Origin of the sequence: Burkholderia sp. BCC0398 (assembly GCF_902833245.1) — a bacterium.
In the GTDB taxonomy this organism is placed as follows: Bacteria; Pseudomonadota; Gammaproteobacteria; order Burkholderiales; family Burkholderiaceae; genus Burkholderia; species Burkholderia sola.
This window is the reverse complement of sequence record NZ_CADFEM010000001.1, coordinates 457,832-514,533: the sequence shown is the minus strand read 5'-3', so window position 1 is coordinate 514,533 and position 56,702 is coordinate 457,832. Positions and strand designations below refer to the sequence as shown.

Annotated in this window: 51 protein-coding genes (1 of these 51 cut by a window edge); 38 read left to right on the top strand and 13 right to left on the bottom strand. The window is 66.2% G+C overall.

The genetic code is table 11. From position 1 onward, the window contains the following. Positions 1–417: 417 nt before the first annotated feature. The 3 genes from HWX76_RS02275 to HWX76_RS02265 are packed head-to-tail and all read left to right on the top strand — an operon-like array spanning position 418 to position 1,609. Positions 418–741: a metalloregulator ArsR/SmtB family transcription factor gene (locus tag HWX76_RS02275; protein ID WP_050011403.1), complete on the top strand. Its 324-nt coding sequence runs from the start codon at positions 418–420 to the stop codon at positions 739–741. Continuing rightward, positions 741–1,172 (top strand): SRPBCC domain-containing protein, encoded by a 432-nt coding sequence (locus HWX76_RS02270; protein ID WP_089489156.1) that lies wholly within the window; start codon positions 741–743, stop codon positions 1,170–1,172. The genes HWX76_RS02275 and HWX76_RS02270 overlap by 1 nt, the downstream gene beginning before the upstream one ends. Next, positions 1,169–1,609, top strand: a complete 441-nt coding sequence (locus tag HWX76_RS02265; RefSeq protein WP_089489157.1) for a DUF1801 domain-containing protein — start codon at positions 1,169–1,171, stop codon at positions 1,607–1,609. Before HWX76_RS02270 ends, HWX76_RS02265 begins: the two co-directional genes overlap by 4 nt. A 173-nt stretch (positions 1,610–1,782) precedes the next feature. On the opposite strand, the gene acnA is transcribed toward HWX76_RS02265, so the two are convergent. From acnA to HWX76_RS02240, 5 genes are all read right to left on the bottom strand, one after another. Continuing rightward, positions 1,783–4,500 (bottom strand): aconitate hydratase AcnA, encoded by a 2,718-nt coding sequence (gene acnA, locus HWX76_RS02260; protein WP_176015424.1) that lies wholly within the window; start codon positions 4,498–4,500, stop codon positions 1,783–1,785. Positions 4,501–4,800: 300 nt separating this feature from the next. Continuing rightward, the gene (locus HWX76_RS02255) at positions 4,801–6,252 is read right to left on the bottom strand and encodes a bifunctional 2-methylcitrate dehydratase/aconitate hydratase (protein ID WP_124630531.1); all 1,452 of its coding nucleotides are present in this window, start codon (positions 6,250–6,252) and stop codon (positions 4,801–4,803) included. A gap of 22 nt (positions 6,253–6,274) precedes the next feature. Beyond that, a complete protein-coding gene (locus HWX76_RS02250; RefSeq protein ID WP_050011294.1) occupies positions 6,275–6,790 on the bottom strand; it encodes a hypothetical protein in 516 nt (171 codons plus the stop codon). Between the two features lie 230 nt (positions 6,791–7,020). Then, positions 7,021–8,028: an aldolase/citrate lyase family protein gene (locus HWX76_RS02245; RefSeq protein ID WP_176015423.1), complete on the bottom strand. Its 1,008-nt coding sequence runs from the start codon at positions 8,026–8,028 to the stop codon at positions 7,021–7,023. A 184-nt stretch (positions 8,029–8,212) separates the two neighbouring features. Continuing rightward, positions 8,213–9,199, bottom strand: a complete 987-nt coding sequence (locus tag HWX76_RS02240) for a malate dehydrogenase (RefSeq protein ID WP_006479357.1) — start codon at positions 9,197–9,199, stop codon at positions 8,213–8,215. Between the two features lie 288 nt (positions 9,200–9,487). On the opposite strand from HWX76_RS02240, the gene HWX76_RS02235 reads away from it, so the two are divergent. The 7 genes from HWX76_RS02235 (at position 9,488) to gltA (ending at position 15,419) form a co-directional block, all read left to right on the top strand. After that, positions 9,488–10,312, top strand: coding sequence for a GntR family transcriptional regulator (locus HWX76_RS02235; RefSeq protein WP_006479356.1), 825 nt, complete (start codon positions 9,488–9,490; stop codon positions 10,310–10,312). A gap of 168 nt (positions 10,313–10,480) precedes the next feature. Then, positions 10,481–10,897, top strand: a complete 417-nt coding sequence (gene sdhC, locus HWX76_RS02230; RefSeq protein WP_023474464.1) for a succinate dehydrogenase, cytochrome b556 subunit — start codon at positions 10,481–10,483, stop codon at positions 10,895–10,897. Positions 10,898–10,901: 4 nt separating this feature from the next. After that, a complete protein-coding gene (gene sdhD / locus HWX76_RS02225; RefSeq protein WP_006487767.1) occupies positions 10,902–11,270 on the top strand; it encodes a succinate dehydrogenase, hydrophobic membrane anchor protein in 369 nt (122 codons plus the stop codon). A 3-nt stretch (positions 11,271–11,273) separates the two neighbouring features. After that, entirely contained in the window at positions 11,274–13,049 is a 1,776-nt protein-coding gene (gene sdhA, locus HWX76_RS02220; RefSeq protein WP_050011292.1) for a succinate dehydrogenase flavoprotein subunit, read from the top strand. 21 nt (positions 13,050–13,070) lie between these two features. Next, a complete protein-coding gene (locus HWX76_RS02215) occupies positions 13,071–13,772 on the top strand; it encodes a succinate dehydrogenase iron-sulfur subunit (RefSeq protein WP_059237255.1) in 702 nt (233 codons plus the stop codon). A gap of 6 nt (positions 13,773–13,778) precedes the next feature. Next, a complete protein-coding gene (locus HWX76_RS02210) occupies positions 13,779–14,051 on the top strand; it encodes a succinate dehydrogenase assembly factor 2 (RefSeq protein WP_050011290.1) in 273 nt (90 codons plus the stop codon). Positions 14,052–14,117: 66 nt separating this feature from the next. Continuing rightward, entirely contained in the window at positions 14,118–15,419 is a 1,302-nt protein-coding gene (gltA, locus tag HWX76_RS02205) for a citrate synthase (RefSeq protein ID WP_050011289.1), read from the top strand. A 284-nt stretch (positions 15,420–15,703) separates the two neighbouring features. Here gltA and HWX76_RS02200 read toward each other — a convergent pair whose 3' ends face one another. Continuing rightward, positions 15,704–16,441, bottom strand: a complete 738-nt coding sequence (locus tag HWX76_RS02200) for a hypothetical protein (protein ID WP_176015422.1) — start codon at positions 16,439–16,441, stop codon at positions 15,704–15,706. A gap of 577 nt (positions 16,442–17,018) precedes the next feature. Beyond that, positions 17,019–17,984: an AraC family transcriptional regulator gene (locus HWX76_RS02195; RefSeq protein WP_050011287.1), complete on the bottom strand. Its 966-nt coding sequence runs from the start codon at positions 17,982–17,984 to the stop codon at positions 17,019–17,021. 71 nt (positions 17,985–18,055) lie between these two features. Between HWX76_RS02195 and HWX76_RS02190 the strand changes: the two genes are divergently transcribed. The 5 genes from HWX76_RS02190 to HWX76_RS02170 all read left to right on the top strand — a co-directional run bounded on the left by HWX76_RS02190 (position 18,056) and on the right by HWX76_RS02170 (position 23,031). Then, on the top strand, positions 18,056–18,445 hold the full coding sequence (locus HWX76_RS02190) for a VOC family protein (RefSeq protein WP_050011286.1): 390 nt from the start codon (positions 18,056–18,058) through the stop codon (positions 18,443–18,445). A gap of 111 nt (positions 18,446–18,556) precedes the next feature. Next, positions 18,557–19,807, top strand: a complete 1,251-nt coding sequence (locus tag HWX76_RS02185) for a DUF1479 domain-containing protein (RefSeq protein WP_050011285.1) — start codon at positions 18,557–18,559, stop codon at positions 19,805–19,807. Between the two features lie 209 nt (positions 19,808–20,016). Beyond that, positions 20,017–20,775 carry an arginine deiminase family protein gene (locus HWX76_RS02180; RefSeq protein WP_050011402.1) on the top strand — a complete coding sequence of 253 codons (759 nt, stop codon included), beginning with the start codon at positions 20,017–20,019 and terminating at the stop codon, positions 20,773–20,775. 111 nt (positions 20,776–20,886) lie between these two features. Continuing rightward, the gene (locus HWX76_RS02175) at positions 20,887–21,351 is read left to right on the top strand and encodes an Lrp/AsnC family transcriptional regulator (RefSeq protein WP_050011284.1); all 465 of its coding nucleotides are present in this window, start codon (positions 20,887–20,889) and stop codon (positions 21,349–21,351) included. Positions 21,352–21,453: 102 nt separating this feature from the next. After that, positions 21,454–23,031 (top strand): amino acid permease, encoded by a 1,578-nt coding sequence (locus tag HWX76_RS02170; protein ID WP_124630527.1) that lies wholly within the window; start codon positions 21,454–21,456, stop codon positions 23,029–23,031. Between the two features lie 52 nt (positions 23,032–23,083). Here HWX76_RS02170 and HWX76_RS02165 read toward each other — a convergent pair whose 3' ends face one another. Then, a complete protein-coding gene (locus HWX76_RS02165; RefSeq protein WP_050011282.1) occupies positions 23,084–23,809 on the bottom strand; it encodes a glutathione S-transferase in 726 nt (241 codons plus the stop codon). 173 nt (positions 23,810–23,982) lie between these two features. On the opposite strand from HWX76_RS02165, the gene HWX76_RS02160 reads away from it, so the two are divergent. The 8 genes from HWX76_RS02160 to asd all read left to right on the top strand — a co-directional run bounded on the left by HWX76_RS02160 (position 23,983) and on the right by asd (position 30,735). Next, positions 23,983–24,588, top strand: coding sequence for a TetR/AcrR family transcriptional regulator (locus HWX76_RS02160; protein ID WP_080334131.1), 606 nt, complete (start codon positions 23,983–23,985; stop codon positions 24,586–24,588). Positions 24,589–24,756: 168 nt separating this feature from the next. After that, positions 24,757–25,686: an alpha/beta hydrolase gene (locus HWX76_RS02155; protein ID WP_089489163.1), complete on the top strand. Its 930-nt coding sequence runs from the start codon at positions 24,757–24,759 to the stop codon at positions 25,684–25,686. A gap of 176 nt (positions 25,687–25,862) precedes the next feature. Continuing rightward, the gene (gene leuC, locus HWX76_RS02150; protein WP_050011280.1) at positions 25,863–27,272 is read left to right on the top strand and encodes a 3-isopropylmalate dehydratase large subunit; all 1,410 of its coding nucleotides are present in this window, start codon (positions 25,863–25,865) and stop codon (positions 27,270–27,272) included. Positions 27,273–27,275: 3 nt separating this feature from the next. Then, positions 27,276–27,422 (top strand): entericidin A/B family lipoprotein, encoded by a 147-nt coding sequence (locus HWX76_RS02145; RefSeq protein ID WP_011548098.1) that lies wholly within the window; start codon positions 27,276–27,278, stop codon positions 27,420–27,422. 68 nt (positions 27,423–27,490) lie between these two features. Next, positions 27,491–28,141, top strand: coding sequence for a 3-isopropylmalate dehydratase small subunit (leuD, locus tag HWX76_RS02140; protein WP_050011279.1), 651 nt, complete (start codon positions 27,491–27,493; stop codon positions 28,139–28,141). A gap of 79 nt (positions 28,142–28,220) precedes the next feature. Then, positions 28,221–29,288, top strand: a complete 1,068-nt coding sequence (gene leuB, locus HWX76_RS02135) for a 3-isopropylmalate dehydrogenase (protein WP_011548096.1) — start codon at positions 28,221–28,223, stop codon at positions 29,286–29,288. A gap of 120 nt (positions 29,289–29,408) precedes the next feature. Next, on the top strand, positions 29,409–29,528 hold the full coding sequence (locus HWX76_RS02130; RefSeq protein ID WP_006756675.1) for a hypothetical protein: 120 nt from the start codon (positions 29,409–29,411) through the stop codon (positions 29,526–29,528). 85 nt (positions 29,529–29,613) lie between these two features. Then, positions 29,614–30,735 (top strand): aspartate-semialdehyde dehydrogenase, encoded by a 1,122-nt coding sequence (asd, locus tag HWX76_RS02125; protein WP_069618461.1) that lies wholly within the window; start codon positions 29,614–29,616, stop codon positions 30,733–30,735. 99 nt (positions 30,736–30,834) lie between these two features. Here asd and flgE read toward each other — a convergent pair whose 3' ends face one another. Further along, the gene (flgE, locus tag HWX76_RS02120) at positions 30,835–32,079 is read right to left on the bottom strand and encodes a flagellar hook protein FlgE (protein WP_050011277.1); all 1,245 of its coding nucleotides are present in this window, start codon (positions 32,077–32,079) and stop codon (positions 30,835–30,837) included. Between the two features lie 812 nt (positions 32,080–32,891). Here flgE and HWX76_RS02115 point away from each other — a divergent pair. From HWX76_RS02115 to HWX76_RS02060, 12 genes are all read left to right on the top strand, one after another. Continuing rightward, positions 32,892–35,033 carry a FimV/HubP family polar landmark protein gene (locus HWX76_RS02115; RefSeq protein ID WP_176015421.1) on the top strand — a complete coding sequence of 714 codons (2,142 nt, stop codon included), beginning with the start codon at positions 32,892–32,894 and terminating at the stop codon, positions 35,031–35,033. Then, positions 35,033–35,845 (top strand): tRNA pseudouridine(38-40) synthase TruA, encoded by an 813-nt coding sequence (truA, locus tag HWX76_RS02110; RefSeq protein ID WP_050011275.1) that lies wholly within the window; start codon positions 35,033–35,035, stop codon positions 35,843–35,845. Before HWX76_RS02115 ends, truA begins: the two co-directional genes overlap by 1 nt. Then, positions 35,842–36,543 carry a phosphoribosylanthranilate isomerase gene (locus HWX76_RS02105; protein WP_050011274.1) on the top strand — a complete coding sequence of 234 codons (702 nt, stop codon included), beginning with the start codon at positions 35,842–35,844 and terminating at the stop codon, positions 36,541–36,543. The genes truA and HWX76_RS02105 overlap by 4 nt, the downstream gene beginning before the upstream one ends. 54 nt (positions 36,544–36,597) lie before the next feature. Then, on the top strand, positions 36,598–37,791 hold the full coding sequence (gene trpB / locus HWX76_RS02100) for a tryptophan synthase subunit beta (protein ID WP_050011273.1): 1,194 nt from the start codon (positions 36,598–36,600) through the stop codon (positions 37,789–37,791). Between the two features lie 9 nt (positions 37,792–37,800). Then, on the top strand, positions 37,801–38,652 hold the full coding sequence (locus HWX76_RS02095) for a site-specific DNA-methyltransferase (RefSeq protein ID WP_050011272.1): 852 nt from the start codon (positions 37,801–37,803) through the stop codon (positions 38,650–38,652). A gap of 90 nt (positions 38,653–38,742) precedes the next feature. Next, positions 38,743–39,558, top strand: a complete 816-nt coding sequence (gene trpA / locus HWX76_RS02090) for a tryptophan synthase subunit alpha (protein WP_050011271.1) — start codon at positions 38,743–38,745, stop codon at positions 39,556–39,558. A 64-nt stretch (positions 39,559–39,622) separates the two neighbouring features. Next, entirely contained in the window at positions 39,623–40,495 is an 873-nt protein-coding gene (gene accD / locus HWX76_RS02085) for an acetyl-CoA carboxylase, carboxyltransferase subunit beta (protein WP_009691548.1), read from the top strand. A 100-nt stretch (positions 40,496–40,595) separates the two neighbouring features. Beyond that, positions 40,596–41,906: a bifunctional tetrahydrofolate synthase/dihydrofolate synthase gene (folC, locus tag HWX76_RS02080; RefSeq protein ID WP_089489167.1), complete on the top strand. Its 1,311-nt coding sequence runs from the start codon at positions 40,596–40,598 to the stop codon at positions 41,904–41,906. Positions 41,907–41,935: 29 nt separating this feature from the next. Beyond that, entirely contained in the window at positions 41,936–42,754 is an 819-nt protein-coding gene (locus HWX76_RS02075) for an SPOR domain-containing protein (RefSeq protein WP_176015420.1), read from the top strand. Between the two features lie 7 nt (positions 42,755–42,761). Continuing rightward, the gene (locus tag HWX76_RS02070) at positions 42,762–43,256 is read left to right on the top strand and encodes a CvpA family protein (RefSeq protein ID WP_027782633.1); all 495 of its coding nucleotides are present in this window, start codon (positions 42,762–42,764) and stop codon (positions 43,254–43,256) included. Between the two features lie 51 nt (positions 43,257–43,307). Beyond that, entirely contained in the window at positions 43,308–44,840 is a 1,533-nt protein-coding gene (gene purF, locus HWX76_RS02065; protein WP_050011268.1) for an amidophosphoribosyltransferase, read from the top strand. 259 nt (positions 44,841–45,099) lie between these two features. Beyond that, positions 45,100–46,290, top strand: coding sequence for an O-succinylhomoserine sulfhydrylase (locus HWX76_RS02060; protein ID WP_124593202.1), 1,191 nt, complete (start codon positions 45,100–45,102; stop codon positions 46,288–46,290). Positions 46,291–46,399: 109 nt separating this feature from the next. Here the strand turns inward: HWX76_RS02060 and HWX76_RS02055 are convergent, their stop codons facing one another. From HWX76_RS02055 to HWX76_RS02045, 3 genes are read right to left on the bottom strand one after another with little or no spacing between them, the layout of a single operon-like run. Further along, entirely contained in the window at positions 46,400–47,365 is a 966-nt protein-coding gene (locus HWX76_RS02055) for an NAD-dependent epimerase/dehydratase family protein (protein ID WP_124554019.1), read from the bottom strand. After that, the gene (gene gmd, locus HWX76_RS02050) at positions 47,352–48,398 is read right to left on the bottom strand and encodes a GDP-mannose 4,6-dehydratase (protein WP_050011265.1); all 1,047 of its coding nucleotides are present in this window, start codon (positions 48,396–48,398) and stop codon (positions 47,352–47,354) included. The genes HWX76_RS02055 and gmd overlap by 14 nt, the downstream gene beginning before the upstream one ends. A 35-nt stretch (positions 48,399–48,433) precedes the next feature. Next, positions 48,434–49,498: an acyltransferase gene (locus HWX76_RS02045; protein ID WP_050011264.1), complete on the bottom strand. Its 1,065-nt coding sequence runs from the start codon at positions 49,496–49,498 to the stop codon at positions 48,434–48,436. 445 nt (positions 49,499–49,943) lie between these two features. Between HWX76_RS02045 and HWX76_RS02040 the strand changes: the two genes are divergently transcribed. From HWX76_RS02040 to HWX76_RS02030, 3 genes are read left to right on the top strand one after another with little or no spacing between them, the layout of a single operon-like run. After that, positions 49,944–52,160, top strand: coding sequence for a hypothetical protein (locus HWX76_RS02040; protein WP_176015419.1), 2,217 nt, complete (start codon positions 49,944–49,946; stop codon positions 52,158–52,160). A 19-nt stretch (positions 52,161–52,179) separates the two neighbouring features. Further along, positions 52,180–53,646 (top strand): flippase, encoded by a 1,467-nt coding sequence (locus HWX76_RS02035; protein ID WP_050011262.1) that lies wholly within the window; start codon positions 52,180–52,182, stop codon positions 53,644–53,646. After that, complete coding sequence (locus tag HWX76_RS02030; protein WP_176015418.1) at positions 53,643–56,102, top strand: glycosyltransferase family 4 protein; 2,460 nt, start codon at positions 53,643–53,645, stop codon at positions 56,100–56,102. Before HWX76_RS02035 ends, HWX76_RS02030 begins: the two co-directional genes overlap by 4 nt. A 408-nt stretch (positions 56,103–56,510) precedes the next feature. Here the strand turns inward: HWX76_RS02030 and HWX76_RS02025 are convergent, their stop codons facing one another. After that, a protein-coding gene (locus tag HWX76_RS02025) for an acyltransferase (RefSeq protein WP_124554022.1) crosses the window boundary here: on the bottom strand, positions 56,511–56,702 show its final stretch. Its footprint extends 984 nt past the window's final position; the window shows 192 of its 1,176 coding nt (coding positions 985–1,176); its start codon lies off the right edge, out of view; its stop codon occupies positions 56,511–56,513.

The following is a 56,702-nucleotide window of genomic DNA, read 5'->3' as shown; positions in this document are numbered from 1 at the left end:
CTCGCACGCACGAGTCGTTCGTTGCAGCATCGGAATGTGAGCGGGCGTGGAAGGAAGCGCCGCGTGGATGCACGGCGTTTGCGTGTCAATGGCGGCGCGCCGTATCGCACTATGTGGTCATTGGAAGCGACTCGTCAGGAACCGCTTCGCGCGGGCACAACAACGGGGCAGGCGGACCCCGAACGTTTCCCGAACTGTGGAACAGCGCATCGGCCAGTCTTGCAGGCCGCTTTCGGATCGCGCGTCGCCATCGCGGATTAGAGGAAATGCTCGAATCGGGCGTGGACGAGAGCCGGTGTGACGAACCCGCCGGTCGCGCGGGATCGAGCCATGTCATTCATGAAATCCCGCCTTGACGCGCGCCGATCAGCGGATATCCTTCAATACATAACCCGTTGGTTATGGATTTTGGACGACATGCAAAAAGCTCAGGACACGCTTTTCAGGACACTCGCCGATCCCACGCGCCGCGCGCTTTTCGAGCGGCTCTGCGCGGAGGGCGAGCTGACGGTTGCCGCGCTGACCGCCCATGCGGGCGTGTCGCAGCCGGCCGTGTCGAAGCATCTCGGCGTACTGAAGCAGGCCGGGCTCGTGAACGACCGTCACGAAGGCCGGCAGACGCATTACAGCGCGCAGCCGCAAGCGCTGGCCCCGTTGATCGACTGGACGAGCCAGATGGCAGGCTTCTGGCAGCGCCGGTTCGATGCCCTCGAAGATCTGCTCAAAAGGATGGATCAGTAATGAACCAAGCCACTACCGAAACGCGCTCCGTCGTCGTTGACCGGGAACTGCCCCATTCGCCGGAGAAGATCTGGCGCGCGCTCACGCAACCGCACCTGATCGAGGCGTGGCTGATGAAGAGCGACTTCGAGCCCGTCGCGGGCCGTGCGTTCAGTTTCCGGGCGGACTGGGGCTCGGTCGACTGCACGGTCCTCGCGATCGAGCCGCACCGTACGCTGTCCTATACGTGGGCGGCGCACGGCCTCGAAAGCGTCGTCACGTGGACGCTCACGCCGACGCCGGCCGGCACGCACCTGCGTATGGAACAGGTCGGCTTCCGCCCCGACCAGGAGCAGGCGTACCGCGGCGCGCAGTATGGTTGGGTACGGTTCTTCGAATCGCTCGAACAGGTGTTGTCGCGTCCTGACACGCAAACGGAGGCCCGCGCATGAGTGCAACGGAGCTGCAACCGTCCGAGCGCATCGACGCACTGATCGCCGGCATCACCGACTGGCGCGGCAAGACGTTCGCCGAGCTTCGCCAGACGATCCTCGCGACGGACGAAGGCATCGTCGAGGAATGGAAGTGGATGGGCAGCCCCGTGTGGTCGTGCGACGGGATGATCGCGGTCGCGAACGCGCACAAGGGCAAGGTGAAGCTCACGTTCATGCACGGGGCGAAACTGTCCGATCCCGACCAGCTGTTCAACGACGGTCTCGAAGGCAATGCGCGGCGCGCGATCGATTTCTTCGAAGGCGACAAGATCGACAAGCGGGCGTTGAAGCACCTCGTGCGCGCGGCGATCGAATACAACCGCACGCATCTGAAGAAGAACGCGCGATCTGGTTCTTCCGCAGGCGCGAAGGCACGAAGTAGCAAGGCGGCGTGACGCGCGAGCCGCATACCGGCGGGTGACGTTCGGCGAAAGCGGGGCGCCGCCGTGCGATCGTCGCTACGACGCCCGCCGGCGCACAGGCGAAAAAAAGCCCGACACGAAGTCGGGCATCCAAATCGGCCGCAACCGCCCGCGAGGCGGCTGCGGCACCTGCAACGGCCGCGCGCTTACGCTGCGAGCAGCGAGCGCAGCACGAACGGCAGGATCCCGCCGTGCTTGTAGTAATCGACTTCGATCGGCGTATCGATGCGCAGCAGCACCGGCACACGCTGCGTTTCGCCGTTCTTGCGGTGAATCACGAGCGTGACGTCCTGCTGCGGCTTGAAGTCGTCGCCGAGGCCTTCGATGTCGTACGTCTCTTCGCCGGTGATGCCGAGCGACTGCACGCTGTCCGCGCCCTTGAACTGCAGCGGCAGCACGCCCATGCCGACCAGGTTCGAGCGATGGATCCGTTCGAAGCTGCGTGCGATCACGGCCTTCACGCCGAGCAGTTGCGTGCCCTTCGCGGCCCAGTCGCGCGACGAGCCCGTGCCGTACTCTTCGCCCGCGAACACGACGGTCGGCGTGCCGGCGGCGACGTACTGCATCGCCGCGTCGTAGATCGACTGCTGTTCGCCGCTCGGCTGGTGGATCGTCAGGCCGCCTTCGACGCGCGTGCCGTCCGCCTTCGCCGGGATCATCAGGTTCTTGATCCGGACGTTCGCGAACGTGCCGCGCATCATCACGTCGTGGTTGCCGCGGCGCGAGCCGTAGCTGTTGAAGTCGGCCTTCTGCACGCCGTTTTCCTTCAGCCACTTGCCTGCCGGCGAGTCTTCCTTGATCGAGCCTGCCGGGCTGATGTGGTCGGTCGTGACCGAATCGCCGAAGATGCCCAGCGCGCGCGCGCCCTTGACGGTCGGGATCGACGCAGCCGGCTCCATCGAGAAGTCGTTGCCGAAGAACGGCGGCTCGGCGATGTAGGTCGACTTCGGCCAGTCGTAGACCTCGCCCGTCTCACCCTCGATCTTGCTCCAGAGGTCGCCCTTCTTGGTCAGCTTCGAGTAGTTGTCCTCGAACTTCTTCGGATCGAGCGCGAACTTGAGTAGCGCGTGGATTTCATCGCTCGTCGGCCAGATGTCGCCGAGGTAGATGTCGCGGCCGCCCTTGCCCTTGCCGACCGGCTCGGTCATCAGGTCGCGCGTGATGTTGCCGGCGATCGCGTACGCGACGACGAGCGGCGGCGACGCGAGGAAGTTCGCGCGGATGTTCGGGTGGATACGCGCTTCGAAGTTACGGTTGCCCGACAGCACGGCCGCCGCGACGATGTCGTTCTTCGTGATCGCTTCGTTCAGTTCCGGCGTCAGGTCGCCCGCGTTGCCGATACAGGTCGTGCAGCCGTACGCCGCGACTTCGAAGCCGAGCTTCGACAGGTAGGGCAGCAGGCCCGTCTTCGTCAGGTACTCGGTGACGATGCGCGATCCCGGCGCGAGCGAGGTCTTGATCTTCGGGGCGACCGTGAGGCCAGCCTCGACCGCCTTCTTCGCGAGCAGGCCGGCGGCCAGCAGCACGCTCGGGTTCGACGTGTTCGTGCACGACGTGATCGCGGCGATCAGGATGTCGCCGTTCTTCACGTCGACGCCGTTGCTCGTCGTGTACTGCGTGCCCAGGTCGTCCGCCTTCTTCGCGAAACCGTTTTCCGCGACCGGCTTCGAGAACAGGTCGGTGAACGTCGACTTGACGTGGCCGATCTCGATGCGGTCCTGCGGGCGCTTCGGGCCGGCCAGCGACGGCGCGACCGTCGTCAGATCCAGCGTCACGACCTTCGTGTAGTCGATGTCGCCGGCGTTCGGGATGCCGAACAGGTTCTGCGCCTTGAAGTAGTTTTCGAACGCGGCGATTTCGGCCTTCGTGCGGCCCGTGCCTTCGAAGTAGTCGATCGTCTTTTCGTCGACCGGGAAGAAGCCCATCGTCGCGCCGTATTCCGGCGCCATGTTGCCGATCGTCGCGCGGTCCGGCAGCGACAGCGAGCGCGTGCCTTCGCCGAAGAACTCGACGAACTTGCCGACGACCTTCTCCTTGCGCAGCATTTCGGTGATCGTCAGCACCAGGTCGGTGGCCGTCACGCCCTCGCGCAGCTTGCCCTTCAGCTCGACGCCGACGACGTCCGGCGTCAGGAAGTACACCGGCTGGCCGAGCATGCCGGCTTCCGCCTCGATGCCGCCCACGCCCCAGCCGACCACGCCGATGCCGTTGATCATCGTCGTGTGGCTGTCCGTGCCGACGAGGGTGTCCGGATAGTACACGGTGTCGGCGCCGTCGGACTTCTTGTGGACGCCGCGCGCCAGATACTCGAGGTTCACCTGGTGGACGATGCCCACGCCCGGCGGCACGACCTTGAACGTGTCGAACGCCTGCATGCCCCACTTCATGAACTGGTAGCGCTCGTTGTTGCGCTGGAATTCCAGCTTCATGTTCAGGTCGAGCGCGTCCTTCTGGCGGAAGTAGTCGATCTGGACCGAGTGGTCGACGACGAGATCGACCGGGACCAGCGGTTCGATCTTCTTCGGGTTCTTGCCCGTGCGCTCGGCGACGCCGCGCATGGCCGCGATGTCGGCGAGCAGCGGCACGCCCGTGAAATCCTGCAGCACGACGCGCGACACGACGAACGGAATCTCGTCGACGCGCTTCGCGGTCGGCTTCCAGTTCGCGAGCTGCTCGATGTGCTCTTCGGTGATTTTCTTGCCGTCGTAGTTGCGCAGCACGGACTCGAGCACGATGCGGATCGACACCGGCAGGCGTTCGATCTTCGTCTTCAGTTCCTTGCCGAGCTGCGGCAGCGAGTAGAACTTGCCTTTGCCGGAACCGCTGTCGAATTCCTTGAGGGTCTTGTGGAGATTGTGGGCCATGGTGATTTTCCTGGGTTTAAGGCTAGGAAACAAAGAGTCCTGTAGATGACCAGGGGGCTGTTTGCGGATGAAACGGACATGCGTTGCCCCGAGAAAGGCCGCTCGCAAGGAGCGTGACGCAGCGAGCGGCCTTTCTCGGGGCAACCCCAAATTTAAAATTTATTCCACGGGAATGCCCCAAATCGGCCGCATGACGGCGTCGTTCGTCGCTTGTTTGGCACGGCCAAACGGCGCTCCTCACTTCTTGTCCTGCGACCGATTTGGGGCATTCGCATGTCCGTTTCATCCGCAAACAGCCCCCTATATCACATACAAGTCGACGTACTCATCGACCGGCATCGCTTCGAGCTTTGCCTGGTCCAGCGACACGTCGAGAATCGCTTGTTGCTGCTTGGCCGGGAAACGGCGGGCAAGGTTGGTCCGGAACTTCTCGACCAGGAGCGGGACGCCTTCGGCACGGCGCCGCCGATGGCCGAGCGGATACTCGACCGCCACTTCGGCAAGCTTCGATCCGTCCGTGAACTCGACCGTCAGCGCATTCGCGATCGATCGCTTGTCCGGATCGTGGTAATCCTGCGTGAACTGCGGATCCTCGACGCACACGGTTTTCGCGCGCAGCGCGTCGATGCGCGGGTCCGCCGCGGCCGCGTCTTCGTAGTCGGCCGCGGTCAGCCGGCCGAACAGCAGCGGCACGGCGACCATGTACTGGATGCAGTGGTCGCGGTCGGCCGGATTGGCGAGCGGGCCCTGCTTGTCGATGATGCGGAGCGCGGCCGCGTGCGTGCGGATCGTGATCCGGCCGATGTCGTCGGCCGTGCGGCCCGCCGCGGCGAGCTGCGCATGCAGCTGCAGCGCGGCCTCGGCGGCCGTCTGCGCATGGAATTCGGCGGGGAACGCGATCTTGAACAGCACGTTTTCCATCACGTACGTGCCGTACGGGCGCTGGAAGCGGAACGGCTTGCCGTCGAACAGCACGTCGTAGAAGCCCCACGTCCTGGCGGTGAGCGCCGACGGATAGCCCATTTCACCCGTTTTCGCGATCAGCGCGAGGCGCACCGCGCGGGACGTCGCGTCGCCGGCCGCCCAGGATTTGCGCGAACCGGTGTTCGGCGCATGGCGGTAGGTCCGCAGCGCGTGGCCGTCAATGAATGCGTTGGACACCGCGTTGATCAGCTCGTCGCGCGTGAGCCCGAGCAGGCGCCCGACGACGGCCGTCGACGCGACCTTCACGAGCAGCACATGGTCGAGCCCGACCGCGTTGAATGAATTCTCGAGGGCGAGGCAGCCCTGGATCTCGTGGGCCTGGATCATCGCGACCAGCACGTCGCGCATCGCGAGCGGCTGGCGGCCGGCCGCGCGGGCCGTGCGGGAGAGCCAGTCGGCCGTCGCCAGGATCCCGCCGAGGTTGTCGGACGGATGACCCCATTCGGCGGCGAGCCAGGTGTCGTTGAAGTCCAGCCAGCGGATCATCGCGCCGATGCCGAACGCGGCCTGGACGGGATCGAGCTGGAAGGACGTGCCGGGCACCTTCGCGCCGTTCGGCACGATCGTGCCGGGCACGACGGGGCCGAGCAGCTTGGTGCAGGCAGGGTAGGACAGCGCCTCGAGTCCGCATCCGAGCGTGTCGATCAGGCAATGACGCGCCGTCTCCAGCGCGAGCGCGCTGTCGAGGCCGGTGTTCAGCACGTAGTCGACGATGTCGACGAGTACCGAATCCGGCGCGGGGCGGACGTTGGAGACCGGGGCGGACATCGAGGGGCCGGAGGGAACGCGCTTAGTTCGTTGCCGGCTTCAGCTCGTTCGACTGCGTCGGTGCTGCCGTGCCTTGCGCCATTTCCGGCGTCACGCATTCGTCCGCGAGGCGCTCGCCGCCGTTGGCGTCGGAGAACAGCATCGCCTTGGTCGGGATCACGACCAGCTTGAAGCCTGCGGCCGGATCGTAGAACGTGTCGGCGCCCGTCGTCGTGGCTTGACGCGGCAGCTTGTAGTTCTTCTTCGCCCAGTGAACCGTGACGACCTGGTCGCGCTTCATGTCGCCGGCGAGGTCGAACGACAGACCTTCCTTACAGGACCACTTGACCGCGCCGTCCGGTACCGGATCGACCTTGGCGGCCGCGCGTGCCTGCGCCTTCTTGCTGCGCGGGATGATGCGCTTGGCCGGTGCCGGGCGCTTGGCCGTGGCCTTCTTCGCGGTCGTGGTGGCCGTACCCTGGGCAAACGCGCTCGGAGCCGACACCAGCATCGTGGCGGACAAGGCGCCGATGGCGGTAGCGATCAGGAGTTTCTTCATGGAGTCAGAACCTTTCGATAATCAGTTGACAAGGGCCGGCAATCGAAACTGCCGGCCGGTTTGAAACTGCACGCGCCCCGAAAGCGCGCAGCGGCCGCTATTTTCACCTATTTGGCCGCGCGTATATCAGGTTTTCGGGCTCCGTTACGTTTTTTGTCGTTTCGCAAACGTCTGTCCGGTTGGCGAAACGTCGAATGCATGAAACGCGTGTATCGACGGGCGGCGCGCGCTCACGGCGCGACGTCCGCGGCGGCCGGGCCGAACAGCGGCGCAGCCTCGTCCGGTACGGGCTGGCCGGTGGCCCGCGCACGGCGCAGCACCGACCAGTAATACCGATAACTCGCGCGATCGTGCAGCGTATCGCCGTGGCGCGTCGGGCCCCAGTCGGCGGCCTGCGCGGCCAGCAGGATCTCGGCGGCCAGCGTGACTTCGTCGGCGCGCGGCGCGAACGCGTCGACGATCGGGCGGATCTGCGCCGGGTGGATGCTCCACATTCGCGTGAACGCGAATTCGTCGCGCGCGCGGCGGGCGTCGCCGGCGACGACGCTCATGTCGCGCACTTCCGTGGTCACGTTGTGCGACGGCGTCTTGCCGTGCGCGTGACAGGCCGCGGCGATTTCCAGCTTCGCGCGGCGCACGAGCGGGTGATCGAACTGGCCGGGCGAGCGCATCGCGGAATCGGGAATCGCGCCGTGGTGCGCGGAGACGAAATCCATCAGCCCGAAGCTCAGCGTGCCGACCGTCGGCAGCGCGGCGAGGGCGGCCGCCTGCGCGAGCGCGCCGTGCGTCTCGATCAGCACGTCGGCCGGGATCGGCTGCGCGATGCCGAACTCGCGGCGCGTGCCTTCGATGAACGCGGTCATTTCGGCCGCGTCGGCGGCGCTCGCGATCTTCGGCAGCGTGATGTAGGCGGGTGCGCGCGACGCACGCAGCACGATGCGCACGTCGTCGCGCCAGTGCGGGTGGGAAAAGTCGTGGATGCGGACGCCGACGCGGCCGAAGCGGTTCTCGGCGCTGCCGAGCAGGTCGGCGACGAGCGCCGCGTGCGCGGCTTCCTGGCCGACGGCCGCGCCGTCCTCGCAGTCGAGCGTGAGGTCGAACACGGGACCCAGCTCGGCCTGCAGCGCGAGCGACTTGCGCATCAGCTTCTCGCTGCCCGCGTAGTGATCGCAGCAGGGCAGGATCGCGGGCGGGGACGCCCCGTCGTACAGCACTTGTGCAGGAGTGAGCGCGGCCATGTCTTCTACGTGAGGGAAGCGGGTCAACGTGGCGGAAATCGGATTCGGGCAGGCTCTGGGCCGGTGCGCGGCGCGGCGCGGGCGGCAAAACGTGCGCGAATCGGATCGGCGGGCCGGGCCGGCGGCGTGCCGGCCCGTGCCGAAGCCGGGCGCCGCGAAGGCTGCCCGGCACGATGCGTGATGCTTAGTTCTTCAGCAGGTGGGCGACGCCATCGCGCTCTTCGAGCAGCTCGGCCAGCGTGCCGTCCATCTTCTCGCGCGAGAACGCGTCGATTTCCAGGCCTTCGACGCGCTTGTATTCGCCGTTTTCGCAGGTGACCGGCACGCCGTAGATGATGTCTTCGGGGATGCCGTACGAGCCGTCCGACGGGATGCCCATCGTGACCCACTTGCCGTTCGTGCCGAGCACCCAGTCACGCACGTGGTCGATCGCCGCGTTGGCTGCCGACGCCGCCGACGACAGGCCGCGCGCTTCGATGATCGCCGCGCCGCGCTTGCCGACGGTCGGGATGAACGTGTCGCGGTTCCACACGTCGTCGTTGATCAGCTTCAGCAGCGATTCGCCTTCGGCGGTCGCGAAGCGGAAGTCCGGGTACATCGTCGGCGAGTGGTTGCCCCACACGGCGAGCTTCTCGATCGACGCGACCGGCTTGCCCGACTTGGCGGCGAGCTGCGACAGCGCGCGGTTGTGGTCGAGGCGCAGCATGGCCGTGAAGTTCTTCTTCGGCAGATCCGGCGCCGACTTCATCGCGATGTACGCGTTCGTGTTCGCCGGGTTGCCGACGACCAGCACCTTCACGTCGCGGCTCGCGACTTCGTTCAGCGCGGCGCCCTGAACCGTGAAGATTTCGGCGTTCGCCGACAGCAGGTCCTTGCGCTCCATGCCCTTCGAGCGCGGACGCGCACCGACCAGCAGCGCGACGTCTGCATCCTTGAATGCGACCTTCGGATCGTCGGTGATCACGACGCCTGCGAGCAGCGGGAACGCGCAATCGTCGAGTTCCATCACGACGCCCTTGACGGCGCCTTGGGCTTGCGGGAGGTCGAGCAGTTGCAGGATGACCGGTTGGTCCTTGCCGAGCAGGTCGCCGTTCGCGATGCGGAACAGCAGGGAGTAAGCGATTTGACCTGCGGCGCCGGTGACGGCAACGCGCTTTGCGGGCTTAGCCATTGAAAATCTCCAGGACGGGTGAAGCGTTGGACGCGAGCGAAAACGCCATTCTATGCGCGTTGTGCGTAGCGTTGCATTGAAGCAGGGCGGAGGACTCGCGATGGCAGACGCAGTGAACCTGGAGACGGCCGTGGCACGTAGCCGGGGACGCGCTGTTGCACCCGCGAACCCTTGCTCGACCGGGAGTGTAGGAGCCGTCACGCGCAAAGTCAAACGGTATCATATGTCTTATATAAGACAGATGTTTTGCGGAAATTGAGTGGACGAAAAAGTGCGGTTTGTGATGAAATGCGCGCCATGACATCGAATCAGGCGAACACCGCGAATCAAACCGGCGCAGGCGGCCCAGGGCAGCCGGGCGCGGGCGATCCCGCAGCCTCGCCCGCGGCGTCCGCGTCGCCGACGTTCAGCCCGTTATACCAGCAGATCAAGTCATTGATCACGCAAAGTCTCGAATCCGGCGAATGGAAGCCGGGCGAGATCATTCCCAGCGAAGTGGAGCTCGCGGCCCGCTACAAGGTCAGCCAGGGCACCGTGCGCAAGGCGATCGACGAGCTGGCCGCCGAAAACCTCGTGGTCCGGCGGCAGGGCAAGGGCACTTTTGTTGCAACGCACAACGAAGATCGCGCGCAATTCCGCTTTCTGCGTCTGCTGGCCGACGACGGCGCCGAGCACCCGCACGTGAGCCGCCTGCTCGAATGCCGGCGCCTGCGCGCGCCGGCCGAGATCGCGCGGCAGCTCGACCTGAAGCCTGCCGATCCGGTCGTGCAGGTGCGCCGCCTGCTGGAATTCGACAGCGAAGTGACGGTGCTCGACGAGATCTGGCTGCCGGGCGCGATGTTCCGCGGGCTGACGTTCGAGCGGCTGAGCGAGTACAAGGGGCCGCTCTACGCGATGTTCGAGACGGAGTTCGGGACGCGGATGATCCGCGCGACGGAGAAGATCCGTGCGGTCGCGGCGGATCCGGCGGTGGCCGACCTGCTGCACGTGCCGGCGGGCTTCCCGCTGCTGTCGGTCGAGCGCGTGTCCTATACGTATGGGGACCGGCCGGTGGAAGTGCGTCGCGGCTGGTATGTCACAACCGGGTATTACTATCAGAATGACTTGAGCTGACGACGTTCGGTTCAGCCGCGTGCATTCGCGTTTCCCACGCTCGCGAAGCACGTTTCGGGCCGCCTTTGTTCGTGTTCGCGCAATGATCCAGAGCAGACTTTCGCTGCAGCGCGATATAAAAAGGCGCTAAAATCGCGGATTAGTGTGACAACATAGTAGGGGTCTAGCATGACTGACGCAGTAAGAAAGCCGAGGCCGGAATACCGGAACATCGGAATCGGCGACATCACGTTGAAATATCGCATGCCCCTGGCGGCGATATTGTCGATTCTCCATCGTATCAGCGGCGCGCTGCTGTTCCTGTTCCTGCCGTTCCTGCTGTTCCTCTTCGACCAGAGCCTTACCTCCGAGCTCAGCTTCGAAGTCTTCAAGGCTTTCCTCTCCAACATCGTCGTCAAGCTGATCGTCCTCGCGTTGTCGTGGGCCTTCTTCCACCATTTCTGCGCCGGCATTCGCCACCTGCTGATGGACGTCAACCACGACGCCGTCACGAAGGAAGGCGGCAAGCGGACGGCCGTCGTCGTCTTTGTCGTCTCGATCGCGCTGACGATCGCCATGGCACTCAAACTGTTCGGAGCATTCTAAGAAAATGGCAGCCAACAACCGAATCGGCTCGAAGCGCCTCGTCGTCGGCGCTCACTACGGCCTGCGCGACTGGCTCGCGCAGCGCGTCACCGCCACGATCATGGCGGTCTACACGGTCATTCTGCTCGTCCTGTTCTTCGGCGCGCACGATTTTTCGTACGAAGGCTGGGCATCGATCTTCGCCGCGCAATGGATGAAGCTCGCGACCTTCGTGATGCTGCTTTCCCTCTTCTACCACGCATGGGTCGGCGTGCGCGACATCTGGATGGACTACGTGAAGCCCGTCGGTGTGCGCCTGCTGCTGCAATCGCTGACCATCGTCTGGCTGCTCGCATGTGCGGGCTACGCCGCGCAGATTCTCTGGAGAGTGTAAAGAATGGCTGCAATCAAAACTTCCCTCCCGCGCCGCAAGTTCGACGTCGTGATCGTCGGCGCAGGCGGCTCCGGCTTGCGCGCAGCGCTGCAACTGTCGCGCGCGGGCCTGTCGGTCGGCGTGCTGTCGAAGGTGTTCCCGACGCGTTCGCACACGGTGGCCGCGCAAGGCGGTATCGGCGCGTCGCTCGGCAACATGAGCGAAGACAACTGGCACTTCCACTTCTACGACACGATCAAGGGCTCCGACTGGCTCGGCGACCAGGACGCGATCGAGTTCATGTGCCGTGAAGCGCCGAACGTCGTGTACGAACTCGAACACTTCGGCATGCCGTTCGACCGCAACGCGGACGGCACGATCTACCAGCGCCCGTTCGGCGGCCACACCGCGAACTACGGCGAGAAGCCGGTCCAGCGCGCTTGCGCGGCCGCCGACCGTACCGGTCACGCGCTGCTGCACACGCTGTACCAGCAGAACGTCGAGGCGAAGACGCAGTTCTTCGTCGAATGGATGGCGCTCGACCTGATCCGCGACGCGGACGGCGACGTGCTCGGCGTGACGGCCCTCGAGATGGAGACGGGCGACGTCTACATCATGGAAGGCAAGACGACGCTGTTCGCGACGGGCGGCGCAGGCCGGATCTTCGCGGCGTCGACGAACGCGTTCATCAACACCGGCGACGGCCTCGGCATGGCGGCCCGCTCGGGCGTCGCGCTGCAGGACATGGAGTTCTGGCAGTTCCACCCGACCGGCGTGGCCGGCGCGGGCGTGCTGATCACCGAAGGCGTGCGCGGCGAAGGCGGTATCCTGCGCAACGCGAACGGCGAGCGCTTCATGGAGCGCTACGCGCCGACGCTGAAGGATCTGGCGCCGCGCGATTTCGTGTCGCGTTCGATGGACCAGGAAATCAAGGAAGGTCGCGGCGTCGGTCCGAACAAGGATCACGTGCTGCTCGACCTGTCGCACATCGGCGCCGAGACGATCATGAAGCGTCTGCCGTCGATCCGCGAAATCGCGCTGAAGTTCGCGAACGTCGATGCGATCAAGGAACCGATCCCGGTCGTCCCGACGATCCACTACCAGATGGGCGGTATCCCGACCAACATCCACGGTCAGGTCGTCGGCACGTCGCGCGATCACAAGGAACCGATCAACGGCTTCTACGCAGTGGGCGAATGCTCATGCGTGTCGGTGCACGGTGCGAACCGTCTCGGCACGAACTCGCTGCTGGACCTCGTGGTGTTCGGCCGTGCGGCCGGCAACCACATCGTTCAGCACGTGAAGAACCAGAAGGAACACAAGCCGCTGCCGGCCGATGCGGGCGAGTTCTCGCTGGCGCGCCTGAACAAGCTCGACACGTCGAGCTCGGGCGAGTACACGCAGGACGTCGCGAACGACATCCGCGCAACGATGCAGAAGCACGCAGGCGTGTTCCGCACGTCGGCGCTGCTGAAGGAAGGCGTCGACCAGATGGCCGGCCTGAAGGCGCGCGTGGAAAACATCCACCTGAAGGACAAGTCGAAGGTGTTCAACACCGCGCGCGTCGAAGCGCTCGAGCTGGAGAACCTGATCGAAGTGGCCCGCGCGACGATGGTGTCGGCGGAAGCGCGCAAGGAAAGCCGCGGCGCACACGCGCACAGCGACTACGAACACCGCGACGACGACAACTGGCTGCGCCACACGCTGTGGTACAGCGAAGGCGATCGCCTCGACTACAAGCCGGTTCAAATGAAGCCGCTGACGGTCGAATCCGTGCCGCCGAAGCCGCGCACGTTCTAAGCCGAGTCAAAGGAATCCGAAATGGCAAAACGCATTTTTGAAGTCTACCGCTACGATCCGGACAAGGACGCAGCGCCGCGCATGCAGACGTACGAGCTCGATATCCAGCATGAGCGCATGCTGCTCGACGCGCTGGTCAAGCTGAAGGCACTGGACGAGACGCTGTCGTTCCGCCGTTCGTGCCGCGAAGGCGTGTGCGGTTCGGACGCGATGAACATCAACGGCAAGAACGGTCTCGCGTGCCTGACGAACCTGAACGACCTGCCGCAGAAGATCGTGCTGCGTCCGCTGCCGGGCCTGCCCGTCGTGCGCGACCTGATCGTCGACATGACGCACTTCTTCAACCAGTACCACTCGATCAAGCCGTACCTGATCAACGACGCGCCGCCGCCGGAGAAGGAACGCCTCCAGTCGCCGGAAGAGCGCGACGAGCTCGACGGCGTGTACGAGTGCATTCTGTGCGCGAGCTGCTCGACGTCGTGCCCGAGCTTCTGGTGGAACCCGGACAAGTTCGTCGGCCCGGCCGGCCTGCTGCAGGCTTACCGCTTCATCGCGGACAGCCGCGACACCGCCACCGGCGAGCGCCTCGACAATCTGGAAGACCCGTACCGTCTGTTCCGTTGCCACACGATCATGAACTGCGTCGACGTTTGCCCGAAGGGCCTGAACCCGACGAAGGCGATCGGCAAGATCAAGGAACTGATGGTTCGCCGCGCGGTATAAATTTTAATGAGCGACGATTCGCATCAATCCGACCCGCACCGCCGCGCGCGCCTGCGCTGGCGCGCGCGGCGGGGTCTGCTGGAGAACGACATCGTATTCGAGCGTTTCTTCAGCCGATACGAGCATGACCTCACCGATGCAGACGTAGGCGCGTTGTCGCGCCTGCTCGATCTGAGCGACAACGACCTGATGGACTTGCTCCTCGCGCGCAAGGAACCAGAGGGCGACCTAGACAGCCCGGAGATTCACCGGCTGTTGGAGATGCTGCGCAACGTGTAACGCCAACATGTAACACGCTGTGCCCGTTATCGAATCCCGTTTCTTTATTTCGATTGAGGATGTGCCATGACTCCGTCTGATGTTAAAGCCACGCTATCGTTCAGCGACAACTCGCCGAGCGTCGAAATGCCGATCTACAAGGGCACGATGGGCCCGGACGTAATCGACATCCGGAAGCTGTACGGCCAGACCGGCAAGTTCACGTACGACCCGGGCTTCATGTCGACGGCAGCTTGTAATTCGGCGATCACGTACATCGACGGCGACAAGGGCGAGCTGCTGTACCGCGGTTACCCGATCGACAACCTCGCGCAAAACGCCGACTTCCTCGAAAGCTGCTACCTGCTGCTGAAGGGCGAACTGCCGAACGCGGCGCAGAAGAAGGAGTTCGTCGACACCGTCACCAAGCATACGATGGTGCACGAGCAGATGCACTTCTTCTTCCGCGGCTTCCGTCGCGACGCGCACCCGATGGCGGTGCTGGTCGCGGCCGTCGGCGCGCTGTCGGCGTTCTATCACGACTCGCTCGACATCAACGACCCGCGTCACCGCGAAGTGTCGGCGATCCGCATGATCGCGAAGCTGCCGACGCTCGTCGCGATGGCGTACAAGTTCAGCATCGGTCAGCCGTTCGTCTATCCGAAGAACGAACTGTCGTACAGCGCGAACTTCATGCACATGATGTTCTCGAACCCGTGCGAAGAGTACAAGGTCAACGACGTGCTGGTCCGCGCACTCGACCGCATCCTGATCCTGCACGCTGATCACGAGCAGAACGCATCGACGTCGACGGTTCGCCTGGCCGGCTCGTCGGGCGCGAACCCGTTCGCGTGTATCGCGGCCGGTATCGCGTGTCTGTGGGGCCCGGCGCACGGTGGTGCGAACGAAGCCGCGCTGAACATGCTCGAGCAGATCGGTTCGCCGGACAACATCCCCGAATTCATCAAGCAGGTGAAGGACAAGAATTCGGGCGTGAAGCTGATGGGCTTCGGTCACCGCGTGTACAAGAACTACGACCCGCGCGCGAAGCTGATGCGCGAAACCTGCTACGAAGTGCTGAACGAACTGGGCCTGCACGACGACCCGCTGTTCAAGCTCGCGATGCAGCTCGAGAAGATCGCGCTGGAAGACGAATACTTCGTGTCGCGCAAGCTGTACCCGAACGTCGACTTCTACTCGGGTATCGTTCAGCGCGCGCTGGGCATCCCGACGTCGATGTTCACGTGTATCTTCGCGATGGCACGTACGGTCGGCTGGATCGCACAGTGGAACGAAATGATTGCCGATCCGGAACAGAAGATCGGCCGTCCGCGTCAGCTGTTCATCGGCGACACGCCGCGCGAAGCGAAGCCGCTCAACGCACGTTAAACCGTGCGCGGCGCGAACGGTCGTCAGGCCGCTCGCGTCCGGCAATCGCAACGCCACGACACCCCGGTGGGTCATCCCGCCGGGGTGTTGTCATTTGTGCGGCCGACGCTGGCGCGAGGTAAGCGCTCGATGCACACCGTCCGTTCATGAGCGTGCGGCACGGGCAATCTGATTCCCATCAGATGTGCAATGGGATTGATATCCTCCGCTGCCTTCGGGCAGGGAGGATGTCAAGGTCATGCTTTACGCTCCCAACGTTCGTTGCCGATCGGCTAAAGGCGTTCTTACCATTCGCGCCGAATGCCGGTCTTTACGATGTGTGAGTCATAGTCGTCCTCGGAACTGAGCTGGGCTCTAAGGGCATTGTAATAGTCAGGAGCTTGAACACCATGGACCTGATGCTGGTTACCATTTGACGCCTGATAATATGGGTTCATTCCGGGCTGATCCGGCACGACGACGGCCCGCGGATATACCGGCTGACGCGCGGCTAATTCCCGATCAACTTGACGAGCGGTGTGCGCATGCGATTGCGGGACGTAAACGCCACGAAACGCTGACGGCGGAATACTGTGACGGGTATCTTCGTACGGGGATGCATAGGCCGCTGGGGCACTGGCGTGCGCTGTCACCATAAAAGTACTCTGCATCCGATGGTAGGCCTGCGATTGCCCGTGCGGCGACAAACTTGTTGTTCGTTGATCCGTCGCCATCATCTCGAGAATCTGCTCAGGCTTCATACCGTACTCCATCGCTGCCTCAAACTCTTTACGTTGTTCGGGACTCAACGAGCGAAGCACCTCTTCCGTTGATGGCGCGTGTGTTTCAGTATGCAGCGGGCCGTATCCATGGCGTTCGAGCGCGACGGACAGCGCCCCATGCGCAGAGTTTTCCACAGCCATGCGCGCGGAGCGCGCCCTCTGTTGAGGATCCGGGCTACCGTGTATCCGGGTAACATCGATATCGCTCCGCGCCACTTGACCGTCGTGTGATTGATTAAATGCAATGTGCTGATCTCGCATCTGGTCTTGAGAAAGGATACCGTGTCGCCTTACGCTGCTATAGGGGCCAGCAAACGCGGGATCAGTCGTCGTTGGCGCAGAAGATGGACGCCCGTTGAATGCCGGAGGCATCCCATGGATAGGTGGCTGCGTGTGAGAGGCGGGCCCAGTCCCCGACCCTGCCCCCGAGCCGGGCGCTGGGTAAGGTTCATGAAAATCAGTCGTGTAAGCGTTATTGCCATTCGTAACTCGAGGAAAGTTGTTGCCGCCCGTCATGTCGGTTTCTCCGGTTAACACAAGGTGTAGTGCCGATATTAATGATGTACGCCGACCCGGAAGCCTCACTCATGCGCAGTAAAAGCATGAAACGCGAACCGGAGAACGCTTCAATCCGGAAGCGGCAATTGACCGGGAGGAGTGCAACTAAAGATTGCACCTGTAAAGGCATTCTTCCGCATGCGCGACGAGCTCGGCCGGCGCGAGCAGAACCTCTGGCAGCAGATGCGGGCGCTGATCGCGCGCGAAGTCGAATCGAAGGTGCGGGCGTCATTGGGCTCGCACTCGTCGGGATCGACGCCGTTCAGGCGTGCGGTGCCGATCAGGCGATACGCGATCCGGCGCGGCGCTCCAGCGACGGCGGCCGTGTGTCGAGCGCTGGCGCATCGTCGTCGGGCGCGTGGCCGTGCTGCTTGAAGAACTGCCGGTACGCGCCGGGCGTCATGCCGTGCGCAGCGAGGAACTGGCGGTTGAAGTTCGCGGCATTCGCAATGCCGCAGCGCGCGGCGACCGTCGCGATCGGCCAGTCGGTGCCGGCGAGATGGCGGCACGCGTGCGCGAGCCGCAGCCGTTGCACGTAGCGGCCGACGCTTTCGCCGATATGACGCGCGAACAGCCGCTGCAGCGTGCGTTCGGACAGGTGCGCGACGGCCGCGAGCGCGTCGATGCGCAGCGGTTCGTGGAACTGCCGGTCGATCGCGTCGAGTACGCGATCGAGGCGTTCGGCGCCGGATGCGGTGGAGTCGACCGAGGACGTGGCTGCGTCGGAGCGATCGTAGGCCTGCGAGGTGGCGAGCGGTTCGCCGCCGGCTTCCGCGAGATCGGCAAGCGTATCGAGCGTGGCCGCGAGCCGCACGCGCGGCGACGGATCGAGCAACCGCGGCAGCCGCGCGCGCATCGCGCGGGCCGTCTCCACGTCGAAGCGCAGGCCCGGCGCCGCGCGCCGCAGCAGCGAGCGCAGCGGCGCGTATTCGGGGCAGCAGTCGGCCAGCCGCCGTACCCAGTCTCCGTCGAACCAGACGACGAGCGCGACCTCGGGCGCGCCGCGATCGATGCGCGCGTTCGACGACCACGTATGCGGCAGGTTCGGCGGCACGAGCACGAGATCGTCATCCGCGTAGCGTGCGACGTGATCGCCGATGAAGCGCTGGCCGCGGCTGTTGAGCGTCAGCGTCAGTTCGTACTCGGGATGGCGATGCCACTCGAACGGAATGCGCGCGAGCTGACGGTGATACACGCGGATCGAACAGCCGGACGCGAACGTCACATGCTCGTATTGCGGTTTCATCGCGGCCTCCGGTAGGGGCGGGCAGCGCGCCGTGGCATGATCGTGAGAGATCTTCACGACGGAGCGATGCCATGTTTTCACATGTTTGCGTGGGCGTCGGCGATACGGCGCGCGCCTACGATTTCTACGCGCCGCTGTTCGCCGAACTCGGGTTGCGCGTCAAATTCCACGAACCGGACGGCTGGTCGGGCTGGATGCCGGCCGACGCCGACCGGCCGCTGTTCTTCTTCGGCAAGCCGCTCGACGGACGCGCGCCTGAACCGGGGAACGGCCACACGATCGCGTTCGATGCGCCGACCCGCGATCACGTCGATCGCTGCCATGCGCTCGCGCTTCAGCACGGCGGCGCCTGCGAAGGGCCGCCGGGCCTCCGACCGCACTATCACCGCGACTACTACGGCGCGTATTTCCGGGACCCGGACGGCAACAAGCTGTGCGTGGTCTGCCATCGTCCCGAGTAACGCGCGGTTGTCAGGATTGTATCGATTATTGGCTGGATAGTATCGATGATGACCGTGCGGCGGCCGTACGCTGAGTGCTCATCAAAACGCGATTCAGCGAGGAGACAAGCGATGCACCTGACGATTGACGATCTGCCGGCCGCGATCCGCACGGCGAAACGGGCGCTACGCGCCGACTTGCCCGGCTACGCGGCCACGTTCCGCGAAGTGGAGGGCGACATCGCGCGGCAGGTCGACGCGATCCGCCGCGCGCACGCGCATGGCGATGACGTGATTCCGGTCGTGCCGTTCGCGGATGTCGCGAGCGGGACCGTCGATCCGCTCGCGATTGCCGCGATCCGCACGCACGGCGCGGTCGTGATCCGCGGCGTGTTGGATGCGCAGCAGGCACGCGACTGGAACGACGAGATCGGCGCGTATCTGGATGCGAACCGTTTCACCGAGCGGCTGCATGCGCGCGCGGAAGACCGCTATTTCGGCAACCTCGCGTCGGGCAAGCCGCAGATCTACGGCGTCTACTGGTCGAAGCCGCAGGTGGCCGCGCGCCAGTCGCCGGCGCTCACGCAGGCGCGGGTGTTCCTGAACCGTCTGTGGCGGCATGCGGACGGTACGCGCACGCATTTCGATTCCGACCAGGTGCCCGCCTATGCGGACCGGATTCGTCGCCGGCCGCCCGGGTCGACGTCGCTCGGGCTGTCGCCGCACGTCGACGGCGGCTCCGTCGAGCGCTGGCTCGGCGCGAATTTCCGCCAGGTCTATCGCCACGTGCTGGCCGGCCGCTGGCGCGATTACGATCCGTTCGATGCGGCGTTCCGCCCCGACGTCGAGGAGATTCCGTCGCCGGCCGTGTGTTCGATGTTCCGCACGTTCCAGGGCTGGACCGCGCTGACGCCGCAGGGGCCCGGCGACGGCACGCTGCAGCTGATCCCGGTCGCGAACGCGATGGCCTATGTCGTGCTGCGCGCGCTGCAGGACGACGTCGCCGACGACGACCTGTGCGGCGCGCGTCCCGGCCGCGCGCTGTCGATCCGCCCCGAATGGCACGCGCTGCTGCTCGACGCACTGGTGCCGATCCCGCACATGGAACCGGGCGACGCGGTGTTCTGGCACGGCGACGTCGTGCATGCGGTCGAGGACGCGCATCGCGGCAGCGGCGACAGCAACGTGATGTACATCGCGGCCGCGCCCGGCTGCGCGAAGAACGATGCATACCTGCAGCGGCAGCGGCTCGCGTTCCTGCGTGGCGACAGCCCGCCCGATTTCCCGGCCGACCATTTCGAGGCCGATTTCGATGGCCGTGCGGGGGAGGGCGATCTCACGGCGCTCGGCCGTGCGCAGATGGGATTCGAGCCCGGCGCGTAACGCGCGGGCGGCGGGCGAAACGGCCATTCGCGAGACGGCGGGCGGCCCGTCTGCCGAATCCGCTGCGTGGTGCGCGCAATTCGACGCAATCGGCTGTCGGTGGCGCCGAAATCGACGCGAATTGCGCAAATTGGCTTCCGATAATGGTCCGGACACAACGCTGCCGGCCCGTGCACCGCACGGAGGCGGCGCAGATCATGGAGGAGTCGATGCAATTCACGCAAGCGATCGTTCGCCGTCCCGCGCCGTCTTGCGGCGCGGGCCTGACCACCGCCGAACTCGGCGCACCCGATTACGACAAGACGCTCACGCAGTTCCATGCATACTGCGACGCGCTGCGCATGCTCGGCGTCGAACTGACCGAATTGCCGCCGCTCGATGCGTTTCCCGATTCGCATTTCGTCGAGGACGTCGCGGTCGTCACGCCGGAATTCGCGGTGATCACGCGCCCCGGCGCGCTCGCGCGGCGCGGCGAGACCGCGCACATCGAAGCGGCGCTGCGCGTGCATCGCGAACTGCTGCCGATGCAGCAGGGCCGCCTCGACGGCGGCGACGTGATGCTGGTCGGCAAGCGCTTCTTCATCGGCCTGACGAGCCGCACCGACGCGCAAGGCATCGCCGCGTTCGAGTCGCTGGTGTCGCGCCATGGCTATTCGGTCGTCGCGGTGCCGGTCGGCGCCGGCCTGCACCTGAAATCGGTCGTCAACGCGCTCGGCGACGACACGCTGCTCGTGACCGACGCGCTGGCCGCGCATCCGGCGTTCGCCGACTATCGCCGGATCGCGATCCCGGCCGCCGACGAATACGCGGGCAACACGCTGCGCGTGAACGGCACGCTGATCACGCCGGCCGGCTATCCGCGCGTGCATGACGCGATCGCGCCGCTCGGCATGCCGCTGCACGTGATCGACACGAGCGAGTTCCGCAAGATGGACGGCGGCCTGACCTGCCTGTCGCTGCGGTTCTAGCCGATTGGCGCGCGGCGGCTTCGGCCGGATAATGTGGCCCCGCGCGGAATGGCAGACGTTCCGCGCATGAGCCACGAGCCACGAGCCACGACCCGACCGGAGCGAACGCGGATGACCGACAAGAAGATGCAGCTCGACAAGATCGATCTCCGGATCCTCGACATCCTGCGTACCGATGGACGGATTTCCTACCGGAAGCTGTCGGAGCTCGTGAATCTCACGCCGCGGCCGTGCCAGGCGCGCGTGGAGCGGCTCGAGGCGCTCGGCGTGATCGAAGGGTACCGCGCGGTGATCAAGGCGCCGCGCGCGACCAAGCCGATCGTCGTGATCGCGCAGATCGTGCTGGCCGACCACGGGCGTTCGCAAGCGCCGTTCGAAGAGGAAATGCGCGCGAATCCGGCCGTGCTCGATTGCTGGCTGGTGAGCGGCACGTTCGATTTTCTCGTGCGGCTCGCGTGCGAGGACCTCGACGAGTACCGGCGGATCGCGAACGCGTGGCTGGAAAGCCCGCGGTTCCGGATCGAGAAGATCGTGACGACGGCCGAACTGCAGTCGATCAAGCGCAGCGTCGCGTGATGCGGCCGGCCCGGCAGGGCCGGTTTGGACGCGAATGATCGGGTCAATCGATTTGCATTCCGAATCGAATCGGCTGGCCGACTCACAATCAGGGGGAACACCATGGATGCCATGCAAGCGGCGACGGACACGGCCGCACCGTCCGGGACGGCGCTGAAGCGCCGTCTGCAGGGCCGCCACGTCGCGATGATCGCGATCGGCGGGTCGATCGGCACGGGGCTGTTCGTCGCGTCGGGCGCGTCGGTCGCGCAGGCGGGGCCGGGCGGGGCGATCGCCGCGTATATCGCGATCGGGGTCATGGTCTACTTCGTCGTGACCGGGCTCGGCGAGATGGCCGCGCTGATGCCGGTATCGGGCTCGTTCGCGATCTACGGCGAGAAGTACGTCGACGAAGGCTTCGGCGTCGCGCTCGGCTGGACCTACTGGTACAGCTGGGCGGTGACGATCGCGATCGAGCTGGTCGCCGCGCAGATCGTGATGCGCTACTGGTTTCCGTCGGTGCCGGGCGTGTGGTGGGGCGCGGGCTTCCTCGTGCTGATCTTCCTGCTCAATACGCTGTCGGTGCGCGGCTTCGGCGAATCGGAATACTGGTTCTCGCTGATCAAGGTCGTCACCGTGATCGCGTTCATCGCGGCCGGGCTGCTGATCGCGGCCGGCGTGCTGGGCGGCGGGCATACCGGCAGCGGGCATACCGGCGGCGGGCATACCGGCACCGGGCATCCGGTCGGCTGGCGCAACTTCACGACCGGCGACGCGCCGTTCGTCGGCGGCGTGCACGCGATGATGAGCGTCGCGCTGATCGCGGGCTTCTCGTTTCTCGGCACCGAGCTGGTCGGCATCACGGCCGGCGAATCGGAGAACCCGCGCAAGACGATCCCGCGCGCGGTGAAGCAGATCTTCTGGCGGATCATGCTGTTCTACGTGCTCGCGATCTTCGTGATCGGCCTGCTCGTGCCGTACACCGATCCGAACCTGCTGAAGAGCGACGTGACCGACATCGGCGTGAGCCCGTTCACGCTGGTATTCAGCCACGCGGGGTTCCCGCTCGCGGCCGGTGCGATGAATCTCGTGATCCTGACGGCCGTGCTGTCGGCCGGCAATTCCGGTACCTACGCGGCGACGCGGATGCTGTACAACCTTGCATCGGAAGGGCGCGCGCCGGCCGTGTTCGCGACGCTGTCGCCGGGCGGCGTGCCGCGCAACGCGCTGTACGCGACGATGGCCGTCGGCGGGCTGTGTTTCCTCACGTCGTTGACCAACAACCAGCGCATCTATCTGTGGCTGCTGAATACGGTCGGCATCACCGGCTTCATCGCGTGGCTCGGCATCGCGGTCTGCCATTACCGGTTCCGCAGGGGATTCCTGAAGCAGGGTTATCGACTCGATCAACTGCCGTATCGCGCGAAATGGTTTCCGTTCGGGCCGGTGTTCGCGGTCGCGGTCTGCATCGTGATTTCGCTCGGGCAGGATTACCAGGCGTTTTTCGCGGCGCGCATCGACTGGATGGAAGTGTTGTCGATCTATGTATGGATTCCGCTGTTCGTCGCGATCTGGTGGGCGTATCGCCGCGCGCGCAAGAGCCGGCTCGTGCGCTACGAGGAGATGGACATCGGGCCGTGGCTCACGCGCTCGGTGGAAGCCGTCGACGCGGCCGCCGCGCAGCACGGGCAGCCGCGCTGATCCTGCGTGAAATTCGCCCGTGCGCGCACGTTCCGCGGTACGTGCCGGGCCGTTACTTGTCCAGCTCCGGATAGTGCCGGAAGATCCCCATGTCGTTGAACGGGATGCGGCGTTCCGACTCGAGGTAGCGCGCGACGGGCGGATGCCGCGCGACGCGATCGTGCAGCGCGACGAGCGTCGCGACCTTGCGCTCCGCGCGCTTCATCGCTTTCGGGAACGCATAGCGCAGGCCCTCGATCAACTGGAACATCGTCAGGTCCGCGTAACTGAGCGCGCTGCCCGCGATATAGCCGCGCTTGTGCGGGTTCTGTTCGAGCACGCGATCGAAGTAGCCGAGGAATTTCGGCAGCCGGTTCTCGAGGAAATCGGCCGCGCGCTCGGCCGCTTCCGCTTGCTGGTCCTCGTAGTACAGGCCGCTGCCGATCGGATGGTGCGTGTCGTGGATCTCGGTGATGAAATCGGCGGCGGTCAGCTGGATCTGATGGACCCACAGCCGGCCGGCTTCGTCGTCGGGCGCGAGCCCGAGCCGCGCGCCGAGAAACAGCAGGATGTTCGCGGTCTGCCCGACGACCACGTCGCCCGCCTTCAGGAACGGCGGCGCGAACGGCACGCATTCGGCCTTCGCGCTGTCCATCATGCGCATCATGGCCGACACGCCCATCCCGCGCCCCGATTCGCGCGCGACGTCGACGTAATCGGCTTCGGCCGCTTCGAGCGCGAGCCGCACATATTCGCCGCGGCCCTGGATTTCAGGCCAGTAATAGAGTTCGTACCGCATGCAAGGCTCCTGTCCGGTCGATGCGCCGGGACGCACGCATCGCGATGGCGGGGAGGGCAGCCGCGCGCCGCCCGTTGGGAATAGACAGTCTATGAGATCGAGTGCGAAATGCCAGTGACGCCTGTACGGTTCGCATGGCTTGATTTGGAAATGATCATTTCCTATAATGGCGCATGGCTAGGAAAATTGCAGCGAACGTGGGCAGGCCGCGAGAATTCGATATGGATGAAGCGCTGGACGGCTTCATCCGCGTCTTTCGCGAGCGTGGCTATCACGCGACTTCTATCGGCGATCTGTCCCGGGCGACGGGGCTCACCGCAGGCAGTCTTTACAAAGCCTTTGCCGACAAGAACGCCATCTTCGTTGCCGCGTTGAACCGGTACATCGATCGGCGCGTCAGCGAGCTCAACATGATCCTTGCCGATGAAGAAAACGGACGGGACAAGGTGCGAGCGCTCCTGCGCTTTTACGCGGACGTCTCGCATGGAGACGAGGGTCGAAAGGGCTGTCTGGTCGTCGGCGGCGCCATGGTTCTGAGTGCGTTGGATAGCGAGATCGCCGGCATCGTCCACAGATCGATGCAGAGGATCGAGCGTCTCCTTCGCGATTTGATCAAGCAGGGGCAGGCCGATGGATCCGTCGATGCCGCGCTGAACGCGCAAGCCACGTCGAGCTGTCTGTTTGCCATGGTGCAGGGGCTTCGAGTGGTGGGGAAGCTCGGCCAGAGCCGGAGCGACATGTCGATGCTGGTTGACGAGGCAATGCGGCTGCTCGACTAAGGTTTGTGCGTCACCCGACAGGCGACGCGATGTGAAGCAACACGCGAAACCGCGCATGCGCGTGATTCGGTTTCGCCGAATTAGGAAACAAATATTTCCGAACGGAAGTGCTCCCGCTGCTCGGGGGCCATCATCCAGCGCAGTCGATTCTGTGGAGAGGACGAACTTATGTACCAGCATCAATCCACCGCGGATGCTTCGCATCTCGAGGCCGCGCCCTATTTTCGGGAAGACCCGCGGCTCAGCGGCTTTCGTCATCGGTTCGATACGGTAGACGGGGTGCGCCTTCATTTCGTCGAAGGAGGCCGCGCCGACGGCGAGACCATCGTCCTGCTCGCCGGCTTTCCGGAAAGCTGGTACGCGTGGCGGAGAGTCATGCCGCTTCTCGCGGACGAATTCAGGATCGTGGCGCCGGATCTTCCCGGACAAGGCGATTCGGACCGTCCACTCGTCGGTTACGACACGCAGACCGTCGCGGCAACGCTTGCGCGCCTGCTGGAGCAGCAAAAGATCGCGCGCTTTTACCTGGCCGCTCACGACGTCGGCGCGTGGGTCGCCTATCCGTTTGCCGCGATGTATCCCGATGCGGTGAAGCGATTGGCGTTGCTCGACGCGGGGATACCCGGCATCACGCTGCCCGCCGCACTGCCGATCGAGCCCGGCAACGCATGGCGCACGTGGCACTTCGCGTTTCATACCGTCGCCGACCTGCCGGAGACGTTGATTGCCGGCAAGGAGCGCGAGTATCTCGATTGGTTCTTGCGTCGCAAGGCGGCCAATCCCGAGTCGTTCTCCGACGCGGATGTCGACGAGTATCTCCGGGTGTTCACCCGGGACGGCGGGTTGCGAGCGGGGCTGGCCTTCTACCGGGCCGTGTCGGCGTCGTCGGCTCAGAACCGCACGCTGCAGGCGCTGGGGAAGCTGAAGATGCCCGTGCTCGCTGTCAGTGCGGATCAGGGGTCCATACCCGACATGGCGGGGCCGCTCGGACACGTGGCGGAAGATGTGACGGCCGCGACGATCGCGCATAGCGGGCATTTCATTCCCGAGGAACAACCGCAGGCGCTGGCGCGCGAGCTGCGCAATTTCTTCCGGTAGCACGCCGCCGCAAGCAGCCGCGCTTGCCGGGTAATGCTTATCCGGGTATCGCGTGTACCACCCAACTCACTGTTTTTATTCACTTTTTTCGTTATCGTGGTACTCCATGGGCCGATTTTGCGTGGCATAATCGACCGCATCCGCAAGGCTTGTAGTCACAACGACCCCGCATACCCATGGCACAGACTCTCTACGACAAACTGTGGAACACCCACGTGGTCCACACCGAGGAAGACGGCACGACCCTGCTCTACATCGACCGTCAGCTGCTGCATGAAGTCACGAGCCCGCAAGCGTTCGAAGGGCTGAAGATCGCGCAGCGTCCGGTGTGGCGCATCAGCGCGAACCTGGCCGTGTCGGACCACAACGTGCCGACGACGGACCGCAGCCACGGCATCGCCGATCCCGTCTCGAAGCTGCAGGTCGACACGCTCGACGCGAACTGCGACGCGTTCGGCATCACGCAGTTCAAGATGAACGACGTGCGCCAGGGCATCGTCCACATCATCGGGCCGGAGCAGGGCGCGACGCTGCCGGGCATGACGATCGTGTGCGGCGATTCGCATACGTCGACGCACGGCGCGTTCGGCGCGCTCGCGCACGGCATCGGCACGTCGGAAGTCGAGCACGTGCTCGCGACGCAGACGCTGCTGCAGAAGAAGAGCAAGAACATGCTCGTGAAGGTCGAGGGCGCGCTGCCGCGCGGCTGTACCGCGAAGGACATCGTGCTCGCGATCATCGGCAAGATCGGCACCGCGGGCGGCACGGGCTACGCGATCGAATTCGGCGGCTCGACCATTCGCGCGCTGACGATGGAAGGCCGCATGACCGTGTGCAACATGGCGATCGAGGCCGGCGCGCGCGCAGGCATGGTCGCGGTGGACGACACGACGATCGAATACCTGAAGGGCCGCCCGTTCGTGCCGACCGGCGCGGAATGGGATCAGGCGGTCGAGTACTGGCGCCAGTTCAAGTCGGACGACGGCGCGCAATTCGACCGCGTGGTCGAGCTGAATGCCGCCGACATCGTTCCGCAGGTCACGTGGGGCACGTCGCCGGAAATGGTCACGTCGATCGACGGTCGCGTGCCCGATCCCGAGCGCGAGAAGGATCCGGTCAAGCGCGACGCGATGGAGCGCGCGCTGGCGTACATGGCGCTCGAGCCGAACACGCCGATCGAATCGATCAAGGTCGACAAGATCTTCATCGGCTCGTGCACGAACGCGCGCATCGAGGACATCCGCGCGGCCGCGTACGTCGTGAAGAAGCTGAACCGCCGCGTCGCGTCGAACGTGCGGCTCGCGATGGTCGTGCCGGGCTCGGGCCTCGTGAAGGCGCAGGCCGAGCGCGAAGGGCTCGACAAGGTGTTCACCGATGCGGGCTTCGAATGGCGCGAGCCGGGCTGCTCGATGTGCCTCGCGATGAACGCCGACCGGCTCGAGCCGGGCGAGCGCTGCGCGTCGACGTCGAACCGCAACTTCGAAGGGCGGCAGGGCGCGGGCGGTCGCACGCACCTCGTGAGCCCCGCGATGGCGGCGGCCGCGGCGATCGAAGGTCACTTCGTCGACATTCGCCAGCTGGGGTAACACGTGACGGCATCGAAGGTCATCGCGCGGCTGGTTGCCGCGCTGGCGCTGGCCGGGTTGGGCTTCGGCCTGGCCGGCTGCAATACCGTCCGAGGCTTCGGGGAAGACGTCAACGCCGCCGGCAGCGCGCTCAAGCGCGCCGCGGAGTGACGTTTCCCGCCGAGAATTTGTCGATGTGCGCCGGCTGACTGCCGGCCCTTCAACCGGATAGACGGATCATGGAAAAATTCACTGTACATACCGGCGTCGTGGCGCCGCTCGATCGCGAGAACGTCGACACCGACGCGATCATCCCGAAGCAGTTCCTGAAGTCGATCAAGCGCACGGGCTTCGGTCCGAACGCGTTCGACGAGTGGCGTTACCTCGATCACGGCGAGCCGGGCCAGGACAACTCGAAGCGTCCGCTGAACCCGGACTTCGTGCTGAACCAGCCGCGCTACCAGGGCGCGTCGGTGCTGCTCGCCCGCAAGAACTTCGGCTGCGGCAGCTCGCGCGAGCACGCGCCGTGGGCGCTGCAGCAGTACGGCTTCCGCGCGATCATCGCGCCGAGCTTCGCGGACATCTTCTTCAACAACTGCTACAAGAACGGTCTGCTGCCGATCGTGCTGACCGAGCAGCAGGTCGATCACCTGTTCAACGAGACGGCCGCGTTCAACGGCTTTCAACTGACGATCGATCTCGACGCGCAGGTCGTGCGCGCGGGCGACGGCCGCGAGTATCCGTTCGAGATCGCCGCGTTCCGCAAGTACTGCCTGCTGAACGGTTTCGACGACATCGGCCTCACGCTGCGCCACGCGGACAAGATCCGCCAGTTCGAGGCAGAGCGGCTCGTGAAGCAGCCTTGGCTCAACACCAAGCTGGTCCGCTGACATCGCGTTCGAGGCGGGCGCGCTTTGCGCGCGCTCGCCGGCCTGCCTCCATCACACTCTACCCAGTCAGGAATTTCGCATGAAGATTGCAGTGCTGCCCGGCGACGGCATCGGTCCGGAAATCGTCAATGAAGCGGTGAAGGTGCTGAACGCACTCGACGAGAAGTTCGAACTCGAACAGGCGCCGGTCGGCGGCGCGGGCTACGAGGCGAGCGGCCATCCGCTGCCCGACGCGACGCTGGCGCTCGCGAAGCAGGCCGACGCGATCCTGTTCGGCGCGGTCGGCGACTGGAAGTACGACTCGCTGGAACGCGCGCTGCGCCCCGAGCAGGCGATCCTCGGGCTGCGCAAGCACCTCGAGCTGTTCGCGAACTTCCGCCCGGCGATCTGCTATCCGCAGCTCGTCGATGCATCGCCGTTGAAGCCGGAACTCGTCGCGGGCCTCGACATCCTGATCGTGCGCGAACTGAACGGCGACATCTACTTCGGCCAGCCGCGCGGCGTGCGTGCGGCGCCGGACGGCCCGTTCGCCGGCGAGCGCGAAGGCTTCGACACGATGCGCTATTCGGAGCCGGAAGTGCGCCGCATCGCGCACGTCGCGTTCCAGGCCGCGCAAAAGCGCGCGAAGAAGCTGCTGTCGGTCGACAAGTCGAACGTGCTGGAGACGTCGCAGTTCTGGCGCGACATCATGATCGACGTGTCGAAGGAGTACGCGGACGTCGAGCTGTCGCACATGTACGTCGACAACGCGGCGATGCAGCTCGCGAAGGCGCCGAAGCAGTTCGACGTGATCGTCACCGGCAACATGTTCGGCGACATCCTGTCGGACGAAGCGTCGATGCTCACGGGCTCGATCGGCATGCTGCCGTCGGCGTCGCTCGACAAGCACAACAAGGGCCTGTACGAGCCGTCGCACGGTTCGGCGCCGGACATCGCGGGCAAGGGCATCGCGAACCCGCTCGCGACGATCCTGTCGGCCGCGATGCTGTTGCGCTACTCGCTGAATCGCGCCGAGCAGGCCGATCGCATCGAGCGCGCGGTGAAAACGGTGCTCGAACAGGGCTACCGCACCGGCGACATCGCGACGCCGGGCTGCAAGCAGGTCGGCACGGCCGCGATGGGCGATGCGGTGGTCGCCGCGTTGTAAGCGCGTGGCAATGAAGTGCGGTAATTAATGTGGAAAAGGGTGCGAACGGGCCGGAAAAATTGGCCGGTTCGCGCACGGTTGGCCGTTGTGCGGGCCACCGGCTTTGTGTAGACTCGAACGATGGCGCTGATTTCCCTGATCTCCCCGGTCCTGAAACTCCACGGCAACACTGCCCGTGCGGGTGCGCGCGCCATCGTCATCACGAAAACCATTACCACGAAAACGATCATTAAACGCTGATCGCCGTCGTGCCCGCCTGTTTCCCCGCGCGGTCACGCGGGGACGGAAATGGCGGGGAAGCTCCATTCAAAGCAAAGGGTTAGTCATGAACGTAGGTCTCGTAGGTTGGCGCGGCATGGTCGGCAGCGTCCTGATGCAGCGCATGCAGGAAGAGGGCGATTTCGACCTGATCGAACCGGTGTTTTTCAGCACCAGCAATACGGGCGGCAAGGCGCCGTCGTTCGCGAAAAACGAGACCACGCTCAAGGACGCGACCAACGTCGACGAGCTGAAGAAGTGCGACGTGATCATCACGTGCCAGGGCGGCGACTACACGAACGACGTGTTCCCGAAGCTGCGCGCGGCCGGCTGGAACGGCTACTGGATCGACGCGGCATCGTCGCTGCGGATGCAGGACGACGCGGTCATCATCCTCGATCCGGTCAACCTCGACGTGATCAAGGACGCGCTCGTCAAGGGCACGAAGAACTTCATCGGCGGCAACTGCACGGTCAGCCTGATGCTGATGGCGCTCGGCGGCCTGTTCCGCGAGAACCTCGTCGACTGGATCACCGCGATGACGTACCAGGCCGCATCGGGAGCGGGCGCGCAGAACATGCGCGAGCTGCTGTCGCAGATGGGCACGCTGAACGGCGCGGTGCAGGAACAGCTTGCCGATCCGGCTTCCGCGATCCTCGACATCGACCGCCGCGTGCTGGCCGCGATGAACAGCGACGCGATGCCGACGAGTCACTTCGGCGTGCCGCTGGCCGGTTCGCTGATTCCGTGGATCGACAAGGATCTCGGCAACGGGATGTCGAAGGAAGAGTGGAAGGGCGGCGCGGAAACCAACAAGATCCTCGGCAAGCCCGCGATGGGCGAGCCGGGTTCGATCCCGGTCGACGGCCTGTGCGTGCGGATCGGCGCGATGCGCTGCCACTCGCAGGCGCTGACGATCAAGCTGAAGAAGGACGTGCCGCTCGACGAGATCAACGGCATCCTCGCATCGGCGAACGACTGGGTGAAGGTCGTGCCGAACGAGCGTGAAGCGTCGATGCGCGACCTGTCGCCGGCGAAGATCACCGGCACGCTGACGGTGCCGGTCGGCCGCCTGCGCAAGCTCGCGATGGGCGGCGAATACCTGTCGGCGTTCACGGTCGGCGATCAGCTGCTGTGGGGCGCGGCCGAGCCGCTGCGCCGCATGCTGCGCATCCTGCTCGACAAGTAAGCACGTTGGCTGTCCGGCCCGCGGGCCGGGCTGCACGATACGACGCGCCGCGTCGGCCTTGGGATTCAGGGCCGGCGCGGCGCGTTTTTCATGCGCGGTTCAGCGCAGGTTCAGCAGCGTCTGGTCGACGGCCTGCTGGGTCTTGATCGTCTGCGCATTCGCCTGGTAATTGCGCTGCGCGGTGATCAGGTTCACGAGTTCGGTCGTCAGGTTGACGTTCGAGTTTTCCAGCGCGCTGCCCTGCAGCGTGCCGTGGTTCGTGCTGCCCGGCGCGGAGATCTGCGGCACGCCCGACGCGGCCGTTTCCGCATACTGGTTGCCGCCGATGTTCACGAGCCCGTTCGGGTTGTTGAAGTTCGCGAGCGCGATCAGGCCGAGCACCGCGCTCTGGCCGTTCGAGTAGTTGCCGGTCAGCTTGCCGTCGGTGCCGATCGAGAACGTCGTCAGCGTGCCGCTCGCGAAGCCGTCCTGCGCGAGGTTGTTCACGCCGTCCTTGCCGCCGTACTGGGTCGTGCCGCCGAGGTCGAGCGTCAGGTTCTGCGGATTCGCGCCGCCCGTCGTGTTCGGGATCGAGAACGCGAACTGGCCGAGGCTCGCGGTCGGCTGGCCGGTCGCGGCCGACGTCGTCGAGCTGATCCGGCCCGATGCGTCGAACGTGACGGTGCCGAGATTCGTCGGCGTCTGGCCCTGCGCGCCCGCGTAGGCTTGCCACGTGCCGGCCGCCGGCTTCACGAAGTACAGGTTGACCGGCTGCGAACCGCCAAGCGAGTCGTAGACCTGGATCGACGTGTTGTAGTTGTACGTCGTGTTGTCGGTCGCGTTGAACGGCGTCTTGGCCGGCACCTTGTCCTGCGCGTTCAGGTTGAACTGGCCGGTGATCTTGTTCGTCGCGCGCGGCGCGATGTTGCTGGTCGGCGCCTGCAGCGGCACGGTCTGCGCGGTGTTGATCACGCCGCCGGCGCCTGCCGCATAGCCCATCAGGTTGCGGCCTTGCGCGTCGACGATCGCGCCGTTCTTGTCGCGGTGGAACGTGCCGTCGCGCGAGTACGTGGTCACGCCGTTGCTCGACATCTGGAAGAAGCCGTTGCCGTTGATCGCGACGTCGAGCGACGACTTCGTCGAATTGATCGTTCCCTGGCTGAAATGCTGCTGCACCGACGCGAGCCGCGTGCCGATGCCGATCTGCGTGTTGACCGACGTCGCGACCGAATTCGCGTACATGTCGGCGAAGTTTGCGCGGCCCTGCTTGAAGCCGACCGTGTTTGCGTTCGCGATGTTGTTGCCGATCACGTCGAGATTGCTCGACGCGCCGGCCAACCCGCTCAAACCCTGTTGATAGCCCATGTTCGTCCCCGTAACGAGCTGGTGAGTGATGCAGTCGTGCGACTGCGCGATGGCCCTCCGGTACTTCACGGCATCAGCCCGGCCGGCGCGCTCCCGCCTTTCCCGCATGGGCGAGCGCGACGTCGAAACATGCCGATTCCTGTTTGAAGGCGATCGTATCGACGGCGGTTATTCGGTCTGTGTAATTTTGTGTAATGAAATTGAATTGATGCAGAAATGATCGCTTTTGTATGAGTAATCAAGCGAGAGAGAGGTGGTCAAAGCCTTGCGGGGCGGGGATTTGGTGGTGTGGATTTTCATTTCTCCGATAAGAGACGGAAATTGGCTTCTTATCGGCGAATTGGAATTGATTGGAGTGGGATGGGGCGCCGGTCGGGATTTGTCTTGATTTTCCGGCTGTTAATTCATTAACGGCGGACAGGATGGATTGTTGAGGGAGTGCTTGCGATTCTGTCGCCGCGATCCTGCGGCGGACGCCCGCTGAGCGCCAAAAAGCCGCGTCATTCGAGCGGGGCGCGAGGCTGCCGCGAGACGGCTTCCAACTGCGGCACGCAGGTTCGTTTTGATCGATCGGATGCATGGGCTATGGGCAGACGGACCCGCGCGACACGAGCGCCCGCCCGGGCCCGGTGGCACCTGTCGGCGACGAATTCGGCCGGAACCCGATCGTGTGAAGTAAACTACGCGGTTACGACGCACAGACCCGCCGAAAGCGTCGCGTTCCGCGCGACGCTTTTGCATTTCTGCAGCGCTTTATTGACGCTTCCAACCGCGAATCCGAGCCGCGCCCGTGCGCGGCGATAGAGCCAACGATGTCCCGAATTTCCTTGTTTCCGCGCCAGTCCCGTCTGTCGCGCGCCGTGCGTGGCGCGCTGGCGATCCTGGCGCTCGGCGCCGCCGCATCGGCGTGGGCAGTCGGCACCGGCGACCTGCCGGCATCCGCCGTCGGCGGCGCCGCACCGCTTACCGTGACGGTCCAGCCGGGCCAGTCGCTGAACGACATCGCGAAAGCGGCCACGCAATCGCACGATCCGGCCGTGCTCGCGCGCGCCGGTCGCGCGCTGTTCGACGCCAATCCGCAGGCGTTCATGAAGCGCGACGCGAGCCGTTTGAAAGTCGGCGCGACACTGACGGTGCCCGCGCTCGATGCGACCGGCGCGGCGCTCGCGCCGGCCGGCGCATCCGCCGCGTCCGCTGCATCTGGCCCGACGGCCGCTTCCGCGCCCGCCGCCGCATCGGGTGGGGCAGCGATCGCGCAGCACGGCGCATCCGCGCCGCAGCCCGGTTCGGCCGCGCAACCCGCGCCGGTGGCGCCGGCCCTGCATGCCGCTCCGGTGAGCGGCGCGAGTGCCGCGACGGCGACGGCGGCGGGCGCATCCGCTTCGAGCGTTGCTTCGGCGCCGATCGGTGCGTCGGCCGCGCATGGCGCATCGGCTGTCGACGGCACGCAGCCGGCGGCGCCCACGGGCGGTGCGAGCGGCCCGCATGTATGGAGCGGTGCGATCCAGTCGGCGCCGTCCTCCGCGAGCGAGGCGACGGGGCAGTCGGTGCCGGGCAACCCGGTTGCCGGCATGCGCGAGCCGGCCGGCGCGGCACCCGCCGTCGGTGCGTCGCAGCCGCGGCCGTCGAGCCTGCAGCAATTGCTCGCGTTGAAGAACCGCGTGCTGATGGAGTTGCAGAAGCACGGCATCGGCAAGCCGGCGACGACGACCGGCGTCGCGCCTGCTCCGGCGCCTGCCGCGCCGCGTGCGGCTGCGAATGACGCGGGTGCATCGGCCGCTGCATCGACGGCGGACGAAGCCGCGCCGGGTGTGGCAGCCAGTGCGCCGCAACCGGCATCGGCTTCCGTGCAACCGGTCGCACCCGTCGCGACCTCGGCACGTCGTACCGAGCAGATGGACTGGCGCCCGGCCGCGGCGGCCGGCGCTGCCGTTATCGTGCTCGCGGCCGGCTTCGCATCGCGCAAACGCCGGAAGGGTCGGCGCGCGGACGAGGCGGGTGCCGCTGCGACCGCGGCCGCAGCAGGTGGCGCCGCGGCTGCGGAGGCGGAAGCCGCGCCGTCCGTCGAACGCGAACTGCCGATCACGCCCGAGATGCCGATCGCACGCGATGCCGCGTCCGACATGAATCTCGCCGCGGCGACGATCGAGCCGCCCGCGGCGGATACGTCGCCTGCGCTTGTAGTGACGGCGCCGCACGACGAGTCGCCGGAATTGCCGCCTGCTGACGCTGCCGTGTCGCCGGCGAACGACGCGATTCCGGGTTCGGCTGAGGCTCCGCACGACGCAGAACCCGTGGAAGAAGCCACTGCCGCCGACAAGCCGGCCGAGTCGACCAAGCTGGCCGAGCCGTCCGAGCCGTCCGCCGCATCCGTCGCCCCTTCGAGCGCCGAAGCCCAGCACGCGACACTGATGCAGAACGCGATCAGCGCGCTCAACAGTCTCGACATGCCGTTGCCGCCGCGGACGGCGGAGGAGCCGTCGACGACGGGGGAACCGCCCGCGCAGGCACCGCAGCCCGACGCCGATAAAATTGCAACTAACGGTCAAGCCGCGCAGCACCCGCCGATGGGTTCGGCTGAAACGACACCGGAACATCCGGCCGACCAGGAAGACGAGCTCGACTGGGATCCGGACGCGGTGACGTCTGCCGGCCAGGCGGGCAGCCCAGCTACGCCGTCGTCGTTGCCGCCGCTCGGCGGTGCGCAGTTCGGCGCGCTGAAGCTCGACTTCGATCTCGACCTGCCGTCCACGCCGGGCGCCGCGCTGCCTGCGCTTACCGCGGACGAGCTTGCGCGCATCGCCCGCAACAAGCTCGACCTCGCGGCCGAATACGTCGAACTGGGCGACCTGTCCGGCGCGCGGACGCTGCTGCAGGAAGTGGTCGACGCGAACGACGCCGTGACGCGCGACGATGCCCGCGCGCTGCTCGCGAAACTGGCGGACGAGGCGTGATGCGGATCGCGCTGGGCATCCAGTACGACGGCGCGGCGTTCTGCGGCTGGCAGGCGCAGCCGCACGGCAAGACCGTGCAGGACCGGCTCGAACATGCGCTGGCCGAGTTCGCGCGGGTGCCGCTGCACACGACGGTGGCCGGGCGGACCGATACCGGCGTGCACGGGCTCGGGCAGGTCGTGCATTTCGACACGGACCTCGATCGCGAGGTGTTTTCGTGGGTGCGCGGCACCAACGCGTTCCTGCCGCCGACCGTGTCGGTGCAATGGGCGAAGCCGATGCCGGACACGTTCCATGCGCGCTTCTCGGCGTTCGAGCGCACCTACTACTACGCGCTGTACGTGCACCCGGTGCGTTCGCCGATGCTGGCCGGGCGCGCGGGCTGGATCCACACGCCGCTCGACGACGACGCGATGCGCGCCGCCGCCGCGCACCTGATCGGCGAGCACGATTTTTCGTCGTTCCGGTCGTCGGAATGCCAGTCGAAGACGCCGGTCAAACACCTGTATCAGATCGACGTGCGGCGCGAGGGGCATTTCATCCATTTCCGCTTCCGCGCGAACGCGTTCCTGCATCACATGGTGCGCAACCTGATGGGCTGCCTCGTCGCGGTCGGGCGCGGCCGCTATCCGGCCGACTGGCTCGCCGACGTGCTGGCCGGCCGGGACCGCAACCTCGCGGCCCCGACGTTCATGGCCGACGGGCTGTATCTCGCCCACGTCGGCTACCCGGCGGAATTCGCCGTCCCGCCCGCGCAGCTCGGCAGCGTGCCGTGGAGCAGCGTCTGGGCCGATCTGGACCCACAAACATGACGGAGCACGCCGTGTCTTCTTCGACTTCCGCCGCGGCCGGCCAGCCGCCGCGCACGCGCATCAAGCTGTGCGGGCTGTCGCGCCCCGAGGACGTGCTGCACGCGGCGGCGCTCGGTGCCGATGCGATCGGCCTCGTGTTCTACCCGAAGAGCCCGCGCGCGGTGACGATCGCGCAGGCGGCCGAGCTGGCGAGCCTCGCGCCGCCGTTCGTGTCGGTGGTCGGGCTGTTCGTGAATGCGACCGAAGCCGAGATCGAAGCCGTCGTGCGCGACGTGCCGCTCACGATGCTGCAGCTCCACGGCGACGAGACGCCGCAGCAGTGCGATGCGCTCGGCCGCGCGGCCCGCCTGCCGTGGTTGCGCGCGGTGCGCGTCGGCCCCTCGACGCAGCGTGCCGATTTGGTAGAATCGGCTCTTCATTATTCGAAAGCGCGCGGCCTCCTGTTCGACACTTTGGTGCCGGATTACGGCGGTAGCGGCAAGGTCTTCGATTGGTCTCTTATTCCCGCAGAGCTCGCGCGTCGGGCCGTTTTGAGTGGTGGCTTGAACGCGCAAAACGTCGGTGATGCGATCCGCCAGTTGCGTCCGTTTGCTGTCGATGTCTCGAGTGGCATCGAAGTGGAGGGCGCGAAGGGCGTGAAGGATCACGCCCGGATGGCGGCGTTCGTACGCGCGGTGCGCGAGGCGGACGCCGGGTGATGCAAGCCGGTGCGGCCCCAAAAGCGGGCGCACCGACCGATCGAGAGAGACACCATGTACAACCTTCCTGATGATCGCGGCCACTTCGGCCCGTATGGCGGCGTGTTCGTCGCCGAGACGCTGATTCACGCGCTGGACGAACTGCGCGCGGCGTATGAAAAGTTCCAGAACGATCCCGACTTCGTCGCCGAATTCGAGCGCGAGCTGAAGTACTTCGTCGGCCGCCCGTCGCCGATCTATCACGCGCAGCGCTGGAGCGAGATGCTCGGCGGCGCGCAGATCTACCTGAAGCGCGAAGACCTGAACCACACGGGCGCGCACAAGATCAACAACGTGATCGGCCAGGCGCTGCTCGCGAAGCGCATGGGCAAGAAGCGCGTGATCGCGGAAACGGGCGCCGGCCAGCACGGCGTCGCGACCGCGACGATCTGCGCGCGCTTCGGGATGGAGTGCGTCGTCTACATGGGCTCGGAGGACGTGCGCCGGCAGGCCGCGAACGTCTACCGGATGAAGCTGCTCGGCGCGACGGTCGTGCCGGTCGAATCGGGTTCGCGCACGCTGAAGGACGCGCTGAACGAGGCGATGCGCGACTGGGTCACGAACATCGAAAGCACGTTCTACATCATCGGCACGGTCGCGGGCCCGCACCCGTACCCGATGATGGTGCGCGACTTCCAGCGCGTGATCGGCGACGAATGCAAGGTGCAGATGCCCGAGCTCGCCGGCCGGCAGCCGGACGCGGTGATCGCGTGCGTCGGCGGCGGGTCGAACGCGATGGGCATCTTCTATCCGTACATCGACGACGAATCGGTGCAGCTGATCGGCGTCGAAGCGGCCGGCGACGGCCTCGACACGGGCCATCACGCGGCATCGCTGATCGCGGGCAGCCCGGGCGTGCTGCACGGCAACCGCACGTACCTGCTGCAGGACGACAACGGCCAGATCATCGAGACGCATTCGGTGTCGGCGGGCCTCGACTATCCGGGCGTCGGCCCCGAGCACGCATGGCTGAAGGACAGCGGCCGCGCGCAGTACGTGCCGATCACCGACGCGGAAGCGTTGAAGGCGTTCCACGACTGCTGCCGGATCGAGGGGATCATCCCCGCGCTCGAGTCGAGCCACGCGATCGCGTATGGCGTGAAGCTCGCGCCGACGTTGCCGAAGGACAAGCTCCTGCTCGTCAACCTGTCGGGTCGCGGCGACAAGGACATGCACACGGTCGCCGAGCGATCGGGCATCGAGCTCTGACCCCGACCGATGCGTGACCTGATCGAAGAGCCGGGCGGCGGTGCCGCGAGCGAGGCGGAGGCGGTTCAGCCCGCCGCTGCCGTGCCGCGCGCGCTGCCGTCCGGTATCGAGCTGCACAACCGCGATTTCCTGACCCACGCCGCGCACTTGCCGGATGCGTCGATCGACCTGATCGTCGCCGATCCGCCGTACGGGCTCGGCAAGGACTACGGCAACGATTCGGACAAGCGTTCGGGCGACGATTTCCTCGCATGGACGCGCGCGTGGCTCGAGCTCGCGATTCCGAAGCTGAAGCCGAGCGGGTCGATGTATATCTTCTGCACGTGGCAGTACGCGCCGGAAATCTTCAGTTTCCTGAAGACGCAGCTCACGATGGTCAACGAGATCATCTGGGACCGGCGCGTGCCGAGCATGGGCGGCACGACGCGCCGTTTCACGTCGGTGCACGACAACATCGGCTTTTTCGCGGTTTCGAAGGCGTATTACTTCGATCTCGATCCGGTCCGCATCCCGTACGACGCCGATACGAAGAAGGCCCGCTCGCGCAAGCTGTTCGAAGGCAGCAAGTGGCTGGAGATGGGCTACAACCCGAAGGACGTCTGGTCGGTCTCGCGCCTGCATCGGCAGCACGCGGAGCGCGTCGATCATCCGACCCAGAAGCCGCTGGAAATCATCGAACGGATGGTGCTCGCGAGCTGCCCGCCGGGCGGCCGCGTGCTCGATCCGTTCATGGGGAGCGGCACGACCGCGGTGGCCTGCGCACGGCAGGGGCGCGACTTCGTCGGCTACGAGATCAACGAAAGCTATTGTGCGATCGCGCACGAGCGCGTGAGCGCGCTCGCCGCGCCGGCGTGCGCGTGAATCGCGCCGCCGCATCGCCGAATGCTGCTTTGCATGGGACCGGAGTAAGCGCTAAAGCGCTAACTCCGGATCGACATAGGAAAAATTGCCATGAATCGTATTCAGCAGACCTTCGCCGCGCTCGCCGAACAAGGCCGTAAGGGCCTGATCCCGTTCATCACGGCCGGCGACCCCGATCCCGCGAAAACCGTCGAATTCATGCATGCGCTCGCCGCAGGCGGCGCGGACGTGATCGAGCTCGGCGTGCCGTTCTCGGACCCGATGGCCGACGGCCCCGTGATCCAGCGCTCGTCGGAACGCGCGCTCGCGCGCGGCGTCACGTTGAAGAGCGTGCTCGCCGACGTGAAGCGTTTCCGCGAAACCGACGCCAAAACCCCCGTCGTGCTGATGGGCTATGCGAACCCGATCGAACGGATGGGCGTCGACGCGTTCGCGGCCGAAGCGCACGCGGCCGGCGTCGACGGCGTGCTGGTGGTCGACTATCCGCCGGAAGAGGCGGGCGTGTTCGCGGAAAAAATGCGGGCCGCGCAGATCGATCCGATCTTCCTGCTCGCGCCCACGTCGACCGATGAACGCATCGCCGACGTCGGCAAGATCGCGAGCGGCTACGTGTATTACGTGTCGCTGAAGGGCGTGACCGGCGCCGGAAATCTGGATGTTTCGAGCATTGCGGGTAAAATCCCGGCCATCAAGTCGCGCGTGCCGGTTCCGGTGGGCGTCGGCTTCGGTATCCGCGACGCCGAAACGGCGCGCGCGGTGGCCGAAGTGTCGGACGCCGTCGTGATCGGCAGCCGCCTCGTGCAGCTGCTCGAGAGCGCCGCGCCGGAAGGTGCCGCCGCCGCGCTGAAGTCGTTCATCGCCGAGTTGCGCGCCGCGCTGGACGGCGCCGGCAACACGGCGCGATAAACACAACACAGGAAGCGGGAACGGGCCGGTCGGCCCGCCCCGCCACGGAACAGGAAACCATACGATGAGCTGGCTCGACAAACTGTTGCCGCCGAAGATCAAGCAGACCGACCCGAAAAGCCGCAAGGGCATTCCGGAAGGCCTGTGGGTCAAGTGCCCGTCCTGCGAGGCCGTTCTCTATCGCAACGACGTGGACGCGAACCTGCACGTGTGCCCGAAGTGCGATCACCACATGCGCATCGGCGCGCGCGAGCGCCTCGACGGGCTGCTCGATCCGGAAGGCCGCTATGAAATCGGCCAGGAAATCGTGCCGGTCGACTCGCTGAAGTTCAAGGACAGCCGCAAGTACCCCGATCGTCTGAAGGAAGCGATGGACGAAACCGGCGAAACCGACGCGATGGTCGTGATGGGCGGCGCGATCCACACGCTGCCCGTCGTCGCGGCGTGCTTCGAGTTCTCGTTCATGGGCGGCTCGATGGGTTCGGTCGTCGGCGAGCGCTTCGCGCGCGGCGCGCAGAACGCGCTGGAGCAGCACGTGCCGTTCATCTGCTTCACGGCGTCGGGCGGCGCACGGATGCAGGAAAGCCTGCTGTCGCTGATGCAGATGGCCAAGACCACCGCGATGCTGACCAAGCTGGCCGAAGCGAAGCTGCCGTTCATCTCGGTGCTGACCGACCCGACGATGGGTGGCGTGTCGGCGAGCTTCGCGTTCCTCGGCGACGTCGTGATCGCCGAGCCGAAGGCGCTGATCGGCTTCGCCGGCCCGCGCGTGATCGAGCAGACGGTCCGCGAGAAGCTGCCGGAAGGCTTCCAGCGTGCCGAATTCCTGCTGAAGACGGGCGCGATCGACATGATCGTCGACCGTCGCAAGATGCGCGACGAGATCGCGCAGTTGCTCGCGCTGCTGCAGCGACAGCCGGCCGACGCGCTGGCCTGACCGGCGCAACGTGGTGAACTCTGCGCGTCGCCTGGCCTCAGCGTCAGGCGGCGCGCTTCGTTTTTTGGCGTAGTGGCGGTACCGATCCAGATTTGATCCGATGAGCACTTTTCCCACTCTTGACGCGTGGCTTTCGCATCTCGAACGCGCGCACCCGGTCGGCATCGACATGGGCCTGACCCGTATCGGGCAGGTCAAGGCGGCGCTGCAGCTCGAATTCGCGTGCCCGGTGATCACCGTCGGCGGCACGAACGGCAAGGGCTCGACCTGCGCGTTCCTCGAGACGATCCTCGTGCGCGCGGGCTACAAGGTCGGCTGCCACACGTCGCCGCACCTGCTCGAATTCAACGAGCGCGCGCGCGTGAACGGGCAGAACGTGACCGACGACGAACTGCTGCCGCACTTCGAGGCCGTCGAAGCCGCGCGCACGTCGCTGGCCGAGCCGGTCTCGCTCACGTATTTCGAATTCACGACGCTCGCGATCCTGCATCTGTTCGCGTCGCGCGGGCTCGACGCGGTGATCCTCGAAGTCGGCCTCGGCGGCCGGCTCGACGCGGTGAACATCATCGATACCGATTGCGCGATCGTCACGAGCATCGACATCGACCACACCGAATACCTCGGCGACACGCGCGAGAAGATCGCGTTCGAGAAGGCCGGGATCTTCCGCGCGGGCAAGCCGGCGATCTGCGGCGATCCGGCCGCGCCGCAGACGCTGATCGATCACGCCGAAGCGATCGGCGCCGATCTGTGGCTCGTCGGCCGCGATTTCCGCTACGAGGCGCAGGCAGGCGCCGAGCGTCAGCAATGGAGCTACCTCGGCCGCGACAAGCGCTATCCGGCGCTCGCGTATCCGGCGCTGCGCGGCGCGAATCAGCTGATCAATGCGTCGGCCGCGCTCGCGGCGCTCGAGGCGCTGCGCCCGGTGCTGCCGGTGTCCGCGCAGGACATCCGGCTCGGGCTGGCGAACGTCGAGCTGCCGGGGCGCTTCCAGGTGCTGCCCGGCAAGCCGGCGATCGTGCTCGACGTCGCGCACAACCCGCATGCGGCGGCCGTGCTCGAGCAGAACCTCGGCAACATGGGCTTCTTCCCGTACACGTACGCGGTGTTCGGCGCGATGCACGACAAGGACATCGACGGCGTGCTGCGGCACCTGAAGGGCGAGATCGACCACTGGTGCGTGACCGACCTGCCGCTGCCGCGCGCGGCTTCCGCGGAGCAACTCGAAGCGGCGCTGCGCAAGGCTGGCGTGGAGGAGGGGCCCGATTCGAGCGTGACGCGCTATGCGTCGCCCGCGGAAGCGTTTCGCGATGCACTAAAAAGAGCATCCGAGAATGATAGAATCGTGGTTTTCGGCAGTTTCCATACGGTTGCCGGCGTGCTGGCCTACCGTAAATCGCAGCAACACTGACTGACGGGCAGTTTCGGACTCAGCCATTCATGGGAATTTTCTCGTTCGGCAAGAAAGACGACGACGCGCCCCCGCGGCGCGGCGGTCGCACCGGGGCCTCCCGGAACGTGCGCACGGAGCGCACTGAACGCGTCGAGCGACGCTCGCGCCGCACCGAGCGTCCGGAATCGGATGCACTGCTCCTTGATCCGACCCTTCCAGAAAAGCAACGCGCGCGCCGGCGTCTCGTCGGCGCGATCGCGCTCGTCGTGGCTGCGGTGATCGTGCTGCCGATGGTGCTCGATTCGCACCCGAAGCCGGTGACCGACGACATCGCGATCGACATCCCGAACCGGCCCGCGCACCAGTCAGTCGTGCCGCGCGACGACGACGTGTCCGACGTGCAGGCAGGTGTCGCGCACGACGAACCGCCGGCCTCCGACACGGCCGTTGCGGCCGCACCGGCGCCCGCGCCGAAGGATGCGGCCAAGCCGGTCGCGAAACCCGAACCGACCGCCACCGCGAGCGTGACGCCGCCGAAGCCGGCCGCGCCGAAGCCGGCCGCGCCGAAGCCTGCGCCCGCAACCGTCGCGAACGACGGCGCCGCGAGCCCGGACAGCGGCGACGCATCGTCGCCGGCGTCGCCGGCCGGTGCGCGCTTCGCGGTGCAGCTCGGGTCGTTCAAGGACGACGCGGCGGCCCGTTCGTGGGCGACCAAGTTGAAATCGGCGGGGGTGCCCGCATATGTCGAGCATCGCAAGCAGGCAGACGGCAGCACGGCTACACTGTTGCGTGCCGGCCCGTTCGCGGATCGCGCGGCGGCCTCCGCCGCGATCGCGAAGGTGCGCGAAGCCGGTCTGACGCAGTAAGGCCACGATGCTGACGGCTTTCGACTACGCTGTATTGGCGGTGATCGTGTTGTCGGCGCTGCGCGGTGCGTGGCGCGGCTTTGTGTCCGAGATTTTTGGGCTGATCGGCTGGATCGCGGCGATCGTGATCGCGGGCCGCTACGTCGGGCTGGTCGTGCCATACATTCCGGCGAACTGGCCGGGCGGCGCGCTGACGCAGTGGGTGATCGCCTTCGCGTTGCTCGTGATCGGCGTCGTGCTGGTCGCCGGCGTGGCGAACGCGCTGCTGTCTCGGATCGCGCAGGCGAGTGGCCTGGGCGGTGTCGACCGCTCGCTGGGCATGATGTTCGGGCTCGTCCGCGGCTGTGTGCTGGTGGTGCTGCTGGTCGCGGCGGCCGGGCTGACCGAACTGCCCAAACAGGATTTCTGGCGCAATGCGCTCTTGCGTCCTTTTGCCGAACAGGGCGTGCACGAGCTGAAGCAGCTCCTGCCCGACGGCATGGCCCAGTACGTACGCGTGTGACGACGCGGCCGGGCAGGACGGAACCGATTTTGTCATCTTGAAGGACATGCCATGTGCGGCATCGTAGGTGTTATCTCCCAATCCCCGGTCAATCAGCTGATCTATGACAGCCTGCTGCTGCTGCAGCATCGCGGTCAGGACGCGGCGGGCATCGCGACGGCGGACGGCAGCAATTTCCACATGTACAAGGCGAACGGCATGGTGCGCGACGTGTTCCGCACGCGCAACATGCGCAGCCTGCCCGGCACCTACGGCATCGGCCAGGTGCGCTATCCGACGGCCGGCTCGGCATCGAGCGAGGCCGAGGCGCAGCCGTTCTACGTGAACGCGCCGTTCGGGATCATCCTCGCGCACAACGGCAACCTGACGAACTGGATGCAACTGAAGGACGAGATGTTCCGGATCGACCGCCGGCACATCAACACCAATTCCGACAGCGAAGTGCTGCTCAACGTGTTCGCGCACGAGCTGCAACTGTCGACCACGGGCCTCGAGCTCGATCCGGCGTCGGTGTTCAAGGCGGTCTCGGGCGTGCATCGCCGCCTCGAGGGCTCGTACGCGATCGTGTCGCTGATCGCCGGCTACGGCCTGCTCGCGTTCCGCGACCCGTTCGGCATCCGGCCGCTTTGCATCGGCAAGCTCGAAACCGAACACGGCACCGAATGGATGGTCGCGTCGGAGTCGGTAGCGGTCGAAGGCATCGGTTTCGAATTCGTGCGTGACCTGGAGCCGGGCGAAGCGGTTTTCATCGACAAGGCCGGCAACTTCCACAGCCAGCAGTGCGCGGAGAACCCGACGCTGAATCCGTGCATGTTCGAATACGTGTATCTGGCCCGTCCGGATTCGTGTCTCGACGGCGTGCCGGTCTACAACGTGCGCCTGCGCATGGGCGACTATCTCGCCGAGAAGATCAAGCGCGAACTGCCGAACGTGCCGATCGACGTCGTGATGCCGATTCCCGATTCGTCGCGCCCGGCGGCGATGCAGGTCGCCGCGAAGCTCGGCGTCGAGTATCGCGAGGGCTTCTTCAAGAACCGCTACGTCGGCCGCACCTTCATCATGCCGGGGCAGGCCGTGCGCAAGAAGTCGGTGCGCCAGAAGCTCAACGCGATGAGCATCGAGTTCAAGGACAAGCATGTGCTGATCGTCGACGATTCGATCGTGCGCGGCACGACCTCGCACGAAATCGTGCAGATGGCGCGCGATGCGGGCGCGAAGTCGGTGATCTTCGCGTCGGCGGCGCCGCCCGTGAAGTTCCCGAACGTGTACGGCATCGACATGCCGACGCGCGGCGAGCTCGTCGCGCACGGCCGCACCGACGAGGAAGTCGCGAAGATCATCGGCGCCGATCATTTGATCTATCAGGACGTCGACGATCTGCGCCGCGCGGTGCGCGACATCAACCCGAAGCTCGAGAACTTCGAGGCGTCGTGCTTCGACGGCAACTACATCACCGGCGCCGTGACGCCCGAGTACCTCGATGCGATCGAGCGCGCGCGCCTCACGCCGGCGTCGCAGGCCGATCGCGACACGGCCGGCGACACCGAGCGTTCGCAGATGAACCTGCAACTGTCGGTCGAGTAACGCCGGCGCACGCTTTTGTCGAGGCGTGATAGGATGTGGCCTTGCGTCGATTTGATATCAGCTTGCGGACGCGGGGCAACTTCCCAAAACAGCTAAAGCGAAGGCCGGCGGCAGCCGGCCCGAGTCGATCGCTGTCGTACCGCACCGAAGCCCGCTGATGCCGACGCATAGCGGGCTTTTTGTTTTTGGCCTCGGCTTTGACCGGGTCCGCGCCTCGTGCACGACCGTCGGCGCGGCCATCGAATACGGAAAACGGAACATGGACGACTCCCTCAACTTCGACACGCTTGCGGTGCGCGCGGGCACGCTGCGCAGCGACTTCAACGAGCATTCGGAAGCGCTGTTCCTCACGTCGAGCTTCTGCTTCTCCAGCGCGGCCGACGCGGCCGAGCGCTTCGCGAATTCGGAAGACTACTTCACCTATTCGCGCTTCACGAACCCGACCGTCACCATGTTCCAGGAGCGTCTCGCGGCGCTCGAGGGCGGCGAGGCATGCATCGCGACGGCGTCGGGCATGGCCGCGATCATGTCGGTCGTGATGTCCGCGCTGCAGGCGGGCGACCATCTCGTCAGCTCGCGCAGCCTGTTCGGCTCGACGCTCGGGATGTTCTCGCAGATCTTCAGCAAGTTCGGGATCACGACGACCTTCGTCGACCCGACCGACCTGAACGCATGGCACGAAGCCGTGCGGCCGGAAACGAAGATGTTCTTCCTCGAGACGCCGTCGAACCCGCTGACCGAACTCGCGGACATCGAGGCGATCGGCAAGATCGCGAAGGCCGCGAACGCGCTGTTCGTCGTCGACAACTGTTTCTGCAGCCCGGTGCTGCAGCAGCCGCTGAAGCTCGGCGCGGACGTCGTGATGCACTCGGCGACGAAATTCCTCGACGGGCAAGGCCGCGTGCTTGGCGGCGCGCTGGTCGGCTCGAAGGAATTCATCATGGGCAAGGTGTTCCCGTTCGTGCGCAGCGCGGGCCCGACGCTGTCGGCGTTCAACGCGTGGGTGCTGCTGAAAGGGATGGAGACGCTGTCGCTGCGCGTCGAGAAGCAATCGGCGAACGCGCTGGAGATCGCGCGCTGGCTCGATTCGCATCCGGCGGTCGCGCGCGTGTTCTATCCGGGCCTCGAATCGCATCCGCAGCATGAGCTCGCGAAGCGTCAGCAGAAGGCGGGCGGCGCGATCGTGTCGTTCGAACTGAAGGGCGACACGCCCGAGCAGCAGCGCGCGAACGCATGGCGCGTGATCGACGGCACGAAGCTGGTGTCGATCACCGGCAACCTCGGCGACACGCGCACGACGATCACGCATCCGGCCACCACGACGCACGGCCGCATCACGCCGGAAGCGCGTGCGGCAGCGGGGATCACCGAAGGGCTGATCCGCCTGGCGGTCGGCCTCGAGCATGCGGGCGACGTTCGCAACGATCTGGCGCGCGGCCTCGACGGCTGAGGCTGAGCGATACAGCCCGTTTGTGCTCGGCATCAATGAAACGGGCCGCTCGAGAGAGCGGCCCGTTGTCGTTGCGGCGCATGCCGTCGCGCGCGTGTCGTGCCGCCGTTCAGCCGGCGGCGTGCGCGGACGGTGCGGCACGCATCGCGTCCACCATCCAGCGCAGCGTTTCGTCGAGCGGCGTGACCGGCAATTCGCCCACCGCGCGCCGCAGCTTGTCGCGCGACCCGCTCAGGCTTTTCACTTCATTGTGCCGCACGAAGCGCGGATCGATCGTCACGTCGATCACGTAGCCGGCGATCCGCGACAGCATCGCCAGCACTTCCTTCAGCGAATACGCGCGTTCCGAGCACACGTTGAACGTCTCGCCGGCCGGCGCGGCTTCGACCAGCTTCAGATAGGCGGCCGTCACGTCGCGCACGTCGGAGAAGTCGCGGCTCACGTCGAGGTTGCCGAGCGAGATCCGCGGCGCGTTGCTCGCATAGTGCGCGACGAGCTTCGGCAGCAGATACGCATCGCTCTGGCCGACACCCGTGTAGTTGAACGGCCGCGCGATCACGATCGGCAGCCGGTCGGCCCAGAGCTTCGCCGCATATTCCATCGCGAGCTTGCTGACCGCGTAGTCGTTCGCCGGGGCAGGCGCGACGGTTTCGTCGAGCACGCCGGGCGTCGAGTTGCCGTAGATGTTTGCGCTGCTGGCCAGCAGCACGGCCGACGGACGGCGGTCGAGGCCGGCGAGCGCCGCCAGCAGGTTGCGCGTGCCGACGATGTTGACCGCGTAGGTCGGCGACGGCTCGTCGTCGGCGACATGGGCACGCGCGGCGAGATGCACGACCGCGTCGGGTCGCGCGTCGGCCGCGGCCGCGCGCATCGCATCCGCGTCGAGCAGGTCGACGGGCAGCAGCGTGCACTGTGCGAACGCCGGATCGGCGGGGCGCGGCGTACCGGGCGCGACCGTGCCCCAGACGTCATAGCCGGCCGCCTGCAGGCGTTCGGCCATGTAGCGACCGGTGAAGCCCGTCAGGCCCGTGACGAACGCACGGCGCGACGGACGCCCGGTTTCAGAACGTGTCATGGTGTTGGTTCCGCGTCAAATCCGCTTCGACCATCATCTGACATAGTTGTTCGAGCGTCGTCTTGGGCGCCCAGCCCAGTTTGCTTTTCGCCTTGTCCGCGCAGCCGATCAGCAGGTCGACTTCGGCAGGCCGGTAGAACTTCGGGTTCACTTCGACGAGCACGTTGCCGGTCGATGCGTCGAGGCCGCGTTCCTGCTCGCCCTTGCCGGTCCATTCGAGCTGGTAGCCGGCCGCCGCGAACGCCATCCGCACGAAGTCGCGCACGGTTTCGGTGCGGTTGGTCGCCAGCACGTAGGTGTCGGGTTCGTCGGCCTGCAGCATCCGCCACATGCCTTCGACGTATTCGAGCGCGAAGCCCCAGTCGCGCTTCGCGTCGAGATTGCCGAGCTCGAGCTTGGTCGCCTTGCCCAGCTTGATCTTCGCGATCGTGTCGGTGATCTTGCGCGTGACGAATTCGCGGCCGCGCAGCGGCGATTCGTGGTTGAACAGGATGCCGCTGCTGCCGAACAGGCCATACGATTCGCGGTAGTTCACGGTCATCCAGTGCGCGTACAGCTTCGCGACGCCGTACGGGCTGCGCGGATAGAACGCGGTGGTTTCCGTTTGCGGGATCGCCTGCACCTTGCCGAACATCTCTGACGTCGACGCCTGGTAGAAGCGCGTCTTCGGGCTCACGACGCGAATCGCCTCGAGCAGGTTCAGCGGGCCGATGCCGGTCACTTCGGCGGTCGTCGCCGGCTGGTCGAACGACACGCCGACGAAGCTTTGCGCGGCCAGGTTGTACAGCTCGTCCGGCTGCGTGCGTTCGAGCAGGCGCAGGCTGGAGCCCGCGTCGGTCAGATCGTGTTCGACGAGCGTCAGGTTCGGGTGCGTGTCGACACCCAGCTCGGCGATGCGCCAGAAATTCACCGAGCTGGTGCGGCGGTAGGTGCCGGTGACCTCGTAGCCCTTGTCGAGCAGCAGTTTGGTCAGGTACGCACCGTCTTGCCCCGAAATCCCGGTGATGATGGCCTTTTTACGCGTTTGGCTCATGGCGTTGTCCTGGTAGAAGCAATGGATGATGAAAGTCAGGCGGTCGTGCCGGCGGCGGCCGGCACCGCGCGGCGCGCAGGCCCGCGCGTCAGGCGCCGTTCGAAGCCGTACCAGCTCAGGGTCGCGTACGCGAGCGTGATCGCCAGCGCGAGCGCGGCCGTGACGAAGCGGTTCAGGTGCAGCGGCCACAGCGCGTACAGCACGCTCAGGTGGATCAGGTAGACGGTGTAGCTGACGGTGCCGACGTAGACGAGCATCGGGTTCGTCAGCACGCGCTGCACGAGGCCGCGGCCGCGCAGTGCGATCACGACGATCGACGTGCACAGCAGCAGCGAGATGCTGTAGAGCGCCGCGTTCGACAGCGGCGTGTTCGCGGCGCGAAAGCGCGGGAACGACAGGTGCAGCCAGCCGAGGATCGCGAGCGACACGAGCGCGCCGACGATCGCGAGCGGATAGAACGGCTCCAGCGCGCGCCGGTCGCGGCGCAGCACGATCGCGAGCAACGCGCCGGCCGCGAGCAGGTCCATCCGGAACGGCGTCAGGTAGTAGATCGGCCAGAACGAATCGAACCACGGCGTCGCGATCGCGCGCAGCACCGGCGCCGCGACGATCAGCGCGGCGGCGACCCACAGCAGCGCGCGCTCCGAGCACCACAGCACGACGAACGGCCAGAAGATGTAGAACTGCTCCTCGACCGCGAGCGACCACAGCACGTTCAGGCTGTCATGGCCGATGCTGCCGAGCGACAGCCCGATATTGGTCGAGAAGAACGCGAACCATGGCCAGTGCGGCAGCCAGCTCGCGCCGAACAGCAGCGTCGACACCACCAGCAGCAGCACGTACGGCGGCAGGATGCGGCGTACGCGGCGCGCGTAGAAGTGGCTGAAGTACGACTGCCCGCGCGCCTTGCGATCGAGCAGGATGCCGGTGATCAGCAGGCCGCTCAGCACGAAGAACAGGTCGACGCCCATCCACAGCGGCGCCTTCAGCGCGTGTTGCAGGAAGACGGCGCCCACCGCGATCGCGCGCAGCCCGTCCAGCTGCACGATGCGGCCGTGTTGCGGCGGGGCGAGGTCGGCGGGGCGCGACAGGGCCGTCATCGCGCGGCTCCTTCACGACCCGCATCCGATGCGTGTACGTATTGCATGCCTTTAAATGGAATATGGAATCGCAATCGATTCTAGGGAAAAGAAATCGGTAAAAAAACGCGCGCCATTTATCTGACGACAACCAGGCTAATGCCGATTATTACGATCGCGCGATGAAAGGTTGGCTCGCGGACGGGCGCGCCGGGCGGCGCGGAGCGGAATTTTCTACGTGGTGACGCGGAGAGAGCGGTCGTTATTGCCGTTTTTCGCGGTCATTTACTCGCTGTTCCGGTTCGATATTTCAGGCAGAAACATCCCTAAATATTTCCAAATTTCTTGTGATTATTTTTGCTTGTAACCTGCATCGCGACGTTTGAAACCCATTTAGCGACAGCGCGCCGCCGCGGGCGATCCGAGGCGGCGCCGGTCGCTGTTGCATCGAGTCTGGAGAAGCGCATTGCGACGTCTGATTCTGGTTGGCATGACGGTATGCGCGGCACTGCTGACGAGCGCCGTGCCGGCCGAAACGGTGTTGCCCGCGACGACGTCGTGGATCGGCAACACGTTCGGCTATGGCGACGGCACGTGGACGCAGATCGATATTCGCTCGATCGCGGTGACGCCGGAGGGCAAGGTGTATACGAATGCGCCGTGGGACGAGAGCGGCGCCGAGGCGAGCGTCTACCAGGACGGGAAGATGCTCGGCTTCGCGGGCGGCACGCACGGCTGGGGCAACCTCGGCGGCAGCGCGATCGCGGTGAACAGCAAGTACGCGTATGTCGCGATCGGCGTCGGCAACGAGCGCGGCCATCTGCAGTCGCCCGGCATCTGGCCGGACAAGGGCAAGCAATGGTTCGGCATCTCGCGGCGCACGATCGGCGACATGAAGCAGCCCGCGCCGTTTCGCGCGGCGCCGCAGGTCGCGCCGGGCGGGCGCGCCGATACCGGCCGCGCGCGGATGGCCGCGAGCTTCATGATGATGAACGAGGTGTCGGCGCCCGCGCGCTCGGAAGTCGGTGAGGCGAAGGCGGAAGTGGGCGGCCTCGCGGCTGACGACAAGACGCTGTTCGCGACCAATCCGTCGCGCGACGTGGTGGATGTCTACGACGCGGAAACGATGCAGCAGAAGGGCACGTGGAGCGCGCACGAGCCGGGCCGCATCGCGTTGGCGGGCGACGGCACGCTGTGGCTGCTGACCGATACGCTCGGCGGCCCCGCGCATCTCGTGCACGTGCGGGCCGACGGCCGCAAGATCGACGACGCGCCGGCGCTGCCGGAAGGCACCGACGCGGTGGACGTGGCGGTCGACGCGAAAGGGCGCGTGCTCGTCGCGGACAACGGGCCGCGCCAGCAGATCCTGATCTTCTCGAAAGGCGGCAAGGGCTATGCGCCGTCGGGCACGCTCGGCGAGCGCGGCGGCATCTTCGCGGGCCCGGTGCCGGGCCGGCCCGGGCCGCAGCGCTTCAACGGGCTGACGGGCGTCGGCGTCGACCGCGCGGGCAACATCTATGTGTCGATGAACGGGATCGGGCCGCGCCACGACACGATCGGCGCGGGGCTCGGCGCGGTGCTGGAAAGCTACACGCCGGACGGCAAGCTGCGCTGGCAGGTGCAGGGGCTGCTGTTCGTCGACGGCGCGTGGCTGGACCCCGCGCGGCCGAACAGCGTGTACACGGGCAACAAGCGCTTCGAGCTCGACCTGTCGAAGCCGCCGGGCCAGGACTGGAAATACGTCGGCTTCCTGTCGAACCGCTTCAAGTATCCGGACGACCCGGTGTTCCACACGGACCAGTATCCGGGCATGCCGATCGCGCGGCGCGTCGACGGCCGCACGTTCCTGTACCTGACCGACATGTACGCCGATCACCTGAAGATCTACCGCTTCGACGCGAAGCGCGACGGCGAGGTCGCGATTCCGTCGGGCCTGATCGCGGGGCGCGCGCGGCCGGTCGACAAGGTGCCGAACAAGCCGCCGGGCGGCGACTGGCTATGGCGCGACGCGAACGGCAACGGCCGGATCGATGCCGACGAGTCCGAGATCAACACGACGGGCAAGGCAAAGGCGGGCGGCTGGGGCTGGTGGGTCGACACGAAGGGCGACATCTGGCGCACGAGCGACGTGCGAGGGATTCATCGCTTCGGCTATGGCGGCGTCGACAAGGCCGGCAACCCGATCTATTCGTACGACAAGGTCGCGACCTACCCGATGCCGCAGCCGTTCACGCAGCTGCGCCGCGCGATCTACGAACCGCAGACGGACACGCTGTACGTGACGGGCTACACGGCCGACGCGCCGCCGCAGCCCGGCATCAACAAGGAAGTCGGCCGCGTGCTGGTGCGTTTCGACAAATGGTCGAGCGGCTCGCCGGTGGTGCGCTATCAGGTCGCGCTGCCGTGGCAGCTCGACGCGAAGCCGATCCTCGACCTGATCGGGATCACGGTCGAGGGCCGCTACCTCTTCACCGTGGAGCCGGTCGGCAAGATCCACGTGTACGACAAGGAAACCGGCAAGGAAGTCGGCGTGATGAGCCCGGGCGCCGAGGTCGGCAAGGCGTCGGGCTGGGTCGACGTGCCGTTCGGCATCAGCGCGTTCCGGCGCGAGAACGGCGAGTACCTGGTGTTCGTCGAGGAAGACGCGCGCGGCAAGGTGCTCATGTACCGCTGGAAACCGTAACGGGCCCCTGGGCTAAAGCATGGACAAAGGCATACTCAAGAACGTTTCGATCAACTTCATCGGGCTGATCCTGCCGACCTTCGTGTCGCTGGTGACGGTGCCCGCGTACATCCACGCGCTCGGCGTCGAACGCTACGGCGTCGTCAGCCTCGTGTGGACGCTGATCGGCTATTTCGGGATACTCGATCTCGGGATGAGCATGGCCGCGCAGAACCACATCTCGAAGGCGCTCGCGAGCGGCAACGCCGACGAAAGCGCGCGCGTGTTCTGGAGCGCGTTCTGGCTGAATCTCGGCACCGGTATCGTCGGCGGCCTGCTGATCTATTTCGGCGCGTTCGTCTACACCGCGTATTTCACGAAGGTGTCGGCCGCGATGCAGCACGAGGTGTATCTGGCGCTGCCGTGGCTCGCGCTCGCGATTCCGCTCGCGAACGTGTCGTGGGTGTTCGCCGGCGCGATCAACGGCGCCGAACGGTTCGGCGTGTTCAACACGAACCAGACGATCGGCACGTTCCTGTTCCAGTTGCTGCCGCTCGGCGCCGCGTGGTGGATCGCGCCGAACCTGCAGACGGTGCTCGCCGCGGCGGTCGTCGCGCGGCTGATCGCGGCGGTGATGCTCGGTCAGGCCAGCATCAAGGTGCTCGGGATTCGCCGCATCGATCCGCCGCAGTGGGGCACCGCGAAGGGGCTGTTCAACTTCGGCGGCTGGATGCTGATCGCGAGCACGACGAGCATGATCGCCGACACGCTCGACCGCGTGATGCTCGGCGCCGGCATGGGCGCGAAGTTCGTCACCTACTACACGGTGCCGCAGAACCTCGTCACGCGGCTGAACATGCTGCCGAACGCGCTGGTGCGCACGCTGTTCCCGCGCCTGTCGGCGGTCGGCCGCGATCATGCGGATACGCTCGCGCGCCAGTCGCTCGAATTCCTGAACGGCGTGTTCACGCCGGTCGGCATCGTCGCGATCTTCGCGCTCGCGCCGTTCCTCACGCTGTGGGTCGGCGCCGATCTCGCCGCGCATTCGGCGCCGGTCGGCCGCGTGCTGGTGATCAGCGTGTGGCTCGTCGGCCAGGCGAGCGTCACGCGCATCCTGATCCAGTCGCAGGTCAATCCGGCCCGCGCGGCATTCGCCGGGCTCGTCGAGATGCCGTTCTTCGTCGGCGGCCTGTGGTTCGGCATTCATCACTTCGGGCTGATCGGCGCGGCGGTGGTCGTCGCGGCGCGCGCGCTCGTCGACTACGGCGTGCTGTTGTACCTGTCGGCGATCCGGATGCGCGCGATCGTACTCGACATGCTTGCCCATCTCGCCTTCCTGCTGGCGAGCCTGTTTCTCGCGCAGGCATGGCCGGGGCTGGTCCAGTCGATCGGCATGTGCGCGGTCGTGCTGGTGCTGAACGTCGCGTGGTCGCTCACGATGACGCCGGGGCTGCGTGCACTCGTGCGCGACCTGTTTGTCCGTCTCAATGCGAGGAGAACTGCATGAATCGCGATCTGGCGGAACACGCCGTCCTGAATCTCGCCACGGCCGATGCCGCCGTGGTCCATGCCGGCGACGCCGCCGCGCCGCACCCGGCCGAACGGGCCGGCGCGCGGCAGCCGACGCGTGCGCTGCGCGTGGCGATCGTCCACGACTGGCTCGTCACCTATGCGGGCGCCGAGCGCGTGCTCGAACAGATCGTCGCGTGCTTTCCCGACGCGGACCTGTTCAGCCTCGTCGATTTCCTCGACGATCGCGCGTTCGTGCGCGGCAAGCCGGTGACGACGTCGTTCATCCAGAAGCTGCCGTTCGCCCGCACCAAGTACCGCAGCTACCTGCCGCTGATGCCGCTCGCGATCGAACAGCTCGACGTGTCCGAGTACGACCTCGTGATCTCGAGCAGCCACGCGGTCGCGAAGGGCGTGCTGACCGGGCCGGACCAGGTGCACATCAGCTACGTGCATTCGCCGATCCGCTATGCGTGGGACCTGCAGCACCAGTATCTGGAACAGTCGAACCTCACGCACGGGCCGAAATCGCTGCTCGCGCGGATGATTCTTCATTACATCCGCAACTGGGATACGCGCACCGCGAACGCGGTGGACGGCTTCGTCGCGAATTCCGCGTTCATCGCGCGGCGCATCAAGAAGGTCTACCACCGCGACGCGGCGGTGATCTTTCCGCCGGTCGACGTCGACGCGTTCTCGCTCAACGCGGTGAAGGAGGATTTCTACCTGACCGCGTCGCGGATGGTGCCGTACAAGAAGATCGACCTGATCGTCGAAGCCTTCTCGAAGACGCCCGAGCGCAAGCTCGTCGTGATCGGCGACGGCCCCGAGATGCAGAAGATTCGCACGAAGGCAGGCCCAAACGTCGAGATCATGGGCTATCAGCCGTTCGCGGTGCTGCACGACCGGATGCGGCGCGCGAAGGCGTTCGTGTTCGCGGCCGAGGAGGATTTCGGGATCTCGGTCGTCGAGGCGCAGGCGTGCGGCACGCCGGTCATCGCGTACGGCAAGGGCGGCGCGCTCGAGACCGTGCTCGACCCGCAGTCGAACCTGAACCCGACCGGCCTTTTCTTCGACGAACAGACGCCGCACGCGATCGTCGCGGCCGTCGACGATTTCGAGCGCGCGCCGCAGCGCTTCACGCCTGACGCGTGCCGCGCGAACGCGGAGCGGTTTTCCGCCGACACGTTCCGGCGGCGCTTCCTCGACTACGTGGAGCAAGCGCTGCCCGGCTCGACCGCGCAGCGCGGCACGGCGGCCCCGCTGCCGGTCGCGCGCGGCCCGGCGACGCTCGTGCTCGACCAGAGCGGCGTGCTCGGCGGCGCCGAGCTGTCGCTGCTCGAGATCATGAAGCACATGCGCGCGAACGCCGACGTGCTGCTGTTCGACGACGGCCCGTTTCGCGCGGCGCTCGACGAGATCGGCGCGCGCGTCGACGTGGTCGAGCAGGGCGCGCTCGCGGGCGTGCGCAAGCAGGGCGGCGTGTCGTTCGGCGCGGTGAAGCAGCTCGTGCGGCTGGTGCGCGACGTCGCCCGCCGCGCGCGCCGCGCCGAGGTGATCTACGCGAATACGCAGCGCGCGATGGTGGTCGCCGCGCTCGCCGGGCGGCTCGCGCGCAAGCCGGTGGTCTGGCATTTGCGCGACATCGTCAGCACCGACCATTTCGGCGGCAAGCAGTTGCAGGCGATCAAGTACTGCGCGCGGTTCGGCATCACGCGCGTGATCGCGAACTCCGACGCATCCGCGCAGGCGTTCCGCGCGCTGACGGGCTTCACGCCGCAGCACGTCGACGTCGTGTTCAACGGGATTTCGGCCGAACCGTTCGACGCGCTGGAAGGCGTGAGCCAGGCCGCGCTGCGCGCGCGCCTCGGGTTGCCCGCCGACGCGTGGCTGGTCGGCTCGTTCAGCCGTCTCGCGCGCTGGAAGGGCCAGCACGTGCTGCTGGAGGCCGCCGCGCGGCATCCGGACATGCACGTCGTGCTGGTCGGCGCGCCGCTGTTCGGCGAGGACGACTATGCGGCGCAACTGCACGAATACGTCGCGCAGCATGCGATGGACGAGCGCGTGCATTTCCTCGGCTTCCAGCGCGACGTGGCCGCGTGCATGACGGCCGTCGACGTCGTCGCGCACACGTCGATCACGCCGGAGCCGTTCGGGCGCGTGATCGTCGAGGGGATGCTCGCGCGCCGGCCGGTCGTCGCGGCGCGCGCGGGCGGTGTCGTCGAGATCATCGAGGACGGCGACAACGGGCTGCTCTGCGAGCCGGGCAACGCGGCCGCGCTGGCCGATGCGCTGGCGACGCTCAAGTGCGACCGCGCGCTGCGCGAGCGGCTCGTCGCGAGCGGGCGGGCGACCGCGGTGCGCCGGTTCGGGACCGAAACCTACGTGGAGCGGGTCGAGAAGATCCTCGCGGATACGGCGAAGGCTGCCAAGGCGGCGAGCGCGAAGAAGTAGCAGCCGGCGCGAGCCGGCGGGAAAGGGCGGAAAATGGCGGAAAACGGGCCCCCATGCGGCGTTGCGCTGTGCGGGGGCTTCGTTTTTCAGCGGGCGGGGCGTGTGGCTGCGACGGGTGAGCTGGTTTGCGCCCCGGGTCCGAGTCGGGCGCGAGCGTAGCCGAGCGTCGTCTGGAACAGGATTGGGCCGTCGGGAACGTGAAGCGAGCAGTCGACACCGTCGCGCTCGTGCTTCGGCAACCGCGCACAAGGGGCCCGCGGGGGCCGTAGCGCGGTCGAAGGGCGGCAGGCCACTCATTCCTTGTCGACCCGGCCTGCAACCGCGTGCCGGCCATGAAAAAGCCCTCGCGCAGCGACACGCCGCGCGAGGGCTCCGGACCGGACGGCCGATCGAGCCGGCCGGCTCGCGTCAGGCGGCCTGTTCGGGCGTCGACGCGACGACGCGGGCGGTGCGGGTCGGCTTGAAACTGGCCGACCACGTCATCGCCGGGCGTTCGAACATCCGGTAGAACAGGTACGCGACCGGAATCGCGACGGCCATGAACGCGAACGACGGCCAGATCGACAGCTGCAATTCGGAGTGGAACAGCACCGAGCCGAG

What these genes read in the sequence shown, in the direction of transcription:
- HWX76_RS02275 (WP_050011403.1), top strand. Translation starts at nt 418, where the DNA reads ATGCAAAAAGCTCAGGACACGCTTTTCAGGACACTCGCCGATCCCACG.
- HWX76_RS02270 (WP_089489156.1), top strand. Translation starts at nt 741, where the DNA reads ATGAACCAAGCCACTACCGAAACGCGCTCCGTCGTCGTTGACCGGGAA.
- HWX76_RS02265 (WP_089489157.1), top strand. Translation starts at nt 1,169, where the DNA reads ATGAGTGCAACGGAGCTGCAACCGTCCGAGCGCATCGACGCACTGATC.
- acnA (WP_176015424.1), bottom strand. Translation starts at nt 4,500, where the DNA reads ATGGCCCACAATCTCCACAAGACCCTCAAGGAATTCGACAGCGGTTCC.
- HWX76_RS02255 (WP_124630531.1), bottom strand. Translation starts at nt 6,252, where the DNA reads ATGTCCGCCCCGGTCTCCAACGTCCGCCCCGCGCCGGATTCGGTACTC.
- HWX76_RS02250 (WP_050011294.1), bottom strand. Translation starts at nt 6,790, where the DNA reads ATGAAGAAACTCCTGATCGCTACCGCCATCGGCGCCTTGTCCGCCACG.
- HWX76_RS02245 (WP_176015423.1), bottom strand. Translation starts at nt 8,028, where the DNA reads ATGGCCGCGCTCACTCCTGCACAAGTGCTGTACGACGGGGCGTCCCCG.
- HWX76_RS02240 (WP_006479357.1), bottom strand. Translation starts at nt 9,199, where the DNA reads ATGGCTAAGCCCGCAAAGCGCGTTGCCGTCACCGGCGCCGCAGGTCAA.
- HWX76_RS02235 (WP_006479356.1), top strand. Translation starts at nt 9,488, where the DNA reads ATGCGCGCCATGACATCGAATCAGGCGAACACCGCGAATCAAACCGGC.
- sdhC (WP_023474464.1), top strand. Translation starts at nt 10,481, where the DNA reads ATGACTGACGCAGTAAGAAAGCCGAGGCCGGAATACCGGAACATCGGA.
- sdhD (WP_006487767.1), top strand. Translation starts at nt 10,902, where the DNA reads ATGGCAGCCAACAACCGAATCGGCTCGAAGCGCCTCGTCGTCGGCGCT.
- sdhA (WP_050011292.1), top strand. Translation starts at nt 11,274, where the DNA reads ATGGCTGCAATCAAAACTTCCCTCCCGCGCCGCAAGTTCGACGTCGTG.
- HWX76_RS02215 (WP_059237255.1), top strand. Translation starts at nt 13,071, where the DNA reads ATGGCAAAACGCATTTTTGAAGTCTACCGCTACGATCCGGACAAGGAC.
- HWX76_RS02210 (WP_050011290.1), top strand. Translation starts at nt 13,779, where the DNA reads ATGAGCGACGATTCGCATCAATCCGACCCGCACCGCCGCGCGCGCCTG.
- gltA (WP_050011289.1), top strand. Translation starts at nt 14,118, where the DNA reads ATGACTCCGTCTGATGTTAAAGCCACGCTATCGTTCAGCGACAACTCG.
- HWX76_RS02200 (WP_176015422.1), bottom strand. Translation starts at nt 16,441, where the DNA reads ATGCGAGATCAGCACATTGCATTTAATCAATCACACGACGGTCAAGTG.
- HWX76_RS02195 (WP_050011287.1), bottom strand. Translation starts at nt 17,984, where the DNA reads ATGAAACCGCAATACGAGCATGTGACGTTCGCGTCCGGCTGTTCGATC.
- HWX76_RS02190 (WP_050011286.1), top strand. Translation starts at nt 18,056, where the DNA reads ATGTTTTCACATGTTTGCGTGGGCGTCGGCGATACGGCGCGCGCCTAC.
- HWX76_RS02185 (WP_050011285.1), top strand. Translation starts at nt 18,557, where the DNA reads ATGCACCTGACGATTGACGATCTGCCGGCCGCGATCCGCACGGCGAAA.
- HWX76_RS02180 (WP_050011402.1), top strand. Translation starts at nt 20,017, where the DNA reads ATGCAATTCACGCAAGCGATCGTTCGCCGTCCCGCGCCGTCTTGCGGC.
- HWX76_RS02175 (WP_050011284.1), top strand. Translation starts at nt 20,887, where the DNA reads ATGACCGACAAGAAGATGCAGCTCGACAAGATCGATCTCCGGATCCTC.
- HWX76_RS02170 (WP_124630527.1), top strand. Translation starts at nt 21,454, where the DNA reads ATGGATGCCATGCAAGCGGCGACGGACACGGCCGCACCGTCCGGGACG.
- HWX76_RS02165 (WP_050011282.1), bottom strand. Translation starts at nt 23,809, where the DNA reads ATGCGGTACGAACTCTATTACTGGCCTGAAATCCAGGGCCGCGGCGAA.
- HWX76_RS02160 (WP_080334131.1), top strand. Translation starts at nt 23,983, where the DNA reads ATGGCTAGGAAAATTGCAGCGAACGTGGGCAGGCCGCGAGAATTCGAT.
- HWX76_RS02155 (WP_089489163.1), top strand. Translation starts at nt 24,757, where the DNA reads ATGTACCAGCATCAATCCACCGCGGATGCTTCGCATCTCGAGGCCGCG.
- leuC (WP_050011280.1), top strand. Translation starts at nt 25,863, where the DNA reads ATGGCACAGACTCTCTACGACAAACTGTGGAACACCCACGTGGTCCAC.
- leuD (WP_050011279.1), top strand. Translation starts at nt 27,491, where the DNA reads ATGGAAAAATTCACTGTACATACCGGCGTCGTGGCGCCGCTCGATCGC.
- leuB (WP_011548096.1), top strand. Translation starts at nt 28,221, where the DNA reads ATGAAGATTGCAGTGCTGCCCGGCGACGGCATCGGTCCGGAAATCGTC.
- HWX76_RS02130 (WP_006756675.1), top strand. Translation starts at nt 29,409, where the DNA reads ATGGCGCTGATTTCCCTGATCTCCCCGGTCCTGAAACTCCACGGCAAC.
- asd (WP_069618461.1), top strand. Translation starts at nt 29,614, where the DNA reads ATGAACGTAGGTCTCGTAGGTTGGCGCGGCATGGTCGGCAGCGTCCTG.
- flgE (WP_050011277.1), bottom strand. Translation starts at nt 32,079, where the DNA reads ATGGGCTATCAACAGGGTTTGAGCGGGTTGGCCGGCGCGTCGAGCAAT.
- HWX76_RS02115 (WP_176015421.1), top strand. Translation starts at nt 32,892, where the DNA reads ATGTCCCGAATTTCCTTGTTTCCGCGCCAGTCCCGTCTGTCGCGCGCC.
- truA (WP_050011275.1), top strand. Translation starts at nt 35,033, where the DNA reads ATGCGGATCGCGCTGGGCATCCAGTACGACGGCGCGGCGTTCTGCGGC.
- HWX76_RS02105 (WP_050011274.1), top strand. Translation starts at nt 35,842, where the DNA reads ATGACGGAGCACGCCGTGTCTTCTTCGACTTCCGCCGCGGCCGGCCAG.
- trpB (WP_050011273.1), top strand. Translation starts at nt 36,598, where the DNA reads ATGTACAACCTTCCTGATGATCGCGGCCACTTCGGCCCGTATGGCGGC.
- HWX76_RS02095 (WP_050011272.1), top strand. Translation starts at nt 37,801, where the DNA reads ATGCGTGACCTGATCGAAGAGCCGGGCGGCGGTGCCGCGAGCGAGGCG.
- trpA (WP_050011271.1), top strand. Translation starts at nt 38,743, where the DNA reads ATGAATCGTATTCAGCAGACCTTCGCCGCGCTCGCCGAACAAGGCCGT.
- accD (WP_009691548.1), top strand. Translation starts at nt 39,623, where the DNA reads ATGAGCTGGCTCGACAAACTGTTGCCGCCGAAGATCAAGCAGACCGAC.
- folC (WP_089489167.1), top strand. Translation starts at nt 40,596, where the DNA reads ATGAGCACTTTTCCCACTCTTGACGCGTGGCTTTCGCATCTCGAACGC.
- HWX76_RS02075 (WP_176015420.1), top strand. Translation starts at nt 41,936, where the DNA reads ATGGGAATTTTCTCGTTCGGCAAGAAAGACGACGACGCGCCCCCGCGG.
- HWX76_RS02070 (WP_027782633.1), top strand. Translation starts at nt 42,762, where the DNA reads ATGCTGACGGCTTTCGACTACGCTGTATTGGCGGTGATCGTGTTGTCG.
- purF (WP_050011268.1), top strand. Translation starts at nt 43,308, where the DNA reads ATGTGCGGCATCGTAGGTGTTATCTCCCAATCCCCGGTCAATCAGCTG.
- HWX76_RS02060 (WP_124593202.1), top strand. Translation starts at nt 45,100, where the DNA reads ATGGACGACTCCCTCAACTTCGACACGCTTGCGGTGCGCGCGGGCACG.
- HWX76_RS02055 (WP_124554019.1), bottom strand. Translation starts at nt 47,365, where the DNA reads ATGACACGTTCTGAAACCGGGCGTCCGTCGCGCCGTGCGTTCGTCACG.
- gmd (WP_050011265.1), bottom strand. Translation starts at nt 48,398, where the DNA reads ATGAGCCAAACGCGTAAAAAGGCCATCATCACCGGGATTTCGGGGCAA.
- HWX76_RS02045 (WP_050011264.1), bottom strand. Translation starts at nt 49,498, where the DNA reads ATGACGGCCCTGTCGCGCCCCGCCGACCTCGCCCCGCCGCAACACGGC.
- HWX76_RS02035 (WP_050011262.1), top strand. Translation starts at nt 52,180, where the DNA reads ATGGACAAAGGCATACTCAAGAACGTTTCGATCAACTTCATCGGGCTG.
- HWX76_RS02030 (WP_176015418.1), top strand. Translation starts at nt 53,643, where the DNA reads ATGAATCGCGATCTGGCGGAACACGCCGTCCTGAATCTCGCCACGGCC.